Annotated in this window: 37 protein-coding genes, 1 tRNA gene and 1 riboswitch (1 of these 39 cut by a window edge); of the genes, 17 read left to right on the top strand and 21 right to left on the bottom strand. The window is 60.8% G+C overall.

From position 1 onward, the window contains the following. Position 1: 1 nt before the first annotated feature. The 5 genes from ACKJSM_RS17165 to ACKJSM_RS17145 form a co-directional block, all read right to left on the bottom strand. A tRNA-Gly gene (locus ACKJSM_RS17165) sits at positions 2 to 77 on the bottom strand. A 60-nt stretch (positions 78 to 137) separates the two neighbouring features. After that, positions 138 to 698 carry a CDP-diacylglycerol--glycerol-3-phosphate 3-phosphatidyltransferase gene (gene pgsA, locus ACKJSM_RS17160; protein WP_236179059.1) on the bottom strand — a complete coding sequence of 187 codons (561 nt, stop codon included), beginning with the start codon at positions 696 to 698 and terminating at the stop codon, positions 138 to 140. Positions 699 to 730: 32 nt separating this feature from the next. Further along, entirely contained in the window at positions 731 to 2,554 is a 1,824-nt protein-coding gene (gene uvrC / locus ACKJSM_RS17155) for an excinuclease ABC subunit UvrC (RefSeq protein WP_236179058.1), read from the bottom strand. A 2-nt stretch (positions 2,555 to 2,556) separates the two neighbouring features. Further along, positions 2,557 to 3,198, bottom strand: coding sequence for a UvrY/SirA/GacA family response regulator transcription factor (gene uvrY, locus ACKJSM_RS17150; protein ID WP_032829778.1), 642 nt, complete (start codon positions 3,196 to 3,198; stop codon positions 2,557 to 2,559). Positions 3,199 to 3,325: 127 nt separating this feature from the next. Beyond that, the gene (locus ACKJSM_RS17145) at positions 3,326 to 3,769 is read right to left on the bottom strand and encodes a GNAT family N-acetyltransferase (RefSeq protein WP_410238359.1); all 444 of its coding nucleotides are present in this window, start codon (positions 3,767 to 3,769) and stop codon (positions 3,326 to 3,328) included. 649 nt (positions 3,770 to 4,418) lie between these two features. Here ACKJSM_RS17145 and ACKJSM_RS17140 point away from each other — a divergent pair. Beyond that, positions 4,419 to 5,495, top strand: coding sequence for a 3-deoxy-7-phosphoheptulonate synthase (locus tag ACKJSM_RS17140; protein ID WP_236179057.1), 1,077 nt, complete (start codon positions 4,419 to 4,421; stop codon positions 5,493 to 5,495). Between the two features lie 60 nt (positions 5,496 to 5,555). Here ACKJSM_RS17140 and ACKJSM_RS17135 read toward each other — a convergent pair whose 3' ends face one another. Further along, entirely contained in the window at positions 5,556 to 6,677 is a 1,122-nt protein-coding gene (locus ACKJSM_RS17135; protein WP_410238358.1) for a hypothetical protein, read from the bottom strand. 340 nt (positions 6,678 to 7,017) lie between these two features. On the opposite strand from ACKJSM_RS17135, the gene ACKJSM_RS17130 reads away from it, so the two are divergent. The 10 genes from ACKJSM_RS17130 (at position 7,018) to ACKJSM_RS17085 (ending at position 19,860) form a co-directional block, all read left to right on the top strand. Then, positions 7,018 to 7,887, top strand: coding sequence for an esterase/lipase family protein (locus ACKJSM_RS17130; protein ID WP_410238357.1), 870 nt, complete (start codon positions 7,018 to 7,020; stop codon positions 7,885 to 7,887). A 96-nt stretch (positions 7,888 to 7,983) separates the two neighbouring features. After that, positions 7,984 to 8,265: a peptidylprolyl isomerase gene (locus tag ACKJSM_RS17125; RefSeq protein ID WP_007952068.1), complete on the top strand. Its 282-nt coding sequence runs from the start codon at positions 7,984 to 7,986 to the stop codon at positions 8,263 to 8,265. Positions 8,266 to 8,399: 134 nt separating this feature from the next. After that, positions 8,400 to 10,268, top strand: coding sequence for an extracellular solute-binding protein (locus ACKJSM_RS17120; protein WP_410238356.1), 1,869 nt, complete (start codon positions 8,400 to 8,402; stop codon positions 10,266 to 10,268). Continuing rightward, positions 10,268 to 11,329 carry a microcin C ABC transporter permease YejB gene (locus ACKJSM_RS17115; RefSeq protein ID WP_236179053.1) on the top strand — a complete coding sequence of 354 codons (1,062 nt, stop codon included), beginning with the start codon at positions 10,268 to 10,270 and terminating at the stop codon, positions 11,327 to 11,329. Before ACKJSM_RS17120 ends, ACKJSM_RS17115 begins: the two co-directional genes overlap by 1 nt. After that, positions 11,329 to 12,351 (top strand): ABC transporter permease, encoded by a 1,023-nt coding sequence (locus ACKJSM_RS17110; protein ID WP_236179052.1) that lies wholly within the window; start codon positions 11,329 to 11,331, stop codon positions 12,349 to 12,351. The genes ACKJSM_RS17115 and ACKJSM_RS17110 overlap by 1 nt, the downstream gene beginning before the upstream one ends. A gap of 13 nt (positions 12,352 to 12,364) precedes the next feature. Then, a complete protein-coding gene (locus ACKJSM_RS17105) occupies positions 12,365 to 13,939 on the top strand; it encodes an ABC transporter ATP-binding protein (RefSeq protein ID WP_410238355.1) in 1,575 nt (524 codons plus the stop codon). Positions 13,940 to 13,979: 40 nt separating this feature from the next. Continuing rightward, complete coding sequence (locus ACKJSM_RS17100; protein WP_410238354.1) at positions 13,980 to 15,395, top strand: sigma-54 interaction domain-containing protein; 1,416 nt, start codon at positions 13,980 to 13,982, stop codon at positions 15,393 to 15,395. Positions 15,396 to 15,668: 273 nt separating this feature from the next. Continuing rightward, entirely contained in the window at positions 15,669 to 17,060 is a 1,392-nt protein-coding gene (locus ACKJSM_RS17095; protein WP_236179049.1) for a GntP family permease, read from the top strand. Between the two features lie 7 nt (positions 17,061 to 17,067). Then, positions 17,068 to 17,841, top strand: a complete 774-nt coding sequence (gene hbdH / locus ACKJSM_RS17090; RefSeq protein ID WP_236179048.1) for a 3-hydroxybutyrate dehydrogenase — start codon at positions 17,068 to 17,070, stop codon at positions 17,839 to 17,841. 63 nt (positions 17,842 to 17,904) lie between these two features. Further along, positions 17,905 to 19,860, top strand: coding sequence for an acetoacetate--CoA ligase (locus ACKJSM_RS17085; protein ID WP_410238353.1), 1,956 nt, complete (start codon positions 17,905 to 17,907; stop codon positions 19,858 to 19,860). Positions 19,861 to 19,866: 6 nt separating this feature from the next. On the opposite strand, the gene ACKJSM_RS17080 is transcribed toward ACKJSM_RS17085, so the two are convergent. Further along, the gene (locus ACKJSM_RS17080) at positions 19,867 to 20,976 is read right to left on the bottom strand and encodes a PilT/PilU family type 4a pilus ATPase (protein ID WP_410238352.1); all 1,110 of its coding nucleotides are present in this window, start codon (positions 20,974 to 20,976) and stop codon (positions 19,867 to 19,869) included. A 127-nt stretch (positions 20,977 to 21,103) separates the two neighbouring features. Between ACKJSM_RS17080 and ACKJSM_RS17075 the strand changes: the two genes are divergently transcribed. After that, positions 21,104 to 23,641, top strand: coding sequence for a PAS domain-containing protein (locus ACKJSM_RS17075; protein WP_410238351.1), 2,538 nt, complete (start codon positions 21,104 to 21,106; stop codon positions 23,639 to 23,641). Positions 23,642 to 23,691: 50 nt separating this feature from the next. Further along, positions 23,692 to 23,967, top strand: coding sequence for a peptidylprolyl isomerase (locus ACKJSM_RS17070; protein WP_007952044.1), 276 nt, complete (start codon positions 23,692 to 23,694; stop codon positions 23,965 to 23,967). Between the two features lie 49 nt (positions 23,968 to 24,016). On the opposite strand, the gene ACKJSM_RS17065 is transcribed toward ACKJSM_RS17070, so the two are convergent. From ACKJSM_RS17065 to ACKJSM_RS17030, 8 genes are all read right to left on the bottom strand, one after another. Beyond that, positions 24,017 to 24,952, bottom strand: coding sequence for a sugar kinase (locus ACKJSM_RS17065; protein WP_410238350.1), 936 nt, complete (start codon positions 24,950 to 24,952; stop codon positions 24,017 to 24,019). Continuing rightward, positions 24,952 to 26,172 carry an amino acid deaminase gene (locus tag ACKJSM_RS17060; RefSeq protein WP_410238349.1) on the bottom strand — a complete coding sequence of 407 codons (1,221 nt, stop codon included), beginning with the start codon at positions 26,170 to 26,172 and terminating at the stop codon, positions 24,952 to 24,954. Before ACKJSM_RS17060 ends, ACKJSM_RS17065 begins: the two co-directional genes overlap by 1 nt. Positions 26,173 to 26,211: 39 nt before the next feature. Beyond that, on the bottom strand, positions 26,212 to 26,976 hold the full coding sequence (locus ACKJSM_RS17055) for an IclR family transcriptional regulator (RefSeq protein ID WP_236179041.1): 765 nt from the start codon (positions 26,974 to 26,976) through the stop codon (positions 26,212 to 26,214). Between the two features lie 157 nt (positions 26,977 to 27,133). Further along, complete coding sequence (locus tag ACKJSM_RS17050) at positions 27,134 to 27,523, bottom strand: RidA family protein (RefSeq protein WP_039768794.1); 390 nt, start codon at positions 27,521 to 27,523, stop codon at positions 27,134 to 27,136. Between the two features lie 31 nt (positions 27,524 to 27,554). Beyond that, positions 27,555 to 28,352, bottom strand: a complete 798-nt coding sequence (locus ACKJSM_RS17045; RefSeq protein ID WP_011334480.1) for an amino acid ABC transporter ATP-binding protein — start codon at positions 28,350 to 28,352, stop codon at positions 27,555 to 27,557. Further along, positions 28,349 to 29,011, bottom strand: coding sequence for an amino acid ABC transporter permease (locus ACKJSM_RS17040; protein WP_011334481.1), 663 nt, complete (start codon positions 29,009 to 29,011; stop codon positions 28,349 to 28,351). The genes ACKJSM_RS17045 and ACKJSM_RS17040 overlap by 4 nt, the downstream gene beginning before the upstream one ends. A gap of 9 nt (positions 29,012 to 29,020) precedes the next feature. Next, positions 29,021 to 29,683 (bottom strand): amino acid ABC transporter permease, encoded by a 663-nt coding sequence (locus ACKJSM_RS17035; protein WP_410238348.1) that lies wholly within the window; start codon positions 29,681 to 29,683, stop codon positions 29,021 to 29,023. Positions 29,684 to 29,734: 51 nt separating this feature from the next. After that, a complete protein-coding gene (locus ACKJSM_RS17030; RefSeq protein WP_339487653.1) occupies positions 29,735 to 30,583 on the bottom strand; it encodes a transporter substrate-binding domain-containing protein in 849 nt (282 codons plus the stop codon). A 337-nt stretch (positions 30,584 to 30,920) separates the two neighbouring features. On the opposite strand from ACKJSM_RS17030, the gene ACKJSM_RS17025 reads away from it, so the two are divergent. Beyond that, positions 30,921 to 31,352, top strand: a complete 432-nt coding sequence (locus tag ACKJSM_RS17025) for a thioredoxin family protein (protein ID WP_410238347.1) — start codon at positions 30,921 to 30,923, stop codon at positions 31,350 to 31,352. A gap of 157 nt (positions 31,353 to 31,509) precedes the next feature. Here the strand turns inward: ACKJSM_RS17025 and ACKJSM_RS17020 are convergent, their stop codons facing one another. The 6 genes from ACKJSM_RS17020 to cobW form a co-directional block, all read right to left on the bottom strand. Continuing rightward, entirely contained in the window at positions 31,510 to 33,066 is a 1,557-nt protein-coding gene (locus tag ACKJSM_RS17020) for a TerC family protein (RefSeq protein WP_339487655.1), read from the bottom strand. Positions 33,067 to 33,401: 335 nt separating this feature from the next. Then, complete coding sequence (locus ACKJSM_RS17015) at positions 33,402 to 35,048, bottom strand: phospholipase D-like domain-containing protein (RefSeq protein ID WP_410238346.1); 1,647 nt, start codon at positions 35,046 to 35,048, stop codon at positions 33,402 to 33,404. Between the two features lie 40 nt (positions 35,049 to 35,088). Continuing rightward, on the bottom strand, positions 35,089 to 35,829 hold the full coding sequence (locus ACKJSM_RS17010; RefSeq protein WP_373874298.1) for a vWA domain-containing protein: 741 nt from the start codon (positions 35,827 to 35,829) through the stop codon (positions 35,089 to 35,091). Further along, positions 35,754 to 36,755, bottom strand: coding sequence for an ATP-binding protein (locus ACKJSM_RS17005; RefSeq protein WP_410238345.1), 1,002 nt, complete (start codon positions 36,753 to 36,755; stop codon positions 35,754 to 35,756). The genes ACKJSM_RS17010 and ACKJSM_RS17005 overlap by 76 nt, the downstream gene beginning before the upstream one ends. An 8-nt stretch (positions 36,756 to 36,763) precedes the next feature. Next, positions 36,764 to 40,537 carry a cobaltochelatase subunit CobN gene (gene cobN / locus ACKJSM_RS17000; protein ID WP_410238344.1) on the bottom strand — a complete coding sequence of 1,258 codons (3,774 nt, stop codon included), beginning with the start codon at positions 40,535 to 40,537 and terminating at the stop codon, positions 36,764 to 36,766. 3 nt (positions 40,538 to 40,540) lie between these two features. Next, a complete protein-coding gene (gene cobW, locus ACKJSM_RS16995) occupies positions 40,541 to 41,614 on the bottom strand; it encodes a cobalamin biosynthesis protein CobW (RefSeq protein WP_339487663.1) in 1,074 nt (357 codons plus the stop codon). A 98-nt stretch (positions 41,615 to 41,712) separates the two neighbouring features. Beyond that, positions 41,713 to 41,923, bottom strand: a riboswitch (cobalamin riboswitch). Between the two features lie 346 nt (positions 41,924 to 42,269). Here cobW and ACKJSM_RS16990 point away from each other — a divergent pair. The 3 genes in view from ACKJSM_RS16990 to ACKJSM_RS16980 are tightly spaced (each overlapping or abutting the next) and all read left to right on the top strand, a layout consistent with a single transcriptional unit that may run on beyond the window. After that, positions 42,270 to 43,022 (top strand): 2OG-Fe dioxygenase family protein, encoded by a 753-nt coding sequence (locus ACKJSM_RS16990; RefSeq protein WP_410238343.1) that lies wholly within the window; start codon positions 42,270 to 42,272, stop codon positions 43,020 to 43,022. Next, positions 43,022 to 44,302, top strand: coding sequence for a hypothetical protein (locus ACKJSM_RS16985; protein WP_410238342.1), 1,281 nt, complete (start codon positions 43,022 to 43,024; stop codon positions 44,300 to 44,302). The genes ACKJSM_RS16990 and ACKJSM_RS16985 overlap by 1 nt, the downstream gene beginning before the upstream one ends. Further along, on the top strand, positions 44,299 to 44,970 hold the 5' end (the start) of the coding sequence (locus ACKJSM_RS16980) for an acetyl-CoA carboxylase biotin carboxylase subunit family protein (protein ID WP_410238341.1). 1,749 nt of this gene lie beyond the right edge of the window; 672 of the gene's 2,421 nt are visible here — the first part of the coding sequence; its start codon is at positions 44,299 to 44,301; the stop codon falls past the right edge of the window. The genes ACKJSM_RS16985 and ACKJSM_RS16980 overlap by 4 nt, the downstream gene beginning before the upstream one ends.

Genomic DNA, 44,970 nt, shown 5'->3' with positions numbered 1-44,970 from the left:
CTGGAGCGGGAAACGAGACTCGAACTCGCGACCCCGACCTTGGCAAGGTCGTGCTCTACCAACTGAGCTATTCCCGCTTGGTGTGGCGCATTCTATAGATTCCAGATGCCCCGTCAACCCTTTGATTCAAAAAAGTTTTATTTCTTTTCAACATCGGTCTTCAGATGTGGCCAGGCAGCGCGAAGGTATTGAACCATCGACCACAGGGTCAGGCCTGCAGAGACCATCAGCAACGCATAACCGGTGAGAACCCAGAAACTGAAAGCCTTGGGGTTCGCCAGGAGGATTACCAGTGCAAGCATCTGCGCAGCCGTTTTCCACTTGCCCAGATTAGATACAGCTACATGAGCCCGGGCACCAAGTTCAGCCATCCACTCACGCAATGCAGAAACTACGATCTCGCGACCAATGATGACAGCCGCCGGCAGTGTGAGCCAAAGGTTGCCATGCTCTTGCACCAGCAACACCAGGGCAACAGCAACCATCAATTTGTCAGCGACAGGATCCAGAAACGCACCAAACGGCGTGCTTTGCTCCAGGCGTCGCGCGAGATAGCCGTCCAGCCAGTCCGTTGCCGCCGCAAAGGCGAATACCGAACTTGAGGCCAGATAGCTCCATTGGTAAGGCAGATAGAACAGCAGAATGAAGATCGGGATGAGCAGGACGCGGAGAACGGTAATCAGATTAGGGATATTCATCGGCACAACTGGCTACGAGGTGAATGGGCATTCTACTCACTATGCAGGTTTGCATAAATCGACTCTGCTAGCTTTTTGCTGATCCCCGGTGCTTTGGCGATCTCTTCGATGCTTGCACGAGACAGCTCCTGCAATCCACCAAAATGTTTCAACAAATCCCGACGCCGGGTCGGCCCTACGCCCGCTACACCCTCCAGCGTTGACGTACGGCGGGTCTTGCCGCGCCGTGCGCGGTGGCCGGTGATCGCAAAGCGGTGGGCCTCGTCACGAATCTGCTGGATCAGATGCAGTGCCGGCGAGTCCCCCCGCAAGGTAAACTCGTTTGCCGCATCATTCAGATACAAAGTCTCGAACCCCGCCTTGCGCGTGGCCCCCTTCGCGACCCCCAGCAGAATAAGATCCGGAACAGCCAGTTCGTTGAGCACATCACGCGCCATCGATAACTGCCCCTTGCCGCCGTCCACCAACAGGATGTCCGGCAACTTGCCCTCGCCCTCCTTCAGCTTGCTGAAGCGTCGGGTCAGGGCCTGATGCATGGCGGCGTAATCATCGCCCGCGGTCACGCCTTCGATGTTATAGCGGCGATAATCCGATTTGATCGCTCCTTCCGGGCCGAACACTACGCAGGAAGCCACCGTGGCCTCACCGCTGGAGTGGCTGATGTCATAGCATTCGAGCCGCTGCGGCGGTTCATCGAGGTTCAACACTTCAGCCAGTGCTTCAAAACGTGCGGCGACGTGTTGACGGTTGGCCAGCCTTGCGCCAAGTGCCTGTTCGGCATTCGTCACGGCCAATTGCTGCCAGCGCGCCCGCGTACCGCGCACCCGATGGCTGATGGTCAGCTCGCGTCCGCGCAGCGTGTGAATGGCCTCGATCAAGGCAGGAAAGTCTTCGTGCACGACATTGACGATCAACTCGCTCGGCAAGTCGCGCTCCGGACTGCTGATGAAGTATTGCCCCAGAAACGCAGCCATGACTTCGGCTACGTCTTCTTCGATCCCGACCTGGGGGAAGAAATTCTTGCTGCCAAGCACTCGCCCTCCCCGCACGCTGATCAGGTGGACACAGGCACCGCCCGGGTTGACGAACGCGGCGATCACATCGATATCACCCGTTCCGCCTTCCATGCTCTGCTGATCCTGCACTCGCCGCAGCAAGGCAATCTGGTCGCGCAGTTCGGCGGCACGTTCGAATTCGAGATTGATCGCAGCCTCTTCCATGGCCGTCGACAATTCATTGGTCAGCGCATGACTGCGCCCTTCGAGGAACATCACCGAGTGACGCACATCCTCGGCGTATACCTCAGGCTCGACCAGCCCGACACAAGGCGCCTTGCAACGTTTGATCTGATATTGCAGGCATGGCCGGGTCCGGTTTTTGTAGTAGCTGTCCTCGCACTGACGCACGAAGAACGTCTTCTGCAGAAGGCTGAGACTTTCGCGAATCGCCCCGGCACTCGGGTAGGGACCAAAATATTTACCCTTGGCCTTTTTAGCCCCGCGATGAATGCTCAGACGCGGGAATTGCCCGTCAGACAAGAAGACATAGGGATAGGATTTATCGTCGCGCAACAGGATGTTGTACGGCGGCCGCCACTCCTTGATCAGCGTTTGCTCAAGCAGCAACGCCTCTGTCTCGTTGGACGTGATGGTGGTTTCGACCTGAGCGATACGCCCGACCAGAGCCGCGGTTTTCGGCGCCAGGCCGGTCTTGCGAAAGTAACTGGCCAGACGCTTCTTGAGGTTCTTGGCCTTGCCTACGTACAACAGACGCGCATCGCTGTCGAACATGCGATACACGCCGGGGCGCCCGCTGACGGTCGATAAAAAGGCGCCCGAATCGAATACTTCAGTCATGGTCAGAGGCTGGCATCAACCATGCCGTGACGGACCGCCAGAAGCGTCAGTTCGACATCGCTGCTGATCGAGAGCTTCTCGAAAATGCGGTAACGGTAGGTATTCACGGTTTTCGGCGACAGGCATAACTTGTCGGAAATGATCTGAACCTTCTGACAGCCGACAATCATCAACGCAATCTGGATCTCCCGTTCCGACAACGCATCGAACGGTGAGTCGTTGGTCGGCTGAAAGGACTTGATTGCCAATTGTTGGGCAATCTGCGGACTGATATAGCGCTGACCGGCAAACACCAGGCGAATGGCCTGAACCATTTCCGGCAACCCGGCGCCCTTGGTCAGATACCCCGCCGCACCGGCCTGCAACAAACGTGTAGGAAACGGATCCTCCTCACACACGGTGACCGCGACCACTTTGATGTCGGGATGGCTTCGCAACAGTTTGCGCGTGGCTTCGAGGCCACCGATGCCCGGCATCTTGACGTCCATCAGCACCACGTCGGGCTTCAACTCACGAGCCTTGATGAGGGATTCTTCCCCGGACTCGGCCTGACCTACCACCTGCAAGCCATCGATATCGGCCAGCATCCGTGTAATGCCTGTACGAACGAGATCGTGGTCGTCGACCACTAGCACCCTAATCAAGCAGACACCTCGCGATATGGTCTTATTGGGATGCCGGACACCTTAGCAAAAAGTGCGGGGCAGACCTAGCGGCAAGCAACATATAAAAAGTTTCAATTCTTCATCGAGGGCTTGCCAGCCGTGGGTTTCAGAGCACAGGTGTACTGAAGTCGAGCTGCATTCGCAGGAAATACTCGTCCTCGCCCTGCACAAACATTCCCTTTCTTCGATACAGATTTTGCGCCGGATTGTTTTTGAACACCGTCAGGCGCAACGCCGGGCGTCGCTCCAGTCGAGCCATCGCAACAACCTGATCGATCGCCCAGGATCCCGCACCCTGGCCTTGAGCGCATTCGACAATCTGCAATTCGCGGATATACAAGGCCCGAGCATCACGGCTCAGACTGAAATAACCCAACAATTCGTCTTCACGCAGGATCAACCAGTTTTCGCGCCCGGCCCAAGCGACATCGAACGCCTCGTCCTGCCACAGCAAGTCATAGTGAATGTAGTAACGGAGCATGTTTCGGCAAGTCAGCTCTCGCACAAACGACAGGTCGGCAGACGTTGCCTGACGCAATTTAAAGCCCATCTCTGCCTCGATCTTCTTCAAATCCATGCCCTTCTCTGAAAGCAGGTTCACAAAGCAGAGTGTGTCACACCCTGGCGAGCGCTCAACCCATAGAGCCCCACCTGCCACTCCGATAGCATTTTCTGATTGCTGACGCGCAGCAGCCTCTAGTAAGCTCGGCGCATTCATCGGAGACAGCTCATGTTCAACACCCTTTCACAGCTTCGTACCGCCGGCGCCCCGCGCTCGGTTGCGTCTGCCTGGGTGAACGGCGTCTGTGCTGCTCCAGCAAACTTTTATTTTGGGTATTGGTTTAGCCACTGGCGCGCCTGATACCCACACGGCGCCCATTTGAACGGGTCGCCTACCAGAGATTTCTCAACCCCCGGTCGGCCTCCCGACCGGGGGTTTTGTTTTTTCAGGCCCGATTTTTTCTCAGCAACACACCAGACACTTTGAGGACTCATTCAATGAACTACGCCACTTATTACCGTTACGACAGTTTTACCGCCTGGCGATTTACCAACCTCCGCTCGGGACAACCTGCCGCCTCCGATCGGTCACCCACAGGTGGCAAGCCAACACACGTAGCCAATCCGGCCAATTGTCGAACACCCCAGCAGGGCTGAATGAGCGGGAAGCCCCCGCCATCCGCCCAGGAATACCGAATATGAACTCGTCCGTTTCTGCTCTGCCACTGTCCACCCTGAACCCTGCCAACGAAGCACTGACCCTGCGGCTGCCAAGTTCGCTGCAACTCAAGCAGCAACTGCCGCTCAGCAATGCACTGAGCAATCAAATCATTGCCCACCGCCAGGCCGTCCGAGCGATTCTCAATGGTGAAGATCAACGCCTCTTGGTGATCGTCGGCCCCTGCTCGATACACGACCCCGAGTCCGCACTTGAATACGCCGGGAAACTCGCACAATTGGCCAGCGAAGTCCGTCAGGACATGTTGCTTGTCATGCGCGCCTACGTTGAAAAGCCGCGCACCACCGTAGGCTGGAAAGGCCTGGCCTACGACCCTCATCTCGACGGCAGCGACGACATGGCTGCAGGCCTGACACTATCGCGCGAACTGATGCTGGAAATGATCCGCCTCGGGCTGCCGGTTGCCACTGAACTGCTGCAACCCATGGCCGCCGGATACTTCGACGACTTGCTGAGCTGGGTCGCCATTGGTGCCCGCACCACTGAATCACAGATCCATCGGGAAATGGCCAGCGGGCTTGGCATGCCGGTCGGCTTCAAGAATGGAACCGATGGTGGTGTCGCCATTGCCGTCGATGCGATGCGTTCGGCAGCTCATCCTCATCGCCATTTCGGCGTGGACAGCCAGGGCCATCCGGCAATCATCCCGACTCTCGGCAACCCGGATACGCATCTGGTGCTGCGGGGCGGACATCAGGGCCCGAACTATGACCGTGAAAGCGTTGCCAGGATAAACAGCGAATTGAACCGACTGAAAATCCCGAGCCGGATAATGGTCGACTGTAGCCACGCCAACAGCGGCAAGGACCCGCTTCGCCAGCCCGACGTGTTCAATCATGTGCTGGAGCAGCGCTTGCAAGGCGACCGTTCGCTGATCGGCATGATGCTTGAATCGCACCTGTTCGAAGGATGCCAACCCCTGAGCGAGTCGCTTCGCTACGGCGTTTCGGTTACCGATGGATGCCTCGGGTTCGAGGCTACGAAACAATTGTTGCTGGACGCCACACACCGTCTGCGAAAACAGACATCGGCCTGATGATGAGCACCGCCCTTCGCCGAGTTTCAATGGAGGGCGGGCTACTTCGGCATCGGTGGGTCAAGCCTGAACACGCACCAGGGTCACCCCGGATTCCTGACTGACATCATCCAGCCGCTCAACCGAGTAGGACAACCGTACAACAGTGTTCGCATGCTCGCGCCAGAACCGGTAAGGCACGATAAAGACCAAAGGCTGCATGGCCATCCCTTCGATGATTTCCCGGTCGTCCCTATGGAAGAACGATTCGCCGTCGCACTTGAGATAAACCAGCTCGCCCTCCTCCACCTGCGCATCACTTATCATCACGCTGATGCCATCGGCAGCGTCCTGCATATCAAGCACGCCGTCCTCCGCTTCAAGCACCCGGGGTGCCGGTAGCTCGCCTCGTGTCAACGGAGCAATGCTGACCCGCGTAACGCCTGACTCACGAACGGCTCCGCTTTTCTGCTCGACACGGTAGCGGACCGACACCTCGCCGCCTGAATGCGGGGCGATGAATTCGGGCGCGACACCGAACACAAGGGGCTGACCGACAGCAAAGAATTCAACGATCAGGTTGTCTCGAAACGACGCCTGCGGTGAAGGCCCCTGCCAGATCAACTCCACCCGGTCGCCTGGCCCCATCCCGGCATAGGGTTGAAGGATGGCGGTCGTTCCGTCGGGTACGCGAGCCGGATCGAGGCTGCCTCGGACGGCATCCTCAACGAGGACCGGTAACAGACTGTAGCGGACGTCTCCGACGTCCAGTTGTATGCGCGACGAAGAGACAGGCGCCGATCTGGAGACACTGTTCAATGTCCAGAAAACCTCCAGCGTGCCCCCGTCCAGCGCGGCAATGTGGACGTCCCGCACGATCAGAACGATGTCTTTGCCCAACTGCCTTTCACTGACAGATCTCGCAACCTCGTGGCGATACGGCAAGCCTTCCATATCGAGACCATGCCAGCTCAGTACGACCCTGTCCCCGCATGCCATTTCAGGCCAGGGCGCAATCCGCACGACAACCTTGCTCAATGACGGGTCAACGACAGCGCCGACTATCGAGTCCAGTGTGGGCGCCGGCAACGGCAAAGCCCCTGCGCCCTCCCGACACAGTCGGAACGACTGAAGGCTGTCATCTTCCCTCCATGTGTCCTTTTCTTGCAGGTCTTGCAGGACCGTTGCTTGTACATCATTCATCAGTCGCCTCTCCATTCCCTGGAAATGACACGTCGCCTGAGCGCTGCGTCGAAGAGCCTCTATTTAAACCGCTTAACCCTCAATCGGATGTCAGCTCCTCACCGCTCAAGCCATGGCCAAACGCACTAAAGGAAGTAGGCAAAAAGGGGGAAAGTACTTTCGATGAGGTGGGAGCTGTCTGAATGTTCCGAAGTGGAGTTCATGCAGAAGTGAACATTCATACACGCATTGATCCAGTTTCCAACACATGATGGCGATTCTTCAGGCATCCCAAGGCGCACGACTGTTTTAGAGTGACACGCAGAAAACATCGACGATCATCTGCGATCAAGGACGAAAAATGCTACTAAATGCGACAACCAATCATCCCATTCTTTTGGTGCATGGCCTGTTCGGATTCGAGCGCATTGGCCCGTTCGAACTGTTCCACGACGTCAAGCAGGCGCTCAAGGCTGCCGGCGCGCAGGTGTTTGTGCCTCATCTGTCGGCCATCCATGACAATGAAATTCGCGGGGAGCAACTGCTCTTGCAAATCGACACGGTGCTGAGAGGCACAGGCGCGACCAAAGTCAACCTGATCGGTCACAGTCAAGGCGCACTCGCAGCACGCTATGCTGCAGCGCTAGCCCCACACAACGTTGCATCCGTTACGTCGGTCAGCGGGCCAAATCACGGTTCGGAACTGGCGGACTTTCTGCGCAAGGCGCTGGTACCTGGAAGACTGCCGGAGGTCGTGGCACAGAATGTAGCGACCCGGTTCGCCGATTTTCTGTCCCTGCTCAGCGGGCAGAAGGCATTGCCGCACCGCGCACTGGCGGCGCTGGGGGCCTTGACGACGGAGGGCGTCGGCAACTTCAATGACAAATACCCGCAGGGTCTGCCCGAGGTCTGGGGCGGTCACGGTGCAGAATGGGTCAATGGCGTTCGCTATTTTTCGTGGAGCGGTGTCGTGCCGCAATTCGAAGGGCCGTCGCTCGACCCTGTCCAGAGCATCTGTCGCGCCCTCTCGGAATACTTTATTACAGAGCTCGCCCAGAACGACGGACTGGTCGGACGCTTCAGCTCTCACTTGGGCACCGTGATCCGCTCAGACTACTCCCTCGATCATTTGCACACTCTGCGGCGGGCCAGCGGACAACCTGCCATGGCTGACGACGCCATAAGTCTCTATGTCGAGCATGCCTTGCGCCTTCAGGCCGCTGATCTGTAGAGGTCACATCAGACGAGCGAACGGAACTTTGCCGAGAAATCGGCCACTGAATCCGGTAGGCTCCCCCCTTTACTGATTTGATTGGAGAGTGTTCCCATGGCTAAAGCCACTGCCCGCCACATCCTGGTTTCCAGCGAAGCCAAGTGCAACGAACTCAAGGCCCAGATCGAAGGTGGCGCCGATTTCGCCGAAGTGGCCAAGGCCAACTCCACCTGCCCGTCCAGCCGTCAGGGCGGCGATCTGGGTTCGTTCGGCCCTGGCCAGATGGTCAAGGAATTCGACACCGTGGTATTCAGCGCGCCGATCAACGTCGTGCAAGGCCCGGTCAAGACCCAGTTTGGCTACCACCTGCTGGAAGTCACCAGCCGTCAGGACTGATCCCTGCCCGACCTGCTGCGCAACGGCCCGCCTGATGGCGGGCCGTTTTGTTTCGGTTACACCACACCGCTGGCGAACCGCGCGCCGCTCGCGTACAAATTGCGCTTATCGATTACCCGGCTTTAAGGCTGACAATGCGACTGGCTTTCCCGACTTTGATGTTCACTGCCGTGACCCTGCTGCTTGGGATCACTGGTGTGGACGCCGCACCGCAGCACGCGATGACCGTCTATGGCGAACCGGCAAAGTACCCGCCCGGTTTCAGTCACTTCGATTACACCAACGCCCAGGCTCCCAAGGGCGGGACGATGCGCCGCTCGGCCATCGAGATCGGCCACTTCGACCATGTCCTGCCGTACATCGACAAAGGCATCGGCGTCAGCCAGATCGACGGCTTGCTGTATTCCCCGCTGGCCCAGCGCTCGCTCGACGAGCCCTACACCGTATACGGTCTGGTGGCGCAGAAAATGGAACGCTCGGAAGACGGTCTGTCCCTGCGCTTCTTCATCAACCCCAAGGCCCGCTTCGCCGATGGCAAACCGATCACCGCCGAAGACGTGCGTTATACCTATGATTTGCTGATGACCCAGGGCAGCCTGCGTTATCGCACCCAGTTCGCAGACGTCAAAGGCGTCGAAGTGGAAGCCCCGCTTACCGTACGCTTCGATTTCAAAAACAACGAAAACCGCACCCTGCCGCTGGACATCGCGACCCTGCCGGTATTTCCCGAACATTGGTGGAAGACCCGGGACTTCGCCGGCGGTGGCGGCTATGAACCGCCGCTGGGCAGCGGTCCGTATCGGGTGGGCAAAGTCGACTCAGGGCGCAGCATCACCTTTGAACGCAATCCCGACTGGTGGGGCAAGGACCTGCCGGTCAGCCGCGGCCTGTACAACTTCGACCATTTCAGCATCGAGTACTTTGGCGACACCGACGTCGCCCGCCAGGTCCTGCGCGGTGGCGCCTACGACTACAACCGTGAATTCTCCGCCACCGGCTATTCCATCGGTTATGACAGCCCGGCCCTGAGCGACGGTCGCCTGCAAAAGGCTCACTTGGCCACCGAAGCGCCGCAGTCGGCACAAGGCTTTGTGTTCAACCTGCAAAAGCCGATGTTCCAGGATCGCCGGGTACGCCAGGCGCTGGCCATGCTCTGGGATTTCGAATGGAGCAACCGGCAGATGATGCGCAACATGTACATCCGCCAGCAGAGTTACTTCTCCAACACTGATCTTGCCGCCCGACGGCTGCCGGATGCTGCCGAACTGAAGATACTCGAGCCCTTGCGCGGACAGATTCCCGACGAGGTGTTCACCCAGGTCTTCGAAGCGCCGAAAACCGATGGCAGCGGCATTATCCGCGACAAGCAACTGCAAGCGCTGGAGCTGCTGGAACAGGCCGGCTGGAAACCCGATGGCGACCAGTTGGTCAACGCCCAGGGCGAGCCGTTGAGCTTCACCTTCCTGGTCAGCCAGAACGGCATGGATCGCCTGCTGCTGCCGTACAAGCGCACCCTGAAACAGATCGGCATCAACCTCGACATCCGTCGCATCGACGCCTCGCAGTACGTCAACCGCCTGATGAGCCGCGACTACGACATGATCGTCACCGGTTACCCGGTCACCACCTCACCCGGCGGTGAACTGTTGAACTACTTCGGTTCTGCATCGGCCAACGACCCCGGTGCCAACAATTACATGGTGCTGAAGAACCCGGCGGTCGACACCTTGATCAACGGTCTGATCCGCGCCTCGACCCAGGCCGACATGCTGCGTTACGCCCATGCACTGGATCGGGTACTGCAATGGAACTACTACTGGATTCCCAACTATTACCCGCCGGGCACGTCGACCGTGTGGTGGAACCGCTTCGGCATTCCCACTGTGCAGGCAAGCAATGACGAAGCGATCGAGAGCTGGTGGGAAATCAGCCGTACGCCGCTGACCAACCAGCAAATGACGGCCGAGAAAATCAGCCGTGGCAGACCCGGAGGGCCGCACTGATGTGGGCTTACATACTGCGGCGCCTGCTGCTGATCATCCCGACGCTGGTGATTATTCTGCTGGTCAACTTCGTGATCATCCAGGCCGCGCCGGGTGGTCCGGTGGAACAGGCCATCGCCCACTTGCAAGGCATCGGCGGCGCCGGTGTCGGCGGCGGTGCGAGCGAGACCATGAGCGGCACCTCCCGCGCCAGTCGCGGCCTCGATCCGCAGCTGATCAAGGACATCGAAAAGCAGTACGGTTTCGACAAGCCGGCCCATGAACGCCTGTGGCTGATGCTCAAGAATTACGCGCAGCTGGACTTCGGCAAGAGTTTCTTTCGGGGCGCTACAGTCACCGACCTGATCCTGCAAAAAATGCCGGTCACCCTTTCCCTCGGGCTGTGGGCGACGTTGATCACTTATCTGGTGTCGATCCCGCTGGGCATTCGCAAGGCCGTGCACCACGGCAGCCATTTCGATATCTGGAGCAGCACGGCGATCATCATTGGCTACGCCATGCCGGCATTCCTGTTCGCGATGTTCCTGATCGTGGTGTTCGCCGGCGGCACATCGCTGAACTGGTTTCCGGTACGCGGGCTGGTGTCCGACAACTTCGAATCCCTGTCGACGCTGGGCAAGATCACCGACTACTTCTGGCACCTGGTGTTGCCGGTCACGGCGCTGGTGATCGGGGGTTTCGCCACCCTGACCATCCTCACCAAGAACTCGTTCCTCAATGAAATCACCCGGCAATACGTGGTCACCGCGCGCGCCAAAGGCCTGAGCGAAAACCGGGTGCTCTATGGACACGTGTTCCGTAACGCGATGCTGCTGGTGGTGTCGGGCATTCCCCAGGCGTTCATCAGCGTATTCTTCGCCGGTTCATTGCTGATCGAGGTGATCTTCTCCCTCGACGGCCTGGGGCGCATGAGTTACGAAGCGGCGGTGTCCCGTGACTATCCGGTGGTGTTCGGCTCGCTGTTCATCTTCACCCTGTTCGGCCTCCTGATAAAACTGATCGGCGACCTGTGCTACACCCTGGTCGACCCGCGTATCGACTTCGCCGCGAGGAATGCCTGATGTTCAAGCTCTCGCCTCTGGGCCGTCGCCGTTTCGAACGCTTCAAGAAAAACCGCCGGGGCTGGTGGTCACTGTGGCTGTTCATCGGCCTGTTCCTGCTCAGCCTCGGCGGCGAACTGATCGCCAACGACAAACCGCTGATGGTCAGCTATCAGGGCCAATGGTACTTCCCGGTGTTCAAGCGCCACACCGAACAGGAGTTCGGCGGGCAACTGCCGTTCCAGGCCGATTACCGCAGCGACTATGTGCAGAAACTGATCCGCAAGGACGGTGGCTGGCTGCTGTTTCCGCCAATCCCGTTCAGTGACGACACCCCGAACTACGACCTCGACAAACCGGCTCCGAGCCCGCCGACTTCGGTCAACTGGCTGGGCACCGACGATCAGGCGCGCGACGTGCTGGCTCGAGTGATTTTCGGCGCACGGGTGTCGATCCTGTTCGCCCTGATGCTGACCTTCGTCAGTGCCCTGATCGGCATCGCGGCCGGTGCCCTGCAGGGCTATTACGGGGGCTGGGTCGACCTGTTGGGCCAGCGCTTGCTGGAAGTCTGGTCGGGGTTGCCGGTGCTTTACCTGCTGATCATCCTGTCAGGCTTCGTCGAGCCGAACTTCTGGTGGCTGCTGGGGATCATGGCGCTGTTTTCCTGGCTGGCGCTGGTGGACGTGGTACGCGCCGAGTTTCTGCGCGGGCGCAACCTCGAGTACGTCAAGGCTGCGCGAGCCCTGGGCTTGAGCGATCGCAAAGTGATTGTCCGGCACATCCTGCCCAACGCGATGAACGCGACACTGAGCTACCTGCCCTTCATTCTGACCGGGGCGATTTCCACTTTGACCGCACTGGATTTCCTCGGCTTCGGCATGCCCGCCGGCAGCGCGTCGCTGGGCGAGCTGATCGGTCAGGGCAAACAGAACCTGCAGGCGCCGTGGCTCGGCTTGACCGCGTTTTTCACTTTGGCGCTGATTCTTTCCCTCTTGGTATTCATCGGCGAAGCGTTGCGCGATGCCTTTGACCCGCGTTCATGAACGGATCCTTGATATGTCTGACAACCTGATCGAAATCCGTGATCTCAGCGTCGCCTTCCATGGCCAGACCGTGGTGCGCAACCTGTGCCTGGACATCCGCCCCGGCGAATGCCTGGCACTGGTCGGCGAATCGGGTTCGGGCAAGTCGGTGACGGCCCACTCGATCCTGCAACTGCTCCCTGAGTGCGATGCCCGGACCACCGGCAGCATCCGTTACCGCGGCGAAGAACTGGTCGGCGCCGAACCCAAGACCCTGCGCGACCTGCGGGGCAACCGCATCGCCATGATTTTCCAGGAGCCGATGACCTCGCTCAATCCGTTGCACACGATTGAAAAGCAGATCGGCGAAACCCTGTTGCTGCACCGAGGCCTCGGCGGCAAAGAGGCTCAGGCGCGGATCCTCGAACTGCTCGAACTGGTCGGTATTCAGAAGCCCAAAGAACGGCTGAAGGCTTATCCGCATCAACTGTCCGGCGGCCAGCGGCAAAGGGTGATGATCGCCATGGCGCTGGCCTGCGAACCTGAACTGCTGATCGCCGACGAGCCCACCACGGCCCTCGATGTGACCGTACAGCGCAAGATCCTGTTATTGCTCAAGTCCCTGCAACGGCGCCTGGGCATGTCGCTGCTGCTGATCAGCCATGACCTCAATCTGGTGCGTAGCATCGCCCAACGTGTATGTGTGATGAAGGCCGGGGAAATCGTCGAGCAGGCGCCGTGCGAAACCCTGTTCACCGAACCGAAACACCCTTACAGCTGCGTGCTGCTCAACGCCGAACCGGAAGGCGAAGCGCTCCCGCGTGACGAACGCGAAAATGTGCTCGAAGTCGATGACCTGCGGGTTGATTTCACGGTCGGCGGCGGGTTGTTCCAGCGCAAGCAATACCTGCGTGCGGTGGACGGTATCAGCCTGAACATCCAGCGCGGCAAGACGCTGGGCATCGTCGGCGAGTCCGGTTCGGGCAAGTCGACGCTCGGCCAGGCGATCCTGCGCCTGCTCGACTCCAGGGGCAGCATTCGCTTCCAGGGCACGGCGCTCGACGGCCTCGACCAGAAACAAATGCGACCATGGCGCCGGCAGATGCAGGTGGTGTTCCAGGACCCGTTCGGCAGCCTCAGCCCACGCATGTCGGTGGCGCAAATCATCAGCGAGGGACTGGAAGTGCATTGCCAGTCCACCGCCGACGAGTGCGACGATCAGGTGATCCGCGTGCTCAAGGAAGTCGGGCTCGACCCGGAAAGCCGCCATCGCTATCCCCACGAGTTTTCCGGTGGCCAGCGGCAACGCATTGCCATCGCCCGGGCGCTGGTGCTCAAACCGGCGCTGATCCTGCTCGACGAGCCGACGTCGGCACTGGACCGCACGGTGCAGAAACAGGTGGTCGCCCTGCTCCGCCAGCTTCAGGAAAAACACGGCCTGACCTACCTGTTCATCAGTCACGACCTGGCCGTGGTACGCGCACTCGCACACGACATGATCGTGATCAAGGACGGCAAGGTGGTCGAAAGCGGCGCCAGCCATGACGTGTTCGATTCACCGCAGCATCCCTATACCAAAGAGCTGTTGGCCGCGGCGCATCCGGGATAGGCATAATCGCGCCACCTGACTTCCGCCGATGGACGCCGCCATGAACACCACCGAAAGCCTCAAGGATTACCAACGAGTTCGCACGCTGGCGATCCGTTCGTTGTTCGAGATCATCGAGCAATCCAGTGAAGGCACGGTGATTGTCGACCGCGATGCAAACATCGTCTGGATGAACGAGCGCTACGCCCGGCGTTTTGGTCTGGAGTCTGCGGCCGGGGCCATCGGCAAACCTTGCGAAAGCGTGATCCCTGGCAGCCTGCTGCGCGAAGTGGTGCGCACCGGTCGACCGATTCTGCTGGACATGCAGGACACCCCGAAAGAACCGCTGGTGGTCATGCGCCTGCCGATCCATGACGACGCCGGATCAGTGATCGGCGCCATCGGTTTTGCCCTGTTCGACGAACTGCGCACGCTGTCGCCGATGCTCAAACGCTACCTGAGCATGCAGGAAGAACTGGCTTCGACCCGTTCGCTGCTGCGCGCAAGGCAGACCAAGTACAACTTCGCCCACTTCATCGGCACCAGCGCTGCCAGCCTGGAAGTCAAACGCCGTGCCCGTCGCAGCGCCAGTGCCGAGTCGCCGGTTCTGTTGCTGGGCGAAACCGGCAGCGGCAAGGAATTGCTGGCGCAGGCCATCCACGGCGCTTCGCCCCGGGCGCACAAGGCGTTCGTCAGCATCAACAGCGCGGCGATTCCGGAAGCATTGCTCGAAGCCGAGTTCTTCGGCACCGCCCCGGGCGCCTTCACCGGCGCCGACCGCAAGGGCCGCACCGGCAAGTTGCAGATCGCTCAGGGCGGGACCTTGTTTCTCGACGAGATCGGCGACATGCCGCTGCCGCTGCAAAGCAAATTGCTGCGGGTATTGCAGGAAAAGGAGTTTGAACCCGTCGGCTCCAACGACGTGATCCAAAGTGATGTGCGGGTGATTGCTGCGACTTCGACGGATCTGGAGGCGGCGATCAAGCGCGGCGAGTTCCGCGCCGACCTGTACTACCGCCTCAACGTCCTGCCGATTCAGGTACCGCCGCTGCGGGAACGGCTGGACGATCTGCCGGCGCTCAGTGAGGCGATTCTCGAAGAGTTGCGCAGCCAGCATGAACTGAATCGCGAAGCGCTGGAGCTGCTGGGGCAGCATGCCTGGCCGGGGAATATCCGCGAGCTGCGCAATGTGCTGGAGCGGGCGGCATTGCTCAGTGATGACTTGATACTCACAGCGGATGACATTCGTGCCGCGATTGGCACGTTTACACCGGTTGAGCGAGCACTGGCGCCTTTGTCAGAGCCGACAACCAACGAGACCTTCAGCCAGGCCCGTGAGCGGTTTGATCGACAGTTGATTCAATCCACCCTTGCGCAATGCGGGGGCAAGGTGACTGAGGCGGCCGCGCGGCTGGGGCTTGGGCGCTCGACGCTTTACAAGAAAATGATTGCTCTCGGAATCGCAGAGTCTCCATAAAGAGACATCATTCTCCATAGAGGGACAACATCAAAAGCGTCGCGGGCAAGCCCGCTCCCACAGAGGAATGCGCTCAACTGTGGGAGCGGGCTTGCCCGCGAAAGCGTCCTCTCAGTCATAGAAGTCTCCAAACCGAGACAAAACCCCAGAGACCGCCGCCAAAAATCAAACTAACTCCTTTTATTTCAACAACTTAATTAGCTGGCACAGTTCTCGCTATAGCCACGGCTACACCCGTTTCACCCACAAAAATAACAATCGAAGGAGCACACCATGAGTGTGATCATCGCCTTGGCAGCCCTCGCGCTGCTGATGCTCGCGGCCTACCGTGGCTACAGCGTTATCCTTTTTGCCCCGATCGCCGCCCTCGGCGCTGTCCTGCTCACCGACCCGTCCGCCGTCGCCCCTGCGTTCACCGGGGTGTTCATGGAGAAAATGGTCGGTTTCATCAAACTCTACTTTCCCGTGTTCCTGCTCGGCGCCGTGTTCGGCAAGCTGATCGAGTTGTCGGGTTTCTCCCGCTCGATTGTCGCGGCAGCGATTCGCTTGCTCGGTACCCGCCAGGCGATGTTGGTGATCGTGCTGGTCTGCGCCCTCCTCACCTACGGCGGCGTTTCGCTGTTCGTGGTGGTGTTTGCGGTCTATCCGTTTGCCGCGGAAATGTTCCGTCAGAGCAACATCCCCAAGCGCCTGATTCCGGCGACCATCGCCCTCGGCGCGTTCTCGTTCACCATGGACGCCCTGCCCGGCACGCCGCAGATCCAGAACATCATCCCCAGCACCTTCTTTAACACCACCGCGTGGGCGGCGCCGTGGCTGGGTGTGATCGGCACGATTTTCGTGTTCTGCGCCGGCATGCTGTTCTTGCAGCGCCAACGCAACAAGGCGCAGCGCGCCGGTGAAGGCTACGGCACCGAACTGCGCAACGAACCGGAAACCGCCGAGGACCTGAAACTGCCGAACCCGTGGATCGCTCTTTCGCCGCTGCTGGCGGTGGGCATCATGAACCTGCTGTTCACCCAGTGGATTCCGCAGTGGTACGGCAAGACTCACAGCCTCGCGCTGCCGGGCATGGCCGCGCCGGTCACCACCGAAATCGCCAAGCTCACGGCGATCTGGGCGGTGCAAGCGGCGTTGCTGGTGGGCATCCTGATGGTGCTGGCCTTCGGCTTTCAGGCGATCCGCAGCAAACTCGCCGAGGGCAGTAAAAGCGCAGTCAGCGGTGCGCTGCTGGCGGCGATGAACACCGCGTCGGAATACGGTTTCGGCGCGGTCATCGCCTCATTGCCGGGTTTTCTGGTGCTGGCCGACTGGCTCAAAAGCATTCCCAATCCGCTGGTCAACGAAGCGATCACCGTGACGCTGCTGGCCGGTATCACCGGTTCCGCCTCGGGTGGCATGAGCATCGCGCTCGCGGCAATGTCCGAGCAGTTCATCAGCGCCGCCCACGCCGCCAATATTCCGCTGGAGGTCATGCACCGGGTGGCCGCAATGGCCAGCGGCGGCATGGACACCCTGCCGCACAACGGCGCGGTGATTACCCTGCTCGCCGTCACTGGCCTGACTCACCGTGAGGCCTACAAGGACATTTTCTGTATTACGCTGATCAAGACCCTGGCGGTTTTCGTGGTGATCGGCACTTTCTACGCCACTGGCATTGTGTGAGGTATTGATGACGACTCTCTCCGGCAAGACCGCACTGGTTACCGGCTCCACCAGCGGCATCGGGCTTGGCATTGCGCTGACGCTGGCTAAGGCTGGCGCCAACCTGATCCTCAACGGTTTTGGCGATGCCTCCAAGGTGATTGCCGAAGTCGCGCAGTTCGGCGGCAAGGTCGGCCATCACCCGGCGGACGTCAGCGACCCGGCGCAGATCGCCGACATGATCGCCTACGCCGAGCGCGAGTTCGGCGGCGTGGACATTCTGGTCAACAACGCCGGCATCCAGCACGTCGCGGCGGTTGAAGAGTTTCCGGTGGAACGCTGGGATTCGATCATCGCGATCAACCTGTCGTCGGTGTTTCACAGCACTCGCCTGAGTTTGCCGGGCATGCGCGCCAAGGGTTGGGGGCGGATCGTCAACATCGCCTCGGTGCACGGCCTGGTCGGCTCCACCGGCAAAGCCGCGTATGTGGCGGCCAAGCATGGGGTGATCGGCCTGACCAAGGTGGTGGGCCTGGAGACCGCTGCCAGCAACGTCACCTGCAACGCCATCTGCCCGGGCTGGGTACTGACGCCGCTGGTGCAGAAGCAGATCGACGATCGCGCGGCCAAGGGCGTCGATCCACAGCAGGCGCAACACGACCTGTTGGCCGAGAAACAACCGTCGCTGGCGTTCGTCACGCCCGCGCATCTGGGTGAACTGGTGCTGTTTCTGTGCAGCGAGGCCGGCAGCCAGGTACGTGGCGCCGCCTGGAACATCGATGGCGGGTGGCTGGCGCAGTAAGCTTTCAACTGATCGCTCCCACGCGGTCGTGGGAGCTTTCTGACCAACAATAAGAGGCAAACCATGTCCGACATCCTCTGGCAGCCCGATGCCAAACGCATTGCCCGGTCCCGCATGGACGGCTTTCGACGCTTCATCAATCAGCGCCATCACCTGAAGCTCGACGACTATCCGGCCCTGCACCAATGGTCCATCGACCAGCGCGAAGCGTTCTGGCAGGCGATCGTCGATTTCTTCGATATCCGTTTTCACACACAACCCGACGCCGTTTTGCGCGACGGCCTGAAAATGCCGGGCGCGGAGTGGTTTCCCGGCGCCACCTTGAATTTCGCCGAACACTTGCTGACTCGACGCGACGATGCCATCGCCGTCATCGCTATCGGCGAAAACGGCCAGCGTGAGCTGCTGACCTGGGCCGAGCTGGCCCAGCAAGTCGCCGGGTTCCAGGCCAGCCTGCAAGCAGCCGGCGTCGTCCTCGGCGACCGGGTTGCGGCCTGTATGCCCAACACCTGGCAAACCCTGGTGGCGATGCTCGCGACCACCAGTCTCGGCGCAATCTGGTCGTGTTCCTCGCCCGACTTCGGCACCCACGGGGTGATCGACCGTTTCGGCCAGATCGAACCGAAAGTGCTGATCACCTGCGCCGGTTACCGCTATGCCGGTAAACAGATCGACCAGACCGTCAAGATCAACGAAATCCTCGAACAACTGCCGTCCTTGCAACAGCTGATCATCGTGCCTTACGCGCGCCCCCATGCCCACGCCACGGATTACCGGACACCCGCCAGCGTCGCGCTGTGGGACGACTTCTACGAACCGGGCGAGGAGCCGCACTTCGTCCCTGTGCCGTTCGACCATCCGTTGTACGTGCTGTATTCCAGCGGCACCACCGGCGTGCCGAAGTGCATCGTTCACAGCACCGGCGGCGTGTTGCTGCAACACGCCAAGGAACACGGGTTGCATGTCGACCTGGGCCCCGGCGACCGGTTGTTCTACTACACCACCTGCGGCTGGATGATGTGGAACTGGCAGGTCTCGGCACTGGCGGTCGGCAGCGCCGTGGTGTTGTACGACGGTTCACCGTTCTACCCGGACAACCAGCGATTGCTGGAGCTGCTCGACGACGAACAGGTCAGCGTGTTCGGCACCAGCCCGAAATTCCTCGCCACCCTGGAAAGCAGCGGCATCAAGCCCCGTGAAAGCCACGACTTGAGCCACCTGAAAACCCTGCTTTGCACCGGTTCCGCGCTGTCGCCGCAGAGTTATGACTTCGTTTATCGCGACTTCAAACCGGACGTCTGCCTGTCCTCGATGTCCGGCGGTACGGACATCGTGTCCTGCTTCGTCAACGGCAATCCGATGACGCCGGTACGCCGCGGCGAAATCATGGGCAAGAGTCTGGCCATGGCGGTGGAAGTGTGGAACGACGCCGGGCAACCGGTGATTGGCGAAAAAGGCGAACTGGTGTGTACCCGCCCCTTCCCGGCGATGCCCATCGGACTCTGGAACGATCCCGATGGCGAGAAGCTGCGCAAATCCTATTTCAGCCAGTTCCCCGGCGTCTGGGCCCAGGGTGACTACGCTGAGCAACTGCCCCACGGCGGGATGCTGATCCACGGCCGCTCCGATGCCGTGCTCAACCCCGGCGGCGTACGCATCGGCACGGCGGAAATCTACCGTCAGGTGGAAAAAGTCCCGGAGGTGCTGGACAGCGTCGCCATCGGTCAGCAGTGGCAGGATGACGTGCGCGTGGTGCTGTTCGTACGCCTCAAGGAAGGCGTAGTGCTGGATGAGGCGCTGCAACAGCAGATCCGCCAGGTGATCCGCGCCAACACCACGCCTCGGCATGTGCCGGCGAAGGTCGTCGCGGTCACCGACATTCCGCGCACCATCAGCGGCAAAGTGGTGGAGCTGGCTGTGCGTAATGTGGTGCACGGTGAACCAGTGAAAAACACCGATGCGCTGGCCAATCCGCAAGCGCTCGAGCAGTTTCGCAATCGGGTCGAACTTTGCGACTGACACCTGTCAGTCCATCAGTCCCCACTCGCCGGTCGATGGCGGTGGGGACGGCAGGGTATCGACGTGCAGCTTCAGGCGCAGACGCAGGTTGTTCACCGAATCTGCATTTTTCAAGGCCTCATCTTCATCGATCACCCCTTCTGCCACCAACGCGAACAGTGCACCGTCAAAGGTCTGCATGCCCAGCTCCGCCGACTTTTCCATGATGGTTTTCAACTCACCAAAATCATTGCGCCGGATCAGGTCGGCAATGGTCGGCGTACCGAGCATCACCTCGGCGGCAGCCCGTCGCTGACCGTCCCGGGTTCGCACCAGACGCTGCGAGACGAACGTCTTGAGATGATTGCCCAAGGCATGCAATAGCTGCGGCCGACGCTCTTCGGGAAAGAAATTGATGATCCGGTCCAGCGCCTGATTGGCGTTGTTGGCGTGCAATGTCGACAGGACCAGATGCCCGGTTTCGGCGAAGGCCAGCGCATGCTCCATGGTCTCGCGGTCACGGATCTCGCCGATCAGCACCACGTCCGGGGCCTGGCGCAGGGTGTTCTTGAGCGCAGCGTGAAAGCTGCGGGTATCGACCCCGACTTCGCGCTGGTTGATGATCGACTTTTTGTGGCGGTGGATGTATTCCACCGGGTCTTCAATGGTGATGATGTGTCCGCTGCTGTGGCGATTACGATGGTCGATCAGCGCCGCCAGCGACGTGGACTTTCCCGAGTCGGTGGCGCCGACGAACAGGATCAGGCCTTGCTTCAACATCACCGATTCGAGCAGCACCGACGGCAGCTTCAGGTCTTCGAACCGGGGAATGTCGAGTTTGACGTTGCGGATCACGATCGACACGTCGTTGCGTTGTTTGAAGATATTGACGCGGAAGCGGCCGATCCCGGTGCGGGAAATCGCCAGGTTCATTTCCAGGTCCCGGTCGAACTCCCGGCGTTGTTCGGCATCCATCAGGGAGGCGGCAATACTGGCCACCTCACCGGGCTTGAAGGGCTGCTCGCTCAACGGTGTCAGCACCCCATCGAACCGCGCGCTGGGGGGCGCGCCCGTGGACAGGAACAGATCCGAACCGTGACGGCTCGCCAGTAGTTTGAGCAGTGCGTCGATTTCCATGGCCAAAAACACCTGCGAAGCTTTCAATGAACATAAGGCCGTGTGTGGTGACGCGACGGGCCTTACAGCGTCTACCGCACTAAGATAGTAGACGCCGCCTCACCGACTGACGCCCAGGATTGATGTGATGAACGCTGTACCGAACACCAACGACGCCCAGGCATTGATTGCCCGCACCGACTGGAGCCGCAGCCCGCTGGGCGCCTCCGGCACCTGGCCACAGAGCCTGCGCACCGCGGTGGACATCGTGATTCACTCGCCAATGCCGATGCTGCTGTTATGGGGTCCGCAACTGACCCAAATCTACAACGACGGTTTCGCGTTGCTGGCCGGCAACAAGCATCCACATGCTTTCGGACAACCGGCGCACCTGATATGGCCGGAACTTCGAGACTTTACCGACCCGATTTACAGCGCCGTCCTACAGGGGCAAGTACGAACCTACAGCGAACGCCGCTTTACCCTGCAACGGGACGGCAAGGAATCCGACTTCTGGCTTGACCTGACCTACAGCCCGATCCGCGACGAAAGCGCGCAAGTGGCCGGCATTCTGGTCACCGCCATCGAAACCAACGAGCGCCGACGAATTGCCCTGGAACTGCAGCAGCGCTCCGAAGACAGCCTCAAGGCCCAGCGTCAAAGCGAAGAACGCCTGCAACTGGCACTGGCGGCCACCGATGCAGTCGGTACCTGGGATTGGGACATCGGCGAAGACCGCTTTATTGCCGACGCGCATTTCGCCCAGTTGCATGGGGTCGATCCGGCGCTGGCCGGTCAGTTACCCATCAGCGAGTATCTGCAGGGCGTGCACCCCGAAGACCGCGCGATGATCGCCCGCAGTATCAAGCACTGCATCACCCACGGTACCGAATACGCCGAGGAGTACCGCCTGCTGCAAGCCAATGGCGAGCTGCGCTGGGTGTTCGCCCGTGGGCGTTGCTATAAGGATCATCATGGCCGGCCGGTGCGTTTTCTCGGCGCTGCGCTGGATCTGACTGAACGAAAACACACCGAACAGGCACTGCGGCAAAGTCAGACCGAGCTGCAACTGATCATCAACGCCATGCCGATCCTGATCAGCTATGTCGACCACGAAGAACGCTTTCGCCTGAACAACGCTGCGTATCTGGACTGGTTCGGTTTGCCCCCCCAGGAGCTGTACGGCCGCACGATTCGCGACGTGATCGGCGAAGAGGCCTATTTCCTGCGGGCGCCTTACATCGCCGAAGCCCTGGCCGGTCGCCCCTGCTCGTTCAGCCTGTACACGCCGCACCGTGACGGCAGTCAGCGGCATGCCCTGATGAACTACTTGCCGCGCCACGGCGCGGACGGCGCGGTGAACGGTTTCTACATCTTCGTGATCGACGAGACTGAACGTAAAAAAACCGAAGAAGCCCTGCGCAACCTCAACGAAACCCTTGAGGAACGGGTGAGTGCGCGCACCGAACAACTGGCCAAGGCCAACCAGCGTCTGCAGAACGAGATGTTCGAACGCGAGCGTGCCGAAGACGCCCTGCGTCACGCGCAGAAAATGGAAGCGGTCGGCCAGCTCACCGGTGGCATCGCCCATGACTTCAACAACATGCTCACCGGCATCATCGGCAGCCTCGACCTGATGCAACGTTACATCGCCAGTGGTCGCACCGATGAGATCGGCCGCTTCACCGACGCCGCAGTGTCTTCGGCCAACCGCGCAGCCGCGCTGACCCACCGTCTGCTGGCGTTCTCCCGGCGCCAGTCGCTGGATCGCAAGACCCTCGACGTCAACGAGCTGGTCCGTTCGCTGGAGGACCTGATCCGTCGAACCAAGGGTGATCCGATCGAACTCACGCTGCGCCTGGCCGACAACGTATGGCCGGTCAGCACTGACGTCAGTCAGCTGGAAAACGCCCTGCTCAACCTGGTGATCAACGCCCGCGACGCCATGCCCGACGGTGGTGAGCTGCTGATCGAAACGGCCAACGTCTACCTCGACGGCAGCGACATCACCACCCTCGAACCGGTCAAGGCCGGTGATTATCTGATGCTGGCGGTGAGCGACAACGGTACCGGCATGACACCTTCGGTGCGTTCGAAGGCGTTCGATCCGTTCTTTACGACCAAACCCATCGGGCAAGGCACCGGGCTCGGGTTATCGATGATTTATGGCTTTGCCCAGCAATCGGGTGGACACGTCAGCCTCGACAGCCTGCCTGGTCAGGGCACCTGTGTGCGGCTGTACTTGCCGCGCCTCCATGCGCCGGAACCTGAGCAGCCATTGGTGGAAACGGTCAGCGAGACGCCCAGCCCTGCGACCGGCGAAACGGTAGTGGTGGTCGAAGACGATCCGGCGGTGCGCATGCTGGTGATGGACCTGCTCAAGGAGCTGGGTTATCGCGCCCATGAGGCCGAAGACGCCAAGAGTGCCCTGCCGTTGCTGGAGTCCGACCTGCGGGTTGACCTGCTGGTGACCGACGTCGGCCTGCCGGGCATGAATGGCCGACAAATGGCGGAAATCGCCCGCCAGCACCGTCCGGGGCTCAAAGTGTTGTTCATGACCGGTTACGCGCAGAAGGCCGCCGAGCGCCAAGGCTTCCTTGAGGACGGCATGGACATGGTCGCCAAGCCGTTTTCCATCGAGCAACTGGCCGGCAAGATCCGCACGATGATCAGCCAAACCCCGTGACTTGAGGCATAATCCGCGCCCCGCCGTCACCCCGTTACAGGTATTGCACGATGAAAGCCCAAGCCCGCCACATTCTGGTGAAAACCGCCGAAGAGGCTGAAAAACTCAAGCAACGCATCGCCAACGGTGAAGCGTTCGATGTGCTGGCGAAGAAGTTTTCGACCTGCCCGTCCGGCAAGCGCGGTGGCGATCTGGGGGAGGTACGGCCGGGGCAAATGGTCGGTGCGATCGACGCGGTGATTTTCAAGAAACCGCTGCGCACCGTGCATGGGCCGATCAAGAGCAAATTTGGCTATCACCTGGTGCAGGTGTTTTACCGCGACTGATCCAGCACCCTGAAGGCGCGACTTTCGGCAGCGCCTTCAGGGATCGGAATCAATCCTTGGGGATCAGCGCACCAGGCACTTGAATGACCCGACTTGCCAACCGGTGCCCCGCCTCCGCCGCCTGCGCCGGGCTTGCGCCGGACAAACGACTGGCCAGGTACGCCGCACTGAACGAATCCCCCGCCGCCGTGGTGTCCACCACCTTCTCGACCTTCTGCGCCGGCACTTCAAACGCTTCCCCGTCGCAACGGATCAGACAGGCTTCGGCGCCGCGTTTGAGCACCACTTCCGGCGTGCCGATCTGCGCGTACGCCTCAAACACCGCATCACAGTCTTCGAAATGGAACAGCGCCTGCTCGTCGTCCACCGTCAGCAACGCCAGATCGACATGGGGCAGGACGCTGCGATAGGCCGCCCGCGCCTCCTCCACTGAAGGCCACAGGCGTGGACGATAATTGTTGTCGAAGACGATTCGCGCATCACGCTGACGGGCTTCGATCAAGGTCTCGATCAGCTTTTCCCGACCCTGTGCACCAAGTACCGCCAGCGTGATACCGCTGAAATACAGCACGTCGTAATCCGGTAATGCCGCCAGAATCGGCGCAGCCGCCGGCGTGGTGAAGCAGTCGCGCACGGCGGCTTCGTTGCGCCAGTAAAGGAAGCGGCGCTCCCCGGCAGCGTCGGTCTGGATGCAATACAAACCCGGCAATCGACCGGGCAGGCGCTGGACCAGATCCAGGCCAATGTTTTCATCGGCCCAGCTGCGGCACATCGCCTCACTGAAGCTATCGTCCCCCAGCGCCGTGACGTAATCGACCTGCGCCTTGTCGCCCATGGCGCGGGACAAATACACCGCCGTGTTCAACGTGTCACCGCCAAAGCTCTGCTGCAGACTGCCATCGGCACGTTGCTGGAGTTCGATCATGCATTCGCCGATCAGGGCGATGCGCGGGGTGTTCGGACCCAAAGGACTGAGCGCACTCATCAGAAACAGGTTTCCATGATTTCGATCACCGACAGTTGCTCGTCCACCAGCAGCCCCACGCGCCACTTGTCGAAGGTCAGGCACGGGTGCGAAGTGCCAAAGGAAATGATGTCGCCCACGCGCAACTCCACGCCCGGCGCCACGGTCATGAACGCGTGCTGGTCCATCACCGCCGTCACCTTGCAGGCGCCGACATCATCGCCCACCGCCGGCAGCACACCGGCCCTGTAACGCAGCAACGGCACCGGCATCCCGGCATCGAACGCCACGTCACGCTTGCCCAGGGCAATCACCGCAAACCCTGGCTCCGGCATCGACTGCACGTGGGCCCAGACTTCCAGCGCCGGGCGCAAGCCTTCGTGCAGGTCGCTGCGACGGTCGAGCACGCAGCACTGCGCTTCTTTGTAGATACCATGGTCGTGCGCCACATAACTGCCAGGACGCAACACGCTGAGGAAACGCCCGCCAGCGTTCTGCGCTTCGAACGATTCGGCAATCAGGTCGTACCACGCCGAACCCGACGCAGTGATGATCGGCTTGGCAATGGCGAACGCACCGCTGTCCTGCAACTGCACGGCCAGGCGTACCAGCGAGGCGGCGAATTCACGGATGCCGGTGATAGCGTGATCGCCATGGATCACGCCTTCGTAACCTTCGATACCAGTCAGAGCCAGCGCCGGTTGTGCGCCGATGGCCTTGGCCAGTTCGATGACTTCCTGCTCGCTGCGGCAACCGCAACGGCCGCCGACCACGCCGTATTCGATCATCACGTTCAGGCGCACACCGCGCGACGCGAAGTAAGCGCCCAGATCGGCGACGTTGTCCGGGTGATCGACCATGCAATAGAAATCGAAGCCCGAATCGGCCGCCAACAGATCGGCAATCAACGCCATGTTTGGCGTACCGACCAGTTGGTTGGCCATCAACACCCGGCGCACGCCGTGGGCATAGGCGGCGCGGGTCTGGGTGGCGCTGGCCAGGGTGATGCCCCACGCGCCGGCGTCGAGCTGACGACGAAACAGCGCTGGGGTCATGCTGGTCTTGCCGTGGGGCGCGAGTTCGGCGCCGCTGTCGCTGACGAACTTCTGCATCCAGCGGATGTTGTGCTCCAGCGCTTCGCGGTGCAGCACCAGCGCCGGCAGGCTGATGTCACGCACCAGTTGCGCGCCGAGAGCGGCGTCGCCCTTTTCCACGGCAGCAGTGTTGTTGGCAGTCGTCATGGTCGAACTCCTCACAGTCGCGCCCGCAGGCAGGCGCGGTTATTCGTTGATTCGCCGGGCGAGGCTGTTGGCGCTCTCGATCAAGACCCGGCGATAGTCGTTGTAATGGGTCTTGGCATCGGCGCGCGGGGCGACGATGCACAGGGTGCAGATGGCCACGCCAGTCGGGTCTTTGACCGGGGCGGCGAAGCAGTGGGTGAAGGTGTCGGCGACACTGTCGAAGGAGAAGAAACCGTCAATGCCGGCCTGACGGATTTCCGCCAGGAAGGTCTCCATCGGCAGGCGTTCGCCATCCGGCAGGATGAAGTCGTCGGGGTCGATCAAATCGCTGATCTGCTGGTCACTCAAGTGCGCCAGCAGCAAACGTCCGGACGCCGTCCACGGGATCGGCGCGTTCTCGCCGATATCGGAAGAAATGCGGAAATGCCGCTCGCCCTCCTTCATCAGCGCCACCGTGTATTTGCGCCCGTTGAGCAGGCACATCTGCGCGGTTTCCCGGGTCTGGCTGACGATCTCCTGCAGCGCGTGATCGGCCTCGCGACTGAGGTCGAAGTGACGCAAATGCGCCTGGCCGAGGAAGTACAACTGACGACCGAGATAGACGTGACCGTCCTTGCCCACCGGCTCCAGGATCCGCCGCTCGAGCAACGACGCCACCAGTTCGTAGACCGTGGATTTCGGGCTGCCGATGCCGTTGGCGATGTCGTTCGGGCGCAGCGGCTGGCCGATTTCCTTGAGGAAATCGAGGATATCGAACGCCCGGTCCAGACCGCGTGCCCGGCGCTTGATGGTGTCTTCGGTCATTTCAGTGGTTCCCCATTCAAAGTGCCGGGAGTTTATCGCGAAAGATCGTTCCCATGCTCCGGGTGGGAATGCTGCCAGGGACGCTCTGCGTCCTTTGGAACGCGGAGCGTTCCTTGAGGCATTCCCACGCAGAGCGTGGGAACGATCCGCGTGCTGATCAGGCCTTTTTCTTGTAGGCAATGCAGTCGATCTCGACCTTGCAGTCGACCATCATGCTCGCCTGCACACAGGCCCGGGCCGGTGCGTGTTCAGGCTTGAAGTATTCGCCGAAGACCTTGTTGAAACTGGTGAAGTCCCGCGGATCGTCCAGCCACACGCCGGCACGCACCACATCTTCCAGGCCATAACCGGCCTCTTCGAGAATCGCGATCAGGTTCTTCATGGTCTGGTGCGTCTGCTCGACGATGCCGCCCACAATGATCTCGCCATCCACCGCCGGCACCTGCCCGGAAACGTGCAGCCAGCCATCGGCCTCGACGGCGCGGGCGAATGGGCGCGGCTGGCCGCCAGCGGCGGTGCTGCCGGTGCCGTAACGAGTAATGCTCATGGGTGTTTCTCCTGATTGAAAAAGTGAAAAGTCAGAACCGCGTGCTTTTGAGAAATTCCGCCAGCCGCGGCGATTGAGGACGCTCGAACAGTTCCTTGGGAGGCCCCTGCTCCTCGATACGCCCCTGATTCATGAAAACGATCTTGTCCGAGACCTCGAAGGCGAAACGCATTTCGTGGGTCACCAGCAACATGGTCATGCCGTCCTCGGCCAGGCCCTTGATGACGTTCAGCACTTCACCGACCAATTCCGGGTCGAGGGCCGAGGTGACTTCGTCAAACAGCATCAGGCTCGGGTTCATCGCAATCGCCCGGGCAATTGCCACGCGCTGCTGCTGACCGCCGGACAACTGGCCGGGAAAGTGATTGCGCCGCTCCAGCAGGCCGACCCGCTCCAGCCATTTTTCGGCCAGGGCCACGGCCTCGTCCTTGTGCATCTTTTTCACCTTGAGCAGGCCGAGCGTGACGTTCTGCAGCGCGGTGAGGTGCGGGAACAGGTTGAATTGCTGAAACGCCATGCCGGTCATCGCCCGATGGCGCGCGATGACTTTTTCCGGATGGCGCACGCGTTTGCCGTTGAGTTCGTCGTAGCCGATGGATTCGCCGTCGAGCAGGATCTGCCCGCCCTGGAATTCCTCGAGCATGTTCACGCAGCGCAGCAGCGTGGTCTTGCCCGAGCCGCTGGAGCCGATCAGCGTCACCACGTTGCCGCGCTGCATGCTCAGGTCGACGCCCTTGAGCACTTCGACTGCGCCGTATTGCTTGTGCAAACCACGGATGTCCAGCAGCGGCTGACCGTTCTGGACGTTGGAAACTTGAGCTTGAGTCATGGCAGGGCCACCCGCTTTTCAATGTGCCGGCCGAGTAATTCGATGCCGTAGTTGATGACGAAGAACAGAAAACCGGCGAACAGGTAAAACTCCAGGGTCATGAACGTCCGGGCGATGATCTGCTGGGTGCTGAGCAACAGTTCGGCCACACCGATCACCGACAGCAAAGTGGAAGCCTTGACGATTTCCGTGGACGAGTTGACCCAGGTCGGCAGGATCTGCCGCAGTGCCTGCGGCAACAGCACATAGCCGAGGGACTGATAGAACGTCAGGCCGATGGCCTTGCCGGCTTCCATCTGCCCGCGTGGCAAGGCTTGCAGCGCGCCGCGCACGATCTCGGCCACATGAGAGCCGCAAAACAGCGTCAGCCCAAGTGCACCGGCCTGAAATGCGCTGATTTGCCAGCCGAGCGCCGGCGCCATGTAGAAGCAGGCCAGCACCAGCACGAACACCGGGGTGCCGCGAATCAGGTCGACATAAAAGCGGAACGGTGCGCGCATCCAGAACTTGCCGTAGGTCAGCACCAACCCGGCAAACACACCGATGACCGTGCCGAACAGAATGGCCAGCGCCGACACTTGCACGCTGGTGAGAAAGCCTTGCCACAAGGCTTCGCGGGCAATCCACAACTCATGCAACCAACTGGGGGATTGGTACATCGCAGCCTCCTATCGGCGGATCGCCAGACGCTGCTCGAGGTAACGCAGCAGCATGGCAATGAGGTAACAGGCCGCGACATACAACGCCGTGGTCACCAGCCAGGTTTCGATCACCCGGTAGCTTTCGACATTGATCTTGCGCGCGTAATAGGTCAGCTCCGGCACCGCGATCGCGGCGGCCAGCGAGGTGTCCTTGAACAGCGAAATGAAGTTGTTCGACAGCGCCGGCAGCACGTTGCGCAACATCACCGGCACAGTGACGTAGGCCTTCACCTGCCACTCGCCCAGACCGATGGCCAGCCCCGCTTCGCGCTGGCCTTTCGGGATACTCAACAAGCCGCCGCGGAACACTTCGGTCAGGTAGGCCCCGGCATACAGCGAGAGCGTGATGATGAACGACGGGATCTTGTCCAGCCGGATCCCCAGGCTCGGCAACGCAAAGTAGATCAACAGAATCAACACCAGAATCGGCGTGTTACGGATCACCGTCACATACACCGATGCCAGCACCCGCAAGGTGCGATGCCTGGACAGCAAGGCAAACGCCATCAGCAGGCCGATCACGCAGCCGATGGCGATCGACACCAGCGCCAGTTCGAGGCCAAGTCCTAGCCCCGCCAGCAAGGTGTCGAAATCGCGCCACACGGCGGCAAAGTTCAACTGATAGTTCATGGTCGACAGTACCTTGAGCAGGGCGCGTCAGGGCGCCCCACTCTCACGGGATCATTTGAATTCGACAGGGAAACCGATGGCGGGCGATGGCAGGTCGACGCCGAACCATTGCTTGAACGACGCGGCGTAGGTCGGGAACTCAACGCCGGTCATGGCTTCATGCAGGGTGGTGTTGACGAAGTTCAGCCAGTCCTGATCGCCACGTTTGACGGCGCAGGCATAGGTCTGCGGGCTCCAGGCGTAAGTCGGGCTGCGATAGCGGCCCGGATTCTGCACCATGAGGTATTTGACCGAAGACTGGTCGGTGGCGGCAGCATCGGCACGACCGGAGTTCACCGCCTGATACATCAGATCGACGCTGTCGTACTGATCAACCTTGGCCTTGGGCAGTGCCTGATGCACCAGTTCCTCGGCATATACGTTTTGCAGCACGGCGACGGTCACGCTATCGCCACCGGCCTGCAGGTCTTCGATTTCCTTGTACTTGCTGTTGTTCGGCAGCAGCAGACCGACGCCTTCGCGGTAGTACGGCAGGGTGAACGCCACTTGTTGCGCACGGCTGGCGGTGACGGTGATGAACTGACAGCTCATGTCGACCTTGTCGGTCAGCAGGTTGGGAATCCGCGCATCGGAGGACTGCACCACGAACTCGACCTTGCTCGGGTCGTTGAACAGCCCTTTGGCCACCATCCGGGCGATGTCGATATCAAAGCCCTGCAACTTGCCGTCCGCGCCCTGGAAATGCCACGGCGCATTGGTGCTGCCGGTGCCCACAATCAGTTTTCCACGGGCCAGGACGCTGTCCAGCTTGCTGTCGGCCGCCTGGGCCGTACCCAAAACAGCGGACGAAGCCGCGAGAACAAAAACACACGCTTTGAACAAGGATGGTCGGCGATGCATGGCAAGCACTCCAGAAAGTTGTTTATTCCGCTATACCGGAACTCGGTTTGTTACTGCGGAATAAACAGCAGAAAGTGTGCCACAGGATTCGCGGGGAATCTGCAATGGATTGAATTTTGTTTTGAATCAAAGGGATGGAAGTAACGTGCGAAAGGGTGTGACGAAAATTGTTTTCGCACTTCGCTACTTTGCGCCACACATGGCGGGTATCCGGGCCACATGCTGGTGCGCAATGCACGATTGGGCACAGGTTGCACCTGTCAACTCTGACAGTTGCGGCAGCGATCGCGGCTCCCTAACGTCGTACCGTCCAGCACATCGAATAAAGGAGGCTCCGATGACAACGCCGACTCGATATTCAGCGTTGCCCCCGACGTACCGGAAGGTCTTGAAAACCAGGCGCCTTGTCGTCCTGTACTTCTTTAACCAGCACTGCGGTGCCTGTGTATTTTCCGGCCCGGTTTTTCTCGAGATCGCCAAGCCCTTTCGGCCCTGGATGGATATCTTCATGCTCGATACCGCACAGTCGATTCGCCATCCGGATGTCACGGGCACACCGACCGTGTTGTTCTACAAGGAAGGCGTTCTGGTCAAAAAACTGAAAGGCATCGGTACAGAGAAATCCCTCCTTCAAGACTTCACCCAACACCTCGGCAAAATCAGACACTGTGCTGCACCGCGCAAACCGACCCATGACCTGAACTGGCTGCGCCACACCCTCCGAACCCTCTGCACCGTCCACCGCGCAAGAAGGTGGAACTGTTCCTGAAAGTGCTCGCCAGGAGCCACTAGACAATGGCACGTCGCTCCATTTGATCTGGAATAACCAGCCTCAAGGCCGGATTGGAACAGCTCCGATCCGGCTGCTTTTCTTTGATTCTCAGAAAGAGACGAATCCTGCCGCCCCTCTTTCTTCAGTGACGCGATCAGGCCTCACGCACCAGCAACACCCGCGTCACGCGACGCTCTTCGACCGCCATCACGGTCATGCCCCAGCCTTCATGCTCCAGTCGATCGCCCTTCATCGGCAGGCGATCCAGCAGGCTCATCACCAACCCGGCGAGGGTCTGGTAATCCTCGGTCGGCTCCGCGCGAAAACCGGTGTGCTCGCGGATGCGGGTCAGGTTCAACGCGCCGTTGACGATGAACCCGCCCTGCTCCTCGACCACATCGGGGCCGGCGATTTCGCTGGCGTCCGGCAGTTCACCGGCAATCGACTCGAGAATGTCGGTCATGGTCAACACACCGACAAAGTCACCGAACTCATTCACCACAAAGGCAATGTGGGTCGAAGCCGCACGCATTTGTTCCAGTGCGTTGAGGATCGAATAACTGTCCAGCAGATTGACGGTCTTGCGCGCCAGGTGTTCAAGATTCGGCTCGTTGCCGGCCAGATATTCCTTGAGCAATTCCTTCTTGTGCACGAAGCCCAGCGGCTCATCCACCGCGCCGTTACGAATCAGCGGCAAACGCGAGTAGGACGAATGCATCAATCGCGTGCGAATAGCCTCGGCGTCGTCGGCCAGATCAATGTGATCGACATCGGCGCGCACGGTCATCAGGGCGCGGATCGGGCGCTCGGCCAATTGCAGCACGCCGCTGATCATCACCCGCTCACGACGGTCGAACAGCTCCGCGCTCGGCGCCTCACCGCTGTCCAGCAAGTCGGAAATCTCCTCGCCGACTTCTTCCACCGCCAGTTTGCGCCCCCCCAACAGACGCATCACCGCATGGGCCGTGCGCTCGCGCATCGGGCGCAAGCCCTGCATCGAGCGTTTGCGACGAGCGCGGGCGATCTGGTTGAAGATCTCGATCAGGATCGAGAAACCAATCGCGGCATACAGATAACCTTTCGGAATGTGGAAGCCCAGGCCTTCGGCCGTCAGGGCAAAACCGATCATCATCAGGAAGCCCAGACACAGCATGATCACCGTCGGGTGGGCGTTGACGAAGCGCGTCAGCGGCTTGCTGGCAACGATCATGACACCGATGGACACAACCACCGCGATCATCATTACCGCCAATTCATCGACCATGCCCACAGCCGTAATCACCGCGTCCAGGGAGAACACCGCGTCGAGCACGACGATCTGCGCCACGATCGGCCAGAACAGGGCATAAGCCGTATTGGTCGAACGCTCGCCGATGTGGCCTTCCAGTCGCTCGTGCAACTCCATGGTTGCCTTGAACAACAGGAACACACCACCGAACAGCATGATCAGGTCACGGCCGGAGAAACTCTTGTCGAACACCTCGAACAACGGCTGCGTGAGGGTGACCAGCCAGGAAATACTCGCCAGCAGGCCAAGGCGCATGATCAACGCCAGGCTCAAGCCGATGATCCGCGCGCGGTCGCGCTGATGGGGCGGCAGTTTGTCCGCCAGGATCGCGATGAACACCAGGTTGTCGATACCCAGTACCAGTTCCAGCACAATCAGTGTCAACAAACCCAGCCATGCCGTGGGATCGGCTAACCATTCCATAATCTGTCTCTGTCTCTCTTCAGTGAATTCAGGCTGCCGGGCACGGCAAGGCTCGGCGCGAAAGCCCGAAGGCTGCGCCATCAACGATAGTCGGTAGTCGGAAGACCGGATGCTGCGAGTGCGTCAAGACCGCGCCGTGGCGCGAGGGGAACGGGGTTCTTTGAATAGAACTGGGAGGCTCCGAGAGGGTGTTCATGCAAATCCTGAATGAAAAAAGGCCTTGAAGCGTACAGGCTCAGATGACTTTTCCCACAGCTGGAAATCATTTCAAAATCTGTACGCCGCCAGCTTATCGCCGTCCCCGTCAGCATCGGCAACCAACGGATGTGTAAGGGCTAACGCCCGGCAAACCGCAGGCGAGACAACTGACGCAGGTCGTTCTCGACGTAGTAGTCGTTGGTCCAGCGGTCATCCGCCGCCAACGGCTGCACCTGTTTCAACGCGAGCTTCTTCGCGAAGTAGCGAAAACGGTAATGCTCGTAGAAACGCAACAGTTCCAGGCCATAGCGATCCGCCAGGTCGGTGTCGCCGCGAATGATCAGGTAGTTCTCGTCATTGCCGTTGCTGGCCGAGGCGCTGAGGTTATGGCTGCCGCTGATGATGGTCGGGCTGTCGCTGGTGAAGTCGGTAACCACCGCTTTGGTGTGTACCAGCAGGTTGCCTTTCTGCCCTTTCATGTTCTCCCGCAACCAGCCTTCCAGCCCGGTGTTGAGCAATGCGGTGGCGGCGAATTCGGCGGTTCGGTCGGCGTGAAACCCGGTGATACGGCTGGCGGTGTTTTGCAGGCCGTAACGCAGGATGTCGTCGTGGGGCTGGCCGAGCAACGCGTTGAGAATCGCGTCAGGCAAGGCGAATGCGGTAACGAACAGCAGGTCTTTTTTCGCCCCCTCGATGATATCGACGAACTCCCGCAGGTCCGCGCCGCCGGTGCGCGGCGAAAATCCGGCAAACAGGGGCTGCGCCGGATTCATCGCATTCTGTTGGGTGATCCAGTCGCGGGTGGCGCCGACGTCCGCCGGCTCGGCCCAGATCTGCTCGAAGGTTTTCAGATAACTCGCGCTGACCGCCGCATCGTCGAGCACATGCACCACGTTGGCCTGGCGGTACACGCCATTGGCGGTGAAGTTGGTACTGCCACACAGCACCGCTTGCGGCTGACGCTCGCCGCCTCCGTCGAGTCGGCTGAGGACGATGAACTTGTTATGGAAAATATTGTGGGTGACCCGACCGCGCTTGCTGGTCGCCGGCAGTTTCTCAAGGCTTGCTTCGTTGATTGCCGTGTCTTCGTCGTCGGGCCGGGCGTGATACAGCACGCGCACCTGAACACCTCGATCGAATGCCGCGTTCACCGTGTCGATGAGGGTTTGCAACTGGTATTCGTAGATCGCGATATCCAGCGCCCACTGACCGTCCACTGCACGTTCGATAAACCCTTGCAGGCGCCCGAGCAGACCGTTCTCCAGCCACTGACGCGCGGCATCGGGCCAGGCTTCGATGGGCAGTTTTTTGTTGGCGCTGATCTGCGCGTCGAGATCGGGGAATTTGCGCTGAAACGCCTGACTGGCAGCCACGGCGCGGTTGAAGATGACACTCTGATTGGCAGGATGCCCGTCGTCGGAGCGGATCGTCAGCGCCAGCGCTTCGCCCAGTTTCGGCGCATCCGGCGTGCCATACGCCAGGTGCACGCGGTAGTGAATCGTCATGCCCGGATTGACCGCGTAATCGGCCCAGCGAAATTTCTGCAACGGCGCCTTGTCGCTCGGCGTGGCGTGGAACTGCGCGAACGTATGGGCCTTGCCGGGAAAGGTCAGGCTGTTGAACAGGAACAGCCACGGTTTGTCGCCCTGCTGCTTCTCGATGGCAAACCCCAGCAGGCCTTTGCGCCGGGGTTCTGCGAGGTCCATGGCCAACAGCACGCCGTTGGTGCCGGCGTAGGCCTTGACGCGAAAATCGTCCTGCGGGTTGGCGACCAGTACGCGCATGATTCACTCCTTGTGATTGGGCCTCACTGCAGCATAGCCCTCAGAGCGACAACAACTCGTCGATATGCCGGTAATCCGCTTCCAGCGCTGTCGCCATTTGCCTCGCACGTCCCAGACGGATCGGTCCGCGCTCGATATCGATCAGCAGGCCCGGACACGCCAGCGCTGGCAGTTGCCCACAGTCTTTCAAGCGACCATCGGTGATCACCAGCAACCGTTGCTGTTCGGCGGGGAAACGCTTGCGCCGCACCGCCAGCCAATGCCCGGCTTCGGTCACCGCCGCCAACAGAGGCGTGCCGCCTCCGGCGCCCAATCCATCGAGCCACGCGCGCAACCCGCTGGAGGCCTTCAACCCTTGCACCTGCCATTTCGGCGCCGCGCCACTGGCGGTGAGCAACGCAAGGCGCGCGCGCTGCCGGTAAGCGTCATCGAACAATTGAGCGAGCACACCCTTGGCATCGCTCAGCGCCTGATGACGACGGGTCGAGGCCGAGGCATCGACGATCACCAGCCACAGTTCATGGGGCGTGCGGGTGCGCAGTTGAAACAGCAGATCCGCCCGGGTTTTCGGGCGGCCATTGAGCAAGGTTGCGGGCCAGTTCACCGAGCCACTGCGAGCCGCGTGACGCTTGCCCTGGCGGCCGTTATCGAGGCGTCCGGCGCGGGGTCTGGCATTCGCCCCCGCGTCGGATCGGGGGCGAATGCCTAAGGCTTTTTTGGCCAGACCGGGACTTCGCGGCGTGCGCCGGTGGCGAGGGCCGGCGCCGGCATTTCGCCCCACTGCCCCTGCCCTTCGCTCGGCTCGGCGTCAGTGCCGGACGGCGATTGCGCCGGTGGCTGTGCGGGGGATGAAGACTGTTCGCGGCGACGATGACGCAAGGCAAATTCAGCGACGGCATCGATGTCCTGCTCGGCGATGGTTTCGGCACCGCGCCACGCCGCATGCGCCCGCGCCGCACGCAGCCAGACCAGATCGGCGCGTAAACCGTCGACACCTGCCGCGAAGCAACGCTCGGTGATCTGCGCCAGCGCCGCGTCATCCAGCGGGATGCCCGGTAACACCTTGCGAGCGTGCTCGCAGCGCTCGCGCAGGGTTTGCTGCTCAGCCTCCCACTGTGCACAGAACGCCTGCGGATCGCTGTCGAAATCCAGCCGACGACGAATGATCTGACCACGTTCGGTCGGCGCCGTGTGACCGCCCAGTGCGACGTTCAAACCAAAGCGATCCAGCAATTGCGGACGCAACTCACCCTCTTCCGGGTTCATCGTGCCGATCAATACGAACTTCGCCGAATGCCGGTGAGAAATGCCGTCGCGCTCGATCAGGTTGGTACCGCTGGCGGCGACATCGAGCAGCAAGTCCACCAGATGATCCGGCAGCAGGTTCACTTCATCGACATACAACACGCCGCCGTCCGCCTTGGCCAGCACACCCGGAGAAAACTGCGCACGACCATCACTCAATGCCGCATCCAGATCCAGCGTGCCGACCAGCCGCTCTTCCGTCGCTCCCAACGGCAAGGTGACGAACTGACCGCTGGCCAACAGATCCGCCAGCCCCCGGGCGAGCGTGGACTTGGCCATGCCCCGCGGGCCTTCGATCAGCACGCCGCCGATCTTCGGATCGATGGCCGTCAGGTACAGCGCCAGTTTCAAATCATCGGCGCCAACCACGGCGGAGAGCGGGAAATGCGGGGTATCGGTCATGTTCAGTCTCAGCTCTCTTCTTCTATGTCCAGCAGCAGGTTTTCCAGCGCCTCTTTGTAAACGCCCGGTTCCTGCCACATTCCGCGCTGCTGCGCTTCGAGCATGCGTTCGGTCATGTCGCGCAGTGCGTGGGGATTGTGTTCGCGCACGAACTCGCGGGTGGCCGGATCCAGCAAATACGCGTCGGCCAGCAGCGCGTACTGGTGATCGTCGATCAGTTGCGTGGTGGCGTCGAAAGCAAACAGGTTATCGACCGTCGCCGCCAGTTCGAACGCGCCTTTATAGCCGTGACGCTTGACCCCGTCGATCCATTTCGGATTCGCCGCCCTTGAGCGAATCACCCGGTTCAGCTCTTCTTTCAGGGTGCGGATCTTGGGCAGGTCCGGCTGACTGTGATCGCCGTGATAACTGGCCGCTGCTTCGCCGCGCAGGCTTTCCACGGCAGCCAGCATGCCGCCCTGGAACTGGTAGTAATCGTTGGAATCGAGCAGGTCGTGCTCGCGGTTATCCTGGTTTTGCAGCACCGCCTGCACCTGGCTCAGGCGCTGGACGAATTGCTCGCGGGCGGCAGTGCCTTCGTCGGAGCCACCGTAAGCGTACGCGCCCCAGTTCAGGTAGACCTCGGCCAGATCCTCGCGGGTTTGCCACAGCCGACCATCGATGGCGCCCTGCACGCCCGCACCATAAGCGCCGGGTTTGGCGCCGAAGATCCGCCAGCCAGCCTGACGCCGGGCGGCGTCGTCATCCAGCCCCGACTGACGCAGCGCCTCACGTTCGGCCCGTACTTTGGCGGCCAGTGGATTGAGATCGTCCGGCTCGTCCAGCTCCGCCACGGCTTGTACGGCAGCGTCGAACAGGCGGATCAGGTTGGCGAACGCATCGCGGAAAAATCCGGAGACCCGCAGCGTGACATCGACCCGAGGGCGGTCGAGCAGGCTCAGCGGCAGAATCTCGAAATCATCGACCCGCTGACTGCCGGTGGCCCACACCGGGCGCACGCCCATCAGCGCCATGGCCTGGGCAATGTCATCGCCGCCGGTACGCATGGTCGCGGTGCCCCACACCGACAGGCCGAGCTGGCGCAGGTGATCGCCGTGATCTTGCAAATGTCGCTCGAGAATCAGGGTCGCGGACTGGAAACCGATCCGCCAAGCAGTGGTGGTCGGCAGATTGCGCACGTCCACCGAATAGAAATTGCGCCCGGTGGGCAGCACGTCCAGGCGACCGCGACTCGGTGCGCCACTCGGGCCGGCCGGGACGAAACGGCCGTTCAGGGCGTCGAGCAGGCCATGCATTTCGGCCGGGCCGCAGGCATCGAGGCGTGGGGCGATCACTTCGCGCAAGGCGCTGATGATCGCCTGCACATCTGACCAGCCTGCAGCGTCCAGTTGCACCACATCACCCGCCAGCGACTGCTCGATCAGATGCCCCGCGAACAGTTCCAGACGTTCGCGGGTATCCCCTGCCGTGCGCCAGGCTTCATCGCTCAGCGATTGCAGTTCCACCGGGCGCGGGCCGGTCCAGGGATCAGCCAGTGCACAATCCAGCGGATCGAATCCCAACTGAAACGCCTTGGCCAACGCCCGCAACAGACTCGACTGAGCCCCTTTGCCATCGCCGCGCGGAATCCGCAGCAGCGCCAGCAAGGTGTCGATGCGCAAACGCCCGGTCGGCGACTCGCCGAAAATGTGCAAACCATCGCGGATCTGCGATTCCTTCAGATCACACAGGTAGGTGTCCAGACGCGGCAGCCAGATCGCGGCATCGGCCTCGCTGTCGAGGGCTTCGTCAAGTTGCAGTTCGCGATCGATCTGCGTGTCACGCACCAGTTGCAAAATGTCGCGCTGCAACTCCCGGGCGCGGCGCGGATCAAGCAATTGCGCTTCGTAATACTCGTCGGCCAACAGCTCCAGATTGCGCAACGGACCGTAGGTTTCGGCGCGGGTCAGCGGCGGCATCAGGTGGTCGATGATCACCGCCTGGGTGCGACGCTTGGCCTGGGCGCCCTCGCCCGGGTCGTTGACGATAAACGGATAGATGTTCGGCAGCGGCCCGAGCAGTGCATCCGGCCAGCAGTTTTCCGACAGGCCCACGCCTTTGCCCGGCAGCCATTCGAGATTGCCGTGCTTGCCGACGTGGATCACACCGTGAGCGCCGTAGGTCTGGCGCAACCAGAAATAGAAGGCGAGGTACGCGTGCGGCGGCACCAGATCCGGGTCGTGATACACCGCACTCGGATCGACCTGATAACCCCGCGCCGGTTGAATGCCGACGAAGGTCAGGCCAAACCGCAGGCCGGCGATCATCATTCGCCCGTCACGGCACATCGGGTCGTTCTGCGGCGAACCCCAACGCTCCAGCACCGCAGCGCGATTGGCTTGCGGCAACGCGTTAAACATCGCCAGGTAATCGTTCATCGCCAGGCTCTGCTGGCACGGGCGCTGGTCGAGGGTGTCGAGGTCATTGCTGACGCCGCCGAGCAATTGCTGGATCAGTTCGGTGCCGCTGTCCGGCAGTTCGGCCGGTAGCGGATAACCTTCGGCCTGCAACGCCCGCAGGATATTCAGCGCGGCAGCCGGCGTGTCTAGGCCGACGCCATTGCCGATGCGTCCGTCCCGGGTCGGGTAGTTGGCAAGAATCAGTGCGATGCGCTTTTCAGCGTTCGGCACCCGCGCCAGACCGACCCAGCGGCGCGCCAGTTCGGCCACAAAATCCATTCGTTCAGGCTGGGCGCGATAACACACCACGTCGGACTGACTGCGCTCGCTGCGCCAGGCCAGATCCTTGAAGCTGATCGGCCGGCTGATGATCCGGCCGTCCAGCTCCGGCAAGGCAATGTGCATCGCCAGATCCCGCGGACCGAGGCCTTGCTCGCTTTCGCGCCAACCGGGCTCGTTGTCCTGGGCGCAGATCGCCTGGATCACCGGGATGTTGCGCCGGAACGGCCGCAGATGCGGCGCTTCCGGGCTGGATTGGGCGAAACCGGTGGTGTTCAGAATCACCGCGGCCTCGACCTCATCCAGCCAGTCCTCGACCACCGACAGGCAGCCGGGTTCTTTCAAACTGGCCACGGCAATTGGCAGCGGATTGAGTCCGGCCGCCTGAAGCCGTTGGCAGAACACGTCGATAAACGCCGTATTCGCCGCTTGCAAATGCGAGCGATAAAACAACACCGCCGCGACCGGTTGACCGGGCAGCCAGTCGGCTTGCCAGTCACCCAGTGCGGCGGTGTTTTTGTTCGGGTAGTAAATCGCCGTGCGCGGCAGCGTTTGCGGCTCGCCCCACACGTAATCCCGCGCCAGCCAGCGACTGGCCAGGCAGCGGAAGAAATCCAGCGCATTGCCCAGGCCGCCCTGACGCAGAAACTGCCAGAGCCGGTCGCGATCCTCGGCGTCCACGGTGCTCAGGTCGCTGAGCTCCGGGTCGGGACGGTCATCGCCCGGCACCAGAATCACCTGCACGCCACGTTCGGACAACTCGACCAGCCTCTCGACGCCATACCGCCAATAAGCGATGCCGCCGTGCAGCGAGATCAGAATGACCCTGGCGTGGCGCAGCACCTCATCGACATACAGGTCGACCGACGCATGGTTCTGCACCTGCATCGGGTTGGCCAGCCGCACGCTCGGGTAATCCTCGGGCAATTGCTGCGCGGCTTCGGCGAGCAAGGCAAGGCTGGAGTCGCCGCTGCACAGGATCACCAGCTCGGCGGGGGTCTGTCCAAGGTCGGCAATGTTGTCATCCGACACGAAACCGCCGGGCTGGGTCCTGAGCAGGTGCATGGCTTAAACGCTGAGCGCGGCGCGCAGTTGCGCTTCGAGCTGCGCGGCGTCCAGTGCCTGACCGATCAGCACCAGACGCGTCACCCGCGCCTCATCAGCGCCCCACTGACGGTCGAAGTGCTTGTCAAAACGCGTGCCCACGCCCTGAATCAGCAGCCGCATCGGCTTGTTCGGGATCGCCGCGAAACCTTTGACCCGCAGGATGCCGTGCTGAACGACCAGTTGCGTCAGTGCGTCGAGCAGCAGGCTCTCATCGGCTTGCGGCAGTTCGATGGAGATCGAATCAAAGGCGTCGTGATCGTGGTCATCGTGATCGTCATCGCCTTCACCGTGGTGGTGATCGTGATGGCTGTGACGGCTGTCGATGTGTTCTTCGGAACCGGCACCCAGCCCAATCAACACGTCCAACGGCAGGCGACCGTTGCTGGCTTCGACGATTTTTACCGCTGGCGGCAGCTCTTCAGCGACTTCCAGACGCACGCGAGCGAGGTCTTCCGCGCTGGTCTGGTCGGCCTTGTTGAGAATCACAAGATCGGCGCTGGCCAATTGGTCGGCGAACAGTTCGTGCAGCGGCGATTCGTGGTCCAGGTTCGGATCGAGTTTGCGCTGGGCGTCGACCTGATCCGGGAACGCAGCGAAGGTGCCAGCGGCCACGGCCGGGCTGTCGACTACGGTGATCACCGCGTCAACGGTGCAGGCGTTGCGGATTTCCGGCCACTGGAAGGCTTGCACCAAAGGTTTTGGCAGGGCCAGGCCCGAGGTTTCGATCAGGATGTGGTCAAGGTCGCCGCGACGGGCCACCAGTTCGCGCATCACCGGGAAGAACTCTTCCTGAACCGTGCAGCACAGACAACCGTTGGCCAGTTCGTAGACGCGGCCGGTGGCTTCTTCTTCGGTGCAGCCGATGGTGCACTGCTTGAGGATTTCACCGTCGATGCCCAGCTCGCCGAACTCGTTGACGATCACCGCGATGCGGCGGCCCTGGGCGTTGTCGAGCATGTGCCGCAGCAAGGTGGTTTTGCCCGAGCCGAGGAAGCCGGTGACGATGGTGACGGGGAGTTTGGCCAGTGTTTTCATCGGATGCCCTTTGGCAAGGTGGCGGGCATACGGGACGAGACCGGCAACGCGGGTGCGTGCCTGGAGAGTTCGCCACCGGATCACCCCGCCCGGTTGAAAGTGAGAATCTGTGACGAGGCAGGTCTCCTGGCTGACGATGTTCGGGCCTTGGCCCGGTATTCGCTGCGCCTTCCCGCTGGCTCTGGATGGAGTTGGCAGTGGCGTGGCAGCGAACAGCACCGTTCACAGTTGCGGGGGCAGCCGCGGCTTGGACCGCGTTCCCTTCTTAGCTTCGGCGTGGGCCGAAGAACCTCGAAAGCGCAAGGCTACGCATGCGCGCAAGGCGGGTCAACGTCTGCAGCAATGTCGTTATATGGACATCGTTCTTTAATATATTGATCGAAAACAGTTCTCAATTAAAAAATTAGTTGTAGGCAATCTCTTACATATCATCTAACCACCAAACTGCCCATCACGACGCTCGACCTCGGAATAGAGCGCTCGAACTCTCCAATTACATATCTTTACAAAAACCAAATTGATAAATTAAAACAAGATATGAAACATGAAGATTCAAAGGACGCTGCACTCTACAAGAAAGGAATTCTTGCATGCCTGATTACTATCAGCATTCAACGCTCTCTATTCCTGCCCATCTGACTTACGTGCCTGCAACATGAGCGCCGACAATGCATTGCGGCAATCTGATGGAACCGTACTGCAGGAACTGTCGCAACTACTGCGTCATTGCCACTACGCGCACAGTTACCAATATCCGGCGGTCCAGGTCGGGTTGTTGGGGCACGATGTGTGTCAGGCGTTCAACGCGACGTGGGAGCATTTGCACCCCGATGCCTACCTGAGCGCGGAGAACGGCATTCGCCAGCGGCGCATCTGCAAGTTCGAATACCGCCAACGGGAGCGCCAGTGGACGCCGCTGCAAGACTGCCATTTCTTTCAAGCCCAGGCCCACAACCCGCTGCTGGGTGGCGTCCAGCGCACCTACAGCCGCAGCGAGTCAACGTTTATCGAGTCTCCGGTCCTGCAAACCGTGCTCGCCGCCGACCTGGCGCTGATGGATCTGACGATCGGCCCGCGCGACTGGCTGGTGACCTGTCACCAGTTCCGTATCCTCTGCGATCGGCGTAATGCCGGTCACGCCACACCCGAGGGCCGCCATCGCGACGGACACGATTTTGTCTTTCAACATCTGATTCAACGCCAGTGCGTCAGCGGCGGTGAAAGTCGGATATTCAATGAAAGTGGCAACTGTGTATTCAAAGCAACTTTGACGGATTACATGGAAACAGCCGTATTGAATGACCGAATACTTCTGCACGAAGTTTCCCCACTGCAAACATCAAGCATTAATTCGAATCGCGGCAGCCGCGACATGTTGATAATCGATTTCGACCTGGCGGACTACTAATGAACTCTTTGACGCATGCACTTTCAGCCAACCCACCCGGCACACATGACTTTATTATTGAACAGTTCCAACAGGCCTGTGCTCGACGAGTTTCAACCTTGTCGTTGACCGCCAACGAAAACATATTGTCCGAGACCGCGCGCACGCTCGGACAGAACCGTTTTTACGAGCGTTATTTATTCAACGCACAAGCCATCGACGGTCAACGTTATGCCGCCCAATTCAATGGCATGCACGTTGAACACTTCCCGGAAGTCGAAGCCTTGAAGACGCTGGCGACCCAGGCTGTGCAGGCGATGTTCAACGCTCCATTCGTCGAGTATCGGGTGCTGTCCGGCGTGCACTGTACGCTGAGCGTGCTGACCGCGCTGACCGAGCCGGGCGATGCCATTCTGTCGCTGGCGCCGGAAAGCGGCGGGCATTTTGCGACCGGGCCGCTGGTGCAGAAAATCGGCAGGCGCAGCGCATTTTTCACGCTGACGGCGGACGGACAAATCGATCTCGAAGCTGTCGATCAGACACTTCAGGCACTCGGTACACCACCGGCAGCCGTGCTGCTCGATCACGGCCTGACCACTCGGGCAATCGCTATCGAGCCATTGCGTACGTTGCTGAACGGCCGTGGTCTGGAGCGGACACTGATTATTTACGATGCATCGCACACCCTGGGCCTGATCGCCGGACAGGCCTTTCCCAACCCGCTTGACGAAGGCGCGGACATTCTTCAAGGCAATACCCACAAATCCCTGGCGGGTCCGCACCGGGCACTGATCGTCTGCCGAAGCGCCGACCTGGCCTGGCGGATCGAACAGACGCTCAGCAGCGGCCTGGTCTCTTCGCCCAACCTGCCCGGCCTGCTGCAATTGTTCGTCAGCCTGGTGGAAACCCGGCACTACGGACAGGCCTATGCCCAGCGCATGTGCGCCAACACCCGCCAACTGCACGATGCCCTGAAAGGCTTGCCGGGCTGGACGCTACACCCCACCGACACGCACCTGCTCTTGCTTGAAGGGCCCCTGGCGCGGCAAGCGGCGCAAGAACTCAATGAACTGGGCATCCGGGTCAACAACAAACAAGTTCATGGCCGCGATTGCCTGCGCTTCGGCCTTCAGGAAATCACTCGCCTGGGGATCAGCAGCGAGGACCTGGATGCCTTGGCGCACATTATCCGCAATGTCTTGAGCGGCGGTGCGAACGGCGTGGACCGGATCCGTCTGTCGCACATTTGCCAGCGCCTGAACCGAATCCATTACAGCTTCGACCCGGAGGTTTGCCGATGAAAGCGAGCGCCTGCCTGATCATCGGCAACATCCGCGAAGGTGAATACGAAGGCCTGATTGCCGAGGGCATTACTCCGCTGTTGATCGCCGACAGCCGTAAAACCAGCAAGATCGCTGACGCGACAAGAATCTCGCCAGTGGCACAGTACGATTTCTCCAGAGGACTGACGGCGGATCTGATCGGATTGACGCAACGCCTGCTCGATGAACACGGGTTCACCAGCGTGCTGAATTTCCGCGAAGGCTATGTTGCTGTCACAGCCCGCCTGTGCGCGGCGCTGCCAGCACTGGCTCACTTGCACCGCAACGTGGAAAACACTCTGGACAAGGTGTTGCAGCGCCAACACTTCCAGCAGTCGGACAACCCTGACCTGCACGTGATGTCCCGCGAAGTACGAATCGACGACCTGCTGGCACACTCCGGTGAACTGCCCTACCCGTTCATTCTGAAACCCGCGAACCTCTACAGCAGCCTGTTCGTTCTCTGCATCCACACTCACCACGATCTGCTCGACTATGCCCGCCACGAATGGCCGGCGCTGCAGCGTTATGTGGCCGGAAAAAGCCGCGAAACCGAGCAGTTGTTGCTGGAAGAGTTCCTCCAGGGCTCCAACCACTCCATCGACTGCGCAATCGCTGCGGATGGCTCGATCCGCAGTTTTCCGATT

This window comes from Pseudomonas sp. PHC1 (assembly GCF_046487845.1).
GTDB lineage: Bacteria > Pseudomonadota > Gammaproteobacteria > Pseudomonadales > Pseudomonadaceae > Aquipseudomonas > Aquipseudomonas sputi.
This window is presented reverse-complemented; position numbering and strand designations above follow the sequence as displayed.

Coding starts and splice junctions, on each gene's coding strand:
- pgsA (WP_236179059.1), bottom strand. CDS start 698: ATGAATATCCCTAATCTGATTACCGTTCTCCGCGTCCTGCTCATCCCG.
- uvrC (WP_236179058.1), bottom strand. CDS start 2,554: ATGACTGAAGTATTCGATTCGGGCGCCTTTTTATCGACCGTCAGCGGG.
- ACKJSM_RS17145 (WP_410238359.1), bottom strand. CDS start 3,769: ATGGGCTTTAAATTGCGTCAGGCAACGTCTGCCGACCTGTCGTTTGTG.
- ACKJSM_RS17140 (WP_236179057.1), top strand. CDS start 4,419: ATGAACTCGTCCGTTTCTGCTCTGCCACTGTCCACCCTGAACCCTGCC.
- ACKJSM_RS17135 (WP_410238358.1), bottom strand. CDS start 6,677: ATGAATGATGTACAAGCAACGGTCCTGCAAGACCTGCAAGAAAAGGAC.
- ACKJSM_RS17130 (WP_410238357.1), top strand. CDS start 7,018: ATGCTACTAAATGCGACAACCAATCATCCCATTCTTTTGGTGCATGGC.
- ACKJSM_RS17125 (WP_007952068.1), top strand. CDS start 7,984: ATGGCTAAAGCCACTGCCCGCCACATCCTGGTTTCCAGCGAAGCCAAG.
- ACKJSM_RS17120 (WP_410238356.1), top strand. CDS start 8,400: ATGCGACTGGCTTTCCCGACTTTGATGTTCACTGCCGTGACCCTGCTG.
- ACKJSM_RS17115 (WP_236179053.1), top strand. CDS start 10,268: ATGTGGGCTTACATACTGCGGCGCCTGCTGCTGATCATCCCGACGCTG.
- ACKJSM_RS17110 (WP_236179052.1), top strand. CDS start 11,329: ATGTTCAAGCTCTCGCCTCTGGGCCGTCGCCGTTTCGAACGCTTCAAG.
- ACKJSM_RS17105 (WP_410238355.1), top strand. CDS start 12,365: ATGTCTGACAACCTGATCGAAATCCGTGATCTCAGCGTCGCCTTCCAT.
- ACKJSM_RS17100 (WP_410238354.1), top strand. CDS start 13,980: ATGAACACCACCGAAAGCCTCAAGGATTACCAACGAGTTCGCACGCTG.
- ACKJSM_RS17095 (WP_236179049.1), top strand. CDS start 15,669: ATGAGTGTGATCATCGCCTTGGCAGCCCTCGCGCTGCTGATGCTCGCG.
- hbdH (WP_236179048.1), top strand. CDS start 17,068: ATGACGACTCTCTCCGGCAAGACCGCACTGGTTACCGGCTCCACCAGC.
- ACKJSM_RS17085 (WP_410238353.1), top strand. CDS start 17,905: ATGTCCGACATCCTCTGGCAGCCCGATGCCAAACGCATTGCCCGGTCC.
- ACKJSM_RS17080 (WP_410238352.1), bottom strand. CDS start 20,976: ATGGAAATCGACGCACTGCTCAAACTACTGGCGAGCCGTCACGGTTCG.
- ACKJSM_RS17075 (WP_410238351.1), top strand. CDS start 21,104: ATGAACGCTGTACCGAACACCAACGACGCCCAGGCATTGATTGCCCGC.
- ACKJSM_RS17070 (WP_007952044.1), top strand. CDS start 23,692: ATGAAAGCCCAAGCCCGCCACATTCTGGTGAAAACCGCCGAAGAGGCT.
- ACKJSM_RS17065 (WP_410238350.1), bottom strand. CDS start 24,952: ATGAGTGCGCTCAGTCCTTTGGGTCCGAACACCCCGCGCATCGCCCTG.
- ACKJSM_RS17060 (WP_410238349.1), bottom strand. CDS start 26,172: ATGACGACTGCCAACAACACTGCTGCCGTGGAAAAGGGCGACGCCGCT.
- ACKJSM_RS17055 (WP_236179041.1), bottom strand. CDS start 26,976: ATGACCGAAGACACCATCAAGCGCCGGGCACGCGGTCTGGACCGGGCG.
- ACKJSM_RS17050 (WP_039768794.1), bottom strand. CDS start 27,523: ATGAGCATTACTCGTTACGGCACCGGCAGCACCGCCGCTGGCGGCCAG.
- ACKJSM_RS17045 (WP_011334480.1), bottom strand. CDS start 28,352: ATGACTCAAGCTCAAGTTTCCAACGTCCAGAACGGTCAGCCGCTGCTG.
- ACKJSM_RS17040 (WP_011334481.1), bottom strand. CDS start 29,011: ATGTACCAATCCCCCAGTTGGTTGCATGAGTTGTGGATTGCCCGCGAA.
- ACKJSM_RS17035 (WP_410238348.1), bottom strand. CDS start 29,683: ATGAACTATCAGTTGAACTTTGCCGCCGTGTGGCGCGATTTCGACACC.
- ACKJSM_RS17030 (WP_339487653.1), bottom strand. CDS start 30,583: ATGCATCGCCGACCATCCTTGTTCAAAGCGTGTGTTTTTGTTCTCGCG.
- ACKJSM_RS17025 (WP_410238347.1), top strand. CDS start 30,921: ATGACAACGCCGACTCGATATTCAGCGTTGCCCCCGACGTACCGGAAG.
- ACKJSM_RS17020 (WP_339487655.1), bottom strand. CDS start 33,066: ATGGAATGGTTAGCCGATCCCACGGCATGGCTGGGTTTGTTGACACTG.
- ACKJSM_RS17015 (WP_410238346.1), bottom strand. CDS start 35,048: ATGCGCGTACTGGTCGCCAACCCGCAGGACGATTTTCGCGTCAAGGCC.
- ACKJSM_RS17005 (WP_410238345.1), bottom strand. CDS start 36,755: ATGACCGATACCCCGCATTTCCCGCTCTCCGCCGTGGTTGGCGCCGAT.
- cobN (WP_410238344.1), bottom strand. CDS start 40,537: ATGCACCTGCTCAGGACCCAGCCCGGCGGTTTCGTGTCGGATGACAAC.
- cobW (WP_339487663.1), bottom strand. CDS start 41,614: ATGAAAACACTGGCCAAACTCCCCGTCACCATCGTCACCGGCTTCCTC.
- ACKJSM_RS16990 (WP_410238343.1), top strand. CDS start 42,270: ATGAGCGCCGACAATGCATTGCGGCAATCTGATGGAACCGTACTGCAG.
- ACKJSM_RS16985 (WP_410238342.1), top strand. CDS start 43,022: ATGAACTCTTTGACGCATGCACTTTCAGCCAACCCACCCGGCACACAT.